Source organism: Pseudomonas sp. BIGb0176 (assembly GCF_024810175.1).
Lineage (GTDB): Bacteria > Pseudomonadota > Gammaproteobacteria > Pseudomonadales > Pseudomonadaceae > Aquipseudomonas > Aquipseudomonas protegens.
Window position 1 is genome coordinate 225,229 of sequence record NZ_JANUEC010000003.1, and the last position, 55,006, is coordinate 280,234.

General features: G+C 63.0%; 59 protein-coding genes and 1 tRNA gene (2 of these 60 running past the window's edge). 38 read left to right on the forward strand and 22 right to left on the reverse strand.

What is annotated here, in order from left to right; translation table 11 throughout:
- The 6 genes from M2395_RS19090 to M2395_RS19115 all read right to left on the reverse strand — a co-directional run.
- Positions 1-592: the 5' end (the start) of an amidohydrolase gene (locus M2395_RS19090; RefSeq protein ID WP_053159991.1), read on the reverse strand. The gene continues 1,154 nt to the left of window position 1, outside the view; the window shows 592 of its 1,746 coding nt (coding positions 1-592); its start codon is at positions 590-592; the stop codon falls past the left edge of the window.
- A gap of 108 nt (positions 593-700) precedes the next feature.
- Positions 701-1,882: a pyridoxal phosphate-dependent aminotransferase gene (locus M2395_RS19095; RefSeq protein WP_011063274.1), complete on the reverse strand. Its 1,182-nt coding sequence runs from the start codon at positions 1,880-1,882 to the stop codon at positions 701-703.
- A 43-nt stretch (positions 1,883-1,925) separates the two neighbouring features.
- The gene (locus tag M2395_RS19100; protein ID WP_011063273.1) at positions 1,926-2,615 is read right to left on the reverse strand and encodes an ABC transporter permease; all 690 of its coding nucleotides are present in this window, start codon (positions 2,613-2,615) and stop codon (positions 1,926-1,928) included.
- A gap of 9 nt (positions 2,616-2,624) precedes the next feature.
- Positions 2,625-3,338: an ABC transporter permease gene (locus M2395_RS19105; RefSeq protein WP_015636909.1), complete on the reverse strand. Its 714-nt coding sequence runs from the start codon at positions 3,336-3,338 to the stop codon at positions 2,625-2,627.
- Positions 3,339-3,389: 51 nt separating this feature from the next.
- On the reverse strand, positions 3,390-4,163 hold the full coding sequence (locus M2395_RS19110; RefSeq protein ID WP_011063271.1) for a transporter substrate-binding domain-containing protein: 774 nt from the start codon (positions 4,161-4,163) through the stop codon (positions 3,390-3,392).
- Between the two features lie 49 nt (positions 4,164-4,212).
- Positions 4,213-5,007 (reverse strand): ABC transporter ATP-binding protein, encoded by a 795-nt coding sequence (locus tag M2395_RS19115; RefSeq protein ID WP_011063270.1) that lies wholly within the window; start codon positions 5,005-5,007, stop codon positions 4,213-4,215.
- 225 nt (positions 5,008-5,232) lie between these two features.
- On the opposite strand from M2395_RS19115, the gene M2395_RS19120 reads away from it, so the two are divergent.
- From M2395_RS19120 to M2395_RS19135, 4 genes are all read left to right on the forward strand, one after another.
- Positions 5,233-6,153 carry a LysR substrate-binding domain-containing protein gene (locus M2395_RS19120; RefSeq protein WP_053159989.1) on the forward strand — a complete coding sequence of 307 codons (921 nt, stop codon included), beginning with the start codon at positions 5,233-5,235 and terminating at the stop codon, positions 6,151-6,153.
- A gap of 123 nt (positions 6,154-6,276) precedes the next feature.
- Positions 6,277-7,884 (forward strand): 5-guanidino-2-oxopentanoate decarboxylase, encoded by a 1,608-nt coding sequence (locus tag M2395_RS19125; protein WP_123431386.1) that lies wholly within the window; start codon positions 6,277-6,279, stop codon positions 7,882-7,884.
- A 96-nt stretch (positions 7,885-7,980) separates the two neighbouring features.
- A complete protein-coding gene (locus M2395_RS19130) occupies positions 7,981-8,457 on the forward strand; it encodes an HIT family protein (protein ID WP_011063267.1) in 477 nt (158 codons plus the stop codon).
- 1 nt (position 8,458) lies between these two features.
- The gene (locus M2395_RS19135) at positions 8,459-9,256 is read left to right on the forward strand and encodes a GNAT family N-acetyltransferase (RefSeq protein ID WP_053159985.1); all 798 of its coding nucleotides are present in this window, start codon (positions 8,459-8,461) and stop codon (positions 9,254-9,256) included.
- A gap of 8 nt (positions 9,257-9,264) precedes the next feature.
- On the opposite strand, the gene M2395_RS19140 is transcribed toward M2395_RS19135, so the two are convergent.
- The 3 genes from M2395_RS19140 to M2395_RS19150 all read right to left on the reverse strand — a co-directional run bounded on the left by M2395_RS19140 (position 9,265) and on the right by M2395_RS19150 (position 11,247).
- The gene (locus tag M2395_RS19140; RefSeq protein WP_011063265.1) at positions 9,265-10,113 is read right to left on the reverse strand and encodes a DUF4087 domain-containing protein; all 849 of its coding nucleotides are present in this window, start codon (positions 10,111-10,113) and stop codon (positions 9,265-9,267) included.
- A gap of 78 nt (positions 10,114-10,191) precedes the next feature.
- On the reverse strand, positions 10,192-10,815 hold the full coding sequence (locus M2395_RS19145) for an SMI1/KNR4 family protein (RefSeq protein ID WP_053159983.1): 624 nt from the start codon (positions 10,813-10,815) through the stop codon (positions 10,192-10,194).
- Between the two features lie 36 nt (positions 10,816-10,851).
- Entirely contained in the window at positions 10,852-11,247 is a 396-nt protein-coding gene (locus tag M2395_RS19150) for a GNAT family N-acetyltransferase (RefSeq protein WP_053159982.1), read from the reverse strand.
- A gap of 543 nt (positions 11,248-11,790) precedes the next feature.
- Between M2395_RS19150 and M2395_RS19155 the strand changes: the two genes are divergently transcribed.
- A complete protein-coding gene (locus M2395_RS19155) occupies positions 11,791-12,231 on the forward strand; it encodes a DUF3592 domain-containing protein (RefSeq protein WP_233447092.1) in 441 nt (146 codons plus the stop codon).
- A 4-nt stretch (positions 12,232-12,235) separates the two neighbouring features.
- Positions 12,236-12,820 carry a hypothetical protein gene (locus M2395_RS19160; RefSeq protein WP_015636901.1) on the forward strand — a complete coding sequence of 195 codons (585 nt, stop codon included), beginning with the start codon at positions 12,236-12,238 and terminating at the stop codon, positions 12,818-12,820.
- A 24-nt stretch (positions 12,821-12,844) separates the two neighbouring features.
- Here M2395_RS19160 and M2395_RS19165 read toward each other — a convergent pair whose 3' ends face one another.
- From M2395_RS19165 to M2395_RS19180, 4 genes are all read right to left on the reverse strand, one after another.
- On the reverse strand, positions 12,845-14,092 hold the full coding sequence (locus M2395_RS19165; protein WP_123431385.1) for an aspartate aminotransferase family protein: 1,248 nt from the start codon (positions 14,090-14,092) through the stop codon (positions 12,845-12,847).
- A gap of 120 nt (positions 14,093-14,212) precedes the next feature.
- Positions 14,213-14,794, reverse strand: a complete 582-nt coding sequence (locus M2395_RS19170; protein ID WP_011063258.1) for a DedA family protein — start codon at positions 14,792-14,794, stop codon at positions 14,213-14,215.
- Positions 14,795-15,059: 265 nt separating this feature from the next.
- A complete protein-coding gene (locus M2395_RS19175) occupies positions 15,060-15,578 on the reverse strand; it encodes a hypothetical protein (RefSeq protein WP_053153667.1) in 519 nt (172 codons plus the stop codon).
- Positions 15,579-15,618: 40 nt separating this feature from the next.
- Positions 15,619-16,128 carry a DUF2938 domain-containing protein gene (locus tag M2395_RS19180; protein WP_019094249.1) on the reverse strand — a complete coding sequence of 170 codons (510 nt, stop codon included), beginning with the start codon at positions 16,126-16,128 and terminating at the stop codon, positions 15,619-15,621.
- 106 nt (positions 16,129-16,234) lie between these two features.
- Here M2395_RS19180 and M2395_RS19185 point away from each other — a divergent pair, with 106 nt between their 5' ends.
- The 3 genes from M2395_RS19185 (at position 16,235) to M2395_RS19195 (ending at position 19,868) form a co-directional block, all read left to right on the forward strand.
- The gene (locus M2395_RS19185) at positions 16,235-16,900 is read left to right on the forward strand and encodes a metalloregulator ArsR/SmtB family transcription factor (protein WP_015636898.1); all 666 of its coding nucleotides are present in this window, start codon (positions 16,235-16,237) and stop codon (positions 16,898-16,900) included.
- A gap of 214 nt (positions 16,901-17,114) precedes the next feature.
- On the forward strand, positions 17,115-19,163 hold the full coding sequence (locus M2395_RS19190; RefSeq protein WP_015636897.1) for a c-type cytochrome: 2,049 nt from the start codon (positions 17,115-17,117) through the stop codon (positions 19,161-19,163).
- A gap of 135 nt (positions 19,164-19,298) precedes the next feature.
- Entirely contained in the window at positions 19,299-19,868 is a 570-nt protein-coding gene (locus M2395_RS19195) for a hypothetical protein (protein WP_123431384.1), read from the forward strand.
- A 171-nt stretch (positions 19,869-20,039) separates the two neighbouring features.
- On the opposite strand, the gene M2395_RS19200 is transcribed toward M2395_RS19195, so the two are convergent.
- The 3 genes from M2395_RS19200 to gcvA all read right to left on the reverse strand — a co-directional run bounded on the left by M2395_RS19200 (position 20,040) and on the right by gcvA (position 23,516).
- Entirely contained in the window at positions 20,040-20,507 is a 468-nt protein-coding gene (locus tag M2395_RS19200) for a hypothetical protein (RefSeq protein ID WP_015636894.1), read from the reverse strand.
- 37 nt (positions 20,508-20,544) lie between these two features.
- Positions 20,545-22,473, reverse strand: a complete 1,929-nt coding sequence (locus M2395_RS19205; RefSeq protein ID WP_123431383.1) for an alkaline phosphatase D family protein — start codon at positions 22,471-22,473, stop codon at positions 20,545-20,547.
- 107 nt (positions 22,474-22,580) lie between these two features.
- Positions 22,581-23,516 carry a transcriptional regulator GcvA gene (gene gcvA / locus M2395_RS19210; protein WP_123431382.1) on the reverse strand — a complete coding sequence of 312 codons (936 nt, stop codon included), beginning with the start codon at positions 23,514-23,516 and terminating at the stop codon, positions 22,581-22,583.
- A gap of 101 nt (positions 23,517-23,617) precedes the next feature.
- On the opposite strand from gcvA, the gene M2395_RS19215 reads away from it, so the two are divergent.
- Positions 23,618-24,778: an MFS transporter gene (locus tag M2395_RS19215; protein WP_123431381.1), complete on the forward strand. Its 1,161-nt coding sequence runs from the start codon at positions 23,618-23,620 to the stop codon at positions 24,776-24,778.
- 98 nt (positions 24,779-24,876) lie between these two features.
- Here the strand turns inward: M2395_RS19215 and M2395_RS19220 are convergent, their stop codons facing one another.
- The gene (locus M2395_RS19220) at positions 24,877-25,206 is read right to left on the reverse strand and encodes a hypothetical protein (RefSeq protein ID WP_015636890.1); all 330 of its coding nucleotides are present in this window, start codon (positions 25,204-25,206) and stop codon (positions 24,877-24,879) included.
- Positions 25,207-25,373: 167 nt separating this feature from the next.
- On the opposite strand from M2395_RS19220, the gene M2395_RS19225 reads away from it, so the two are divergent.
- The 4 genes from M2395_RS19225 (at position 25,374) to M2395_RS19240 (ending at position 30,005) form a co-directional block, all read left to right on the forward strand.
- Positions 25,374-26,084, forward strand: coding sequence for a response regulator (locus tag M2395_RS19225; protein WP_093408324.1), 711 nt, complete (start codon positions 25,374-25,376; stop codon positions 26,082-26,084).
- The gene (locus tag M2395_RS19230) at positions 26,081-27,421 is read left to right on the forward strand and encodes an ATP-binding protein (protein ID WP_019094255.1); all 1,341 of its coding nucleotides are present in this window, start codon (positions 26,081-26,083) and stop codon (positions 27,419-27,421) included. The genes M2395_RS19225 and M2395_RS19230 overlap by 4 nt, the downstream gene beginning before the upstream one ends.
- 455 nt (positions 27,422-27,876) lie before the next feature.
- Positions 27,877-28,590 carry a phosphatase PAP2 family protein gene (locus M2395_RS19235; protein ID WP_053159966.1) on the forward strand — a complete coding sequence of 238 codons (714 nt, stop codon included), beginning with the start codon at positions 27,877-27,879 and terminating at the stop codon, positions 28,588-28,590.
- Between the two features lie 59 nt (positions 28,591-28,649).
- On the forward strand, positions 28,650-30,005 hold the full coding sequence (locus tag M2395_RS19240; RefSeq protein ID WP_041119744.1) for an OprD family outer membrane porin: 1,356 nt from the start codon (positions 28,650-28,652) through the stop codon (positions 30,003-30,005).
- Between the two features lie 16 nt (positions 30,006-30,021).
- Here the strand turns inward: M2395_RS19240 and M2395_RS19245 are convergent, their stop codons facing one another.
- The gene (locus M2395_RS19245; protein WP_011063242.1) at positions 30,022-30,759 is read right to left on the reverse strand and encodes a hypothetical protein; all 738 of its coding nucleotides are present in this window, start codon (positions 30,757-30,759) and stop codon (positions 30,022-30,024) included.
- Between the two features lie 49 nt (positions 30,760-30,808).
- Positions 30,809-31,654 carry an AraC family transcriptional regulator gene (locus M2395_RS19250; protein ID WP_011063241.1) on the reverse strand — a complete coding sequence of 282 codons (846 nt, stop codon included), beginning with the start codon at positions 31,652-31,654 and terminating at the stop codon, positions 30,809-30,811.
- 84 nt (positions 31,655-31,738) lie between these two features.
- Here M2395_RS19250 and M2395_RS19255 point away from each other — a divergent pair, with 84 nt between their 5' ends.
- The 4 genes from M2395_RS19255 (at position 31,739) to M2395_RS19270 (ending at position 36,116) form a co-directional block, all read left to right on the forward strand.
- Complete coding sequence (locus tag M2395_RS19255; protein WP_011063240.1) at positions 31,739-32,362, forward strand: glutathione S-transferase family protein; 624 nt, start codon at positions 31,739-31,741, stop codon at positions 32,360-32,362.
- A gap of 127 nt (positions 32,363-32,489) precedes the next feature.
- Positions 32,490-33,833 carry a SidA/IucD/PvdA family monooxygenase gene (locus tag M2395_RS19260; RefSeq protein WP_019094258.1) on the forward strand — a complete coding sequence of 448 codons (1,344 nt, stop codon included), beginning with the start codon at positions 32,490-32,492 and terminating at the stop codon, positions 33,831-33,833.
- Between the two features lie 65 nt (positions 33,834-33,898).
- Positions 33,899-35,221, forward strand: a complete 1,323-nt coding sequence (gene ectB / locus M2395_RS19265; protein WP_019094259.1) for a diaminobutyrate--2-oxoglutarate transaminase — start codon at positions 33,899-33,901, stop codon at positions 35,219-35,221.
- On the forward strand, positions 35,211-36,116 hold the full coding sequence (locus M2395_RS19270; protein ID WP_011063237.1) for a DMT family transporter: 906 nt from the start codon (positions 35,211-35,213) through the stop codon (positions 36,114-36,116). The genes ectB and M2395_RS19270 overlap by 11 nt, the downstream gene beginning before the upstream one ends.
- A gap of 96 nt (positions 36,117-36,212) precedes the next feature.
- Here the strand turns inward: M2395_RS19270 and ppk2 are convergent, their stop codons facing one another.
- Positions 36,213-37,109 (reverse strand): polyphosphate kinase 2, encoded by an 897-nt coding sequence (gene ppk2, locus M2395_RS19275; RefSeq protein WP_161466650.1) that lies wholly within the window; start codon positions 37,107-37,109, stop codon positions 36,213-36,215.
- Between the two features lie 426 nt (positions 37,110-37,535).
- On the opposite strand from ppk2, the gene M2395_RS19280 reads away from it, so the two are divergent.
- A complete protein-coding gene (locus M2395_RS19280) occupies positions 37,536-38,204 on the forward strand; it encodes a M35 family metallo-endopeptidase (protein WP_015636885.1) in 669 nt (222 codons plus the stop codon).
- Positions 38,205-38,304: 100 nt separating this feature from the next.
- Here M2395_RS19280 and M2395_RS19285 read toward each other — a convergent pair.
- A tRNA-Leu gene (locus M2395_RS19285) sits at positions 38,305-38,389 on the reverse strand.
- 108 nt (positions 38,390-38,497) lie between these two features.
- Here M2395_RS19285 and queA point away from each other — a divergent pair.
- The 6 genes from queA (at position 38,498) to M2395_RS19315 (ending at position 44,610) form a co-directional block, all read left to right on the forward strand.
- Positions 38,498-39,562: a tRNA preQ1(34) S-adenosylmethionine ribosyltransferase-isomerase QueA gene (gene queA, locus M2395_RS19290; protein WP_053153610.1), complete on the forward strand. Its 1,065-nt coding sequence runs from the start codon at positions 38,498-38,500 to the stop codon at positions 39,560-39,562.
- A gap of 14 nt (positions 39,563-39,576) precedes the next feature.
- A complete protein-coding gene (tgt, locus tag M2395_RS19295; protein ID WP_162470478.1) occupies positions 39,577-40,692 on the forward strand; it encodes a tRNA guanosine(34) transglycosylase Tgt in 1,116 nt (371 codons plus the stop codon).
- Between the two features lie 47 nt (positions 40,693-40,739).
- The gene (gene yajC / locus M2395_RS19300; RefSeq protein ID WP_011063224.1) at positions 40,740-41,078 is read left to right on the forward strand and encodes a preprotein translocase subunit YajC; all 339 of its coding nucleotides are present in this window, start codon (positions 40,740-40,742) and stop codon (positions 41,076-41,078) included.
- A gap of 62 nt (positions 41,079-41,140) precedes the next feature.
- Complete coding sequence (gene secD / locus M2395_RS19305) at positions 41,141-43,009, forward strand: protein translocase subunit SecD (RefSeq protein WP_011063223.1); 1,869 nt, start codon at positions 41,141-41,143, stop codon at positions 43,007-43,009.
- 9 nt (positions 43,010-43,018) lie between these two features.
- Positions 43,019-43,933 (forward strand): protein translocase subunit SecF, encoded by a 915-nt coding sequence (gene secF / locus M2395_RS19310; RefSeq protein WP_011063222.1) that lies wholly within the window; start codon positions 43,019-43,021, stop codon positions 43,931-43,933.
- A gap of 122 nt (positions 43,934-44,055) precedes the next feature.
- Complete coding sequence (locus M2395_RS19315) at positions 44,056-44,610, forward strand: glycine zipper 2TM domain-containing protein (protein ID WP_041752543.1); 555 nt, start codon at positions 44,056-44,058, stop codon at positions 44,608-44,610.
- A gap of 129 nt (positions 44,611-44,739) precedes the next feature.
- Here the strand turns inward: M2395_RS19315 and suhB are convergent, their stop codons facing one another.
- Positions 44,740-45,555, reverse strand: coding sequence for an inositol-phosphate phosphatase (suhB, locus tag M2395_RS19320; RefSeq protein WP_011063220.1), 816 nt, complete (start codon positions 45,553-45,555; stop codon positions 44,740-44,742).
- A gap of 245 nt (positions 45,556-45,800) precedes the next feature.
- Between suhB and trmJ the strand changes: the two genes are divergently transcribed.
- From trmJ to pilW, 13 genes are all read left to right on the forward strand, one after another.
- On the forward strand, positions 45,801-46,574 hold the full coding sequence (gene trmJ / locus M2395_RS19325; RefSeq protein ID WP_015636882.1) for a tRNA (cytosine(32)/uridine(32)-2'-O)-methyltransferase TrmJ: 774 nt from the start codon (positions 45,801-45,803) through the stop codon (positions 46,572-46,574).
- Entirely contained in the window at positions 46,574-47,350 is a 777-nt protein-coding gene (gene cysE / locus M2395_RS19330) for a serine O-acetyltransferase (protein WP_011063218.1), read from the forward strand. The genes trmJ and cysE overlap by 1 nt, the downstream gene beginning before the upstream one ends.
- A 240-nt stretch (positions 47,351-47,590) precedes the next feature.
- Positions 47,591-48,082, forward strand: coding sequence for a Fe-S cluster assembly transcriptional regulator IscR (gene iscR / locus M2395_RS19335; RefSeq protein WP_011063217.1), 492 nt, complete (start codon positions 47,591-47,593; stop codon positions 48,080-48,082).
- 50 nt (positions 48,083-48,132) lie between these two features.
- On the forward strand, positions 48,133-49,347 hold the full coding sequence (locus tag M2395_RS19340; protein ID WP_123431380.1) for an IscS subfamily cysteine desulfurase: 1,215 nt from the start codon (positions 48,133-48,135) through the stop codon (positions 49,345-49,347).
- 94 nt (positions 49,348-49,441) lie between these two features.
- Positions 49,442-49,828 (forward strand): Fe-S cluster assembly scaffold IscU, encoded by a 387-nt coding sequence (gene iscU / locus M2395_RS19345; protein WP_007929523.1) that lies wholly within the window; start codon positions 49,442-49,444, stop codon positions 49,826-49,828.
- A gap of 42 nt (positions 49,829-49,870) precedes the next feature.
- Positions 49,871-50,194 carry an iron-sulfur cluster assembly protein IscA gene (gene iscA, locus M2395_RS19350; RefSeq protein WP_007929524.1) on the forward strand — a complete coding sequence of 108 codons (324 nt, stop codon included), beginning with the start codon at positions 49,871-49,873 and terminating at the stop codon, positions 50,192-50,194.
- A gap of 8 nt (positions 50,195-50,202) precedes the next feature.
- Complete coding sequence (gene hscB / locus M2395_RS19355) at positions 50,203-50,724, forward strand: co-chaperone HscB (RefSeq protein WP_011063215.1); 522 nt, start codon at positions 50,203-50,205, stop codon at positions 50,722-50,724.
- 51 nt (positions 50,725-50,775) lie between these two features.
- Positions 50,776-52,638, forward strand: a complete 1,863-nt coding sequence (gene hscA / locus M2395_RS19360) for a Fe-S protein assembly chaperone HscA (protein WP_123431379.1) — start codon at positions 50,776-50,778, stop codon at positions 52,636-52,638.
- Between the two features lie 3 nt (positions 52,639-52,641).
- The gene (gene fdx, locus M2395_RS19365; RefSeq protein WP_011063213.1) at positions 52,642-52,983 is read left to right on the forward strand and encodes an ISC system 2Fe-2S type ferredoxin; all 342 of its coding nucleotides are present in this window, start codon (positions 52,642-52,644) and stop codon (positions 52,981-52,983) included.
- A 15-nt stretch (positions 52,984-52,998) separates the two neighbouring features.
- Positions 52,999-53,199 (forward strand): Fe-S cluster assembly protein IscX, encoded by a 201-nt coding sequence (iscX, locus tag M2395_RS19370; protein WP_011063212.1) that lies wholly within the window; start codon positions 52,999-53,001, stop codon positions 53,197-53,199.
- 94 nt (positions 53,200-53,293) lie between these two features.
- Complete coding sequence (gene ndk / locus M2395_RS19375) at positions 53,294-53,719, forward strand: nucleoside-diphosphate kinase (protein ID WP_011063211.1); 426 nt, start codon at positions 53,294-53,296, stop codon at positions 53,717-53,719.
- A 28-nt stretch (positions 53,720-53,747) separates the two neighbouring features.
- Entirely contained in the window at positions 53,748-54,896 is a 1,149-nt protein-coding gene (gene rlmN, locus M2395_RS19380; RefSeq protein ID WP_011063210.1) for a 23S rRNA (adenine(2503)-C(2))-methyltransferase RlmN, read from the forward strand.
- A gap of 12 nt (positions 54,897-54,908) precedes the next feature.
- On the forward strand, positions 54,909-55,006 hold the start of the coding sequence (gene pilW, locus M2395_RS19385) for a type IV pilus biogenesis/stability protein PilW (protein ID WP_053153598.1). Its footprint extends 661 nt past the window's final position; the window shows 98 of its 759 coding nt (coding positions 1-98); the start codon lies at positions 54,909-54,911; its stop codon lies beyond the right edge, outside the window.

Genomic DNA, 55,006 nt, shown 5'->3' on the forward strand with positions numbered 1-55,006 from the left:
CGGTCAGCTCGTCGCGCTCCAGGTAGCCGTTGCGCGGGTCGCTGGTGTGGCGGTCGATGCCGGCCAGTTCCAGGGCCTTGGAGTTGACCATCATGGTCCCCCACATGCGGTCCAGCAGGGCCACCGGGCGGTCCGGCATGACGCTGTCGAGCCATTCGCGGCCCGGGGTCAGCCCGGCCTCGCGGAAGGTGTAGCGCACCCAGTACTGGCCGTAGATCCAGCCGTCGCCGGGATGGCTGTCGGCATAGGCGTGGATCGCTGCTGCCAGTTGCTCCGGGGTCGGGTCTTCGATGCCCACGTCCAGGTCGTCGGCGTAGCGCGGGGCCAGGGCCAGGTCCGGGTGGGTGTGCATGTCATGCAGGCCGGGCATGCAGAAGGCCCCGTCCAGATCGTGCTGGCGGGTGTTGGGGCCGATCAGCGAAGCCAGGGAGGCGAGGCTGCCCACCGCGATCAGCTTGCCCTGGCGGATGGCCACGGCGTCGGCCCAGGGCTGGGCCGGATCGAGGGTGTACATCCGGCCGTTGTGCAGCACCAGTTCAGCGTATTGATCGACGGCGCTATGGGTGGAGTTGAATTGGTCGGAAGCGGTCACGGGGTCAACCTCTCAAGCAGGGGGCCCTTCAAAGGTGGGCAAAAAAGTAAGGCGCAGCAGTGTTCTTGTCGGAGGTACCAGGGCCGCTGGGCGGCCCGGGTCATGCATTCAGCGTTGTGCGCCCAGGGTTTCGACAAAGCCGGCAATGCGCTGGCAGGCGTCCTTGAGCACCTCGTCGGCGACGGTGAAGGAGATCCGCACGAAGCCCTCGGCACTGGCGCCGAAAGCCTGGGCGTCGAGCACCGAGACCCCGGTGGCGCGGAACAGCTGCCAGGCGAAATCCATGCTCGACAGGCCGGTGCGGCGTACGTCCACCAGCATGAACATCCCGGCTTCCGGCTCGCGGCAGTCCAGCAGTTGCACCTGCTTGAGGCCCGCCACCACCAGGTCGCGGCGCCGGCGATAGACCTCGCGGGCGCTGCCGATCACTTCTTCATCGAGTTCCAGGGCCTTGAGCGCGGCTTCCTGGATAAACCCCGGCAGGCCGTAGAGCATGCACAGCAAGAGGTTGTCCAGATGCCCGACCAGGGCCGGCGGGGCGATCACCCAGCCCACGCGCCAACCGGTCATGGCATGGGTTTTCGACAGGCTGTTGAGGATTACCGTGCGCTCGGCCATGCCCGGCAGCGAAGCGATGCTCAGGTGTTCGCGGTCGTAGGTCAGTTGCCCGTAGACCTCGTCGGAGATCACCCACAGGTCATGCTTGCGCGCCACCTCGGCCACGGCTTCCAGCTCCTCACGGCTGTAGACGTTGCCGGTGGGGTTGCACGGGGTGGCCAGGGCAATGCCGCGAGTCTTGTCGGTGAGCGCCGCTTCCAGGGCCGCGGCGGTCAGGCGAAAGCCATTGGCCGCCGGCTGCTGGACGCAGGCGATCTGCGCCCCCGAGGCGTGGATGCAGGCCTCGTAGGTCAGGTACATGGGTTCTGGCACCAGCACTTCGTCGCCGCTGCTGAACAGGCACAGCGATGTGGCGAACAAGCCGTTCTGCGCACCCGCCACCAGCGCCACGTTGTCGGCGCTGACCTCGATGCCCAGCAGGCGGCGCTGCTTGGCGGCGATGGCCTCACGCAGGGCCGGGCGGCCGAGGACGTGGGTGTAGTGGGTGTCGCCTTGCTCCAGGGCGGCACTGGCGGCGGCGCTGATGCGCTCGTCGGTGGCGAAGTCTGGGTCACCGACGCTGAGCACGATCACGTCTTCGCCGCGCCCACGGGCCTCGATGGCCGCGTAGTGGATGTCCCAGGCGCTGACGGATTCGCCGCTGATGCGCTGTACGAAAGGTGAGTAACGCATGTTGTTCTCCTCACGGGCCTCGCTGCCCGCGCAATGAATGGGTTCAGGCCTGACGCTGGGGGACCTTGCCCAGGCGTGCGCACAGATGTTCGATGACAAAGGCCAGGACGATGTAGATCAGTGCCACGGCCAGCAGCGGCTCGTAGACTTTCAGGGTCTGGGCCCGTACCAGGTTGGCCGCGCCCAGCAGGTCGGTGACCGCCACGGTGGACGCCAGTGCAGTGGCCTTGAGCAGCAGCACGCATTCCCCCACCAGGGTCGGGCGCACCAGTTCCAGGGCCCGGGGCAGCCACACCCGGCGCAGGGTCAGCCAGTGGCCCATGCCATAGGCGCGAGCGGCTTCCAGCTCGCCTCGGGGCACGGCCCGCAGGCCGCCACGCAGCACTTCGCCGACGTAGGCGCCGACACTCAGGGTCAGGGCCAAGGCCACATACCAGAAACCTTCGCGCAGGTAGGGCCAGAGAAAGCTGCCGCGAATCGGCGGGTAGGCGGCGAACAGGCTGCCGACCCCGTAATAGAGGATGTAGATCTGCACCAGCAGCGGCGTGCCGCGAAACACACTGATGTAGAACTGCATCGGCGCACGAATCAGAGGGTTGCGCGACACCCGGCCCAGGCCCACCACTACTGCCAGGGCAAAGCCGCAGATTCCGCTCAGCAGCAGGAGCTTGAGGGTGATGCCCAGGCCGCGCAGCAGCTCGCTGGAAAAACCGTTGATCCAGGAAAAGTCCATCCGAGTCTCCTAGTGCTGGGGCAGCCAGCGGTTGGTGCGTCGTTCGAGCACGCGGAACACGCTGCCGGACACCAGGGTGATGACGAAGTAGAAGGCTGCGACCGCCAGGTAGAACACCAGGTAGTGCTTGGTGGAACCGGCTGCCTGCTTGCCCACCGAGAGCAGCTCGCTGTAGCCGACGATGCTGATCAGCGCGCTGTCCTTGACCAGTACCAGCCACAGGTTCGATAGCCCGGCCATGGCATAGGGCAGCATGCTCGGCAGCAGGATGCGCCGCACCAGCAGCCAGCGTTCGATGCCGTAGGCCCGGGCCGCTTCGATCTGGCCGTAGGGAATGGCCTGGATCGCGCCCCGGATGATCTCCGCCGAATAGGCGCCCTGGACGATGCCCAGCACCAGCACCGCGGCGATGAAACCGTTGACCGTGACGCTCGGCCGGTCCATGGCGGCCATGGCCATGTTCAGCAGGTCGGTGCCGGCGTAGTAGAGCAGCAGAATCAGCAGCAGCTCGGGCATGGCCCGGTACAGGGTGGTGTAGGCGTTGGCCAGCTTTACCAGCCAGCGCGGGCCCTTGAGCTTGATCATCGCCACCAGCAGGCCGATGCCCAGGCCGAGCACAAAGGCCCCGGCGGAAATCTGCAGGGACACCAGCGCGCCCTGGGCCAGGGCGCCGAGCCAGCCGTCGGCGACGAACAGTTGGGAAAGGTCGGACAGAGAAATCATGACGTATCCAGTCAACGCCGGCGGCCCGCGCAAACGGGCCTGCCGGACGGCTTAGTTGGCAGAAATGTCGACGCTGAAGTAGCGGCTGCGGATCTTGTCGTAGGTGCCATCGGCCTTGAGCGAGGCCAGGGCGGTGTTGATCCGCTGCTGCAGGGCGCTGTCACCCTTGCGCAGGCCGACCCCGATACCGGAACCGAACAGCGGGTCCTTGGGCGCCAGGCCCTTGTCCGCCAGGCCGGCGCCGGCCGCGGTCTTGAGGATCGGCTCGATGGTCAGGGCGTCGGCCAGCATCACGTCGATCCGCCCGCTCTGCAGGTCGGCGATCATGTCGTCCTGGGTGGTGTAGTAGCGCAGGGTCGAGGTCTTGCCGTAGTAGGTCTTGGCGAAGGTCGCGTTGGAGGTCGAACCCTGCACGCCGATCAGCTTGCCCTTGAGGCCTTCGGGGGTGGTGACCAGCTCCAGGCTCTGGTCGGCGACCCACATGGCCGGGGTCTGGTAGTAGGGCGCAGAGAAATCGATGACCTTTTCCCGTTCGTCGGTGATGCTCAGGGAGTTGAGGATGGCGTCGATCTGGCTCGATTGCAGGGCCGGGATCAGGCCGTCCCAGGCCACTTCCTTGAGTGGGCACTGGGCCTGCATGCGGTCGCACAGAGCCTTGATCAGCTCCGGTTCGAAGCCGCTCCAGTCGCCGTTGCCGCTTTTCATCGAGAACGGCGGGTAGGGTTCCAGGGCGATGCCGAAGACGATCTTGTCGGCGGCCACGGCGTGGCTGGCCAGTGCACTGAACAGGCAACCGGTGGCGAGCACCTTGAGCAGGTTTTTCATGGCTTTACCCTTTATCGAAGTTGTTGTTTTCAAGGATTGAAGCGAAACGTCAGACGCGGTTTTCCTGAGCCATGACGAATTGCCGGCAGCGCTCGCTGACCGGGTTGAGGAACACTTGCTGGGGTGGCCCTTCTTCTTCCACCAGCCCCTGGTGAAGGAACATCACCTTGCTCGACACGTCCCGGGCAAAGGCCATTTCGTGGGTCACCAGGATCATGGTACGGCCTTCCTCGGCGATGCCCTGGATGACCTTGAGCACCTCGCCCACCAGTTCCGGGTCCAGGGCCGAGGTCGGTTCGTCCATCAACAGCACCTGGGGGCGCATGGCCAGGGCCCGGGCGATGGCCACCCGCTGCTGCTGGCCGCCGGAGAGAAAGGAAGGGAAAGCGTCGCGCTTGTTGGCCAGGCCGACCTTTTCCAGCAGGTGCTCGGCATGGGCGATGGCGTCCTTGCGGTCTTCACCGAGGACATACACCGGCGCTTCGATGACGTTTTCCAGGACGGTGCGGTGGGGCCACAGGTTGAAGCTCTGGAACACCATGCTCAATTGGGTGCGCAGGCGCGCCACCTGGGCCGGGTCGGCGACCTGCGGGTTGCCGGCACGGTCGGTCCTGATGCGCACTTCTTCGCCATTGATGCGCAGGCTGCCGCTGCAGGGAATCTCCAGCAGGTTGATGCAGCGCAGCAGGGTGCTTTTGCCCGAGCCGCTGGAGCCGATCAACGACACCACTTCGCCTTCATTGGCGCGCAGGGCGATGCCCTTGAGCACGTGGTGATCGGCGTAGCTCTTGTGCAGATCATCGATCGCCACCACGGGATTGACGGAGTTGGGCTGCGATTGCAAGGGTCGACCCTCTTGTTATTGTGCGATGGCCGGGCAGTACCCGGCACAGGGTAGGGCTTGAGAATTAGCCATCGACGGCGGCGGGTCAATCGAGCATTTTTAGTGGGACACGGTAATTTTTTTCAGTAATTGGTTTTTTTGGGGGCGACGAGCAAGGCTATTGCCGGACGCCGATTGCAGCTATGGTGCTGCCACTCGTTTTTTTGTAGTCGAGGCATGATCGGTATGCGTTATCCCTCCATGACCGCGTTGCGCGCTCTGGACGCGGTGGCCCGCCTGGGCAGTGTCGCCGAGGCCGCCAATGAGCTGAACCTGACGCCCAGCGCCATCAGCCACCAGATCAAGAGCCTGGAGCAGACCCTGGGTTTTGCCCTGACCGAGCGCCAGGGCCGCAGCATTCGCATCACCTACCAGGGGGAGCGCTATGCCCGGGACATCCACCTGCTGCTGGCCAATATCCTCGAGGCCGGCCAGCGCTCCGATGGCCAGCAGGTCAGCGGCCGGCTGTGCATCAGCAGCCCGCCGGGGTTCGCCACCTATTGGCTGTGCACCCATATCGCCGAATTCCAGGCGCTGTATCCCCAGGTTGAACTGCAGTTGGTGTCGCCCCGCACTCCGGGGGACACCAGCGACAGCAGCGTCGATCTGTTCGTGGCCTATGGCATGGGCGACTGGCCCAACCAGCACGTGCAGAAGATCGTCTCCCTGCGCTATTTCCCGGTGTGCAGCCCGAGCCTGGTGAACGCCATGGGTGGCCTGAAAACCCTTGATGGCCTGGATCACGCCTTGCTCCTGCACATGATCGACTACTCCGACTGGCGGGTCTGGCTGGCGGCCGCCGGGGCGCCGAATGTCGACGTGCGCCGGGGCATCGTGTTTGCCGACGCGCACTTCGTGCAGTCGGCCTGCATCGCCGGCCAGGGCATTGCCATGGGCGACAACCTGATCAGCGGCGAAGCCCTGGCCCGGGGCCAGCTGGTGCAGCCCTTCGGCACCGAGATCGAATCCAATCGCGGCTATTACCTGGTGGCCGACCTGCTCAAGGCGGAGCGGCCGGTGGTGTTGGCGTTCAGCGAGTGGGTCAAGTCCCAGTTGCAGGGCATCACCCGCTTGCACCCGGAACCCCGTCGCAACGGCAAAGCGTGAATTTTATTGAGCAATCGCCGCGATTTTTTTCGATTGTTGCCCCTTGGGTGCAGCGACTAATGTCCCTCGACATCAGCCGGGCGCAGGGTGTCGCCCGCACATAAGAACAAGAGGAAGTAGTCGATGACCACCTGTGCGCAGTCCCTGGTTCGTTTGCTGGAAGGTTATGGCGTGGACACGGTATTCGGGATTCCCGGCGTGCACACCGTCGAGCTCTATCGCGGCCTGCACGGCAGCCGCTTGCGCCACGTCAGCCCACGGCATGAACAGGGGGCCGGGTTCATGGCCGACGGCTACGCCCGGGCCAGCGGCAAGCCTGGGGTGTGCTTCATCATCACTGGCCCTGGCATGACCAATATCCTCACGGCCATGGGCCAGGCCTATGCCGATTCGGTGCCGATGCTGGTGATCTCTACCGTCAACCGTCGCGAGCACCTGCGCCTGGGCCACGGCCACCTGCACGAACTGCCGGACCAGCGAGCAATGGTGGCCGGGGTCTGCGCCTTCAGCCACACCCTGCAAGCGCCTTCGGAGTTGCCGGAACTGCTGGCGCGGGCCTTTGCCGTATTCAAGTGCGCACGGCCACGGCCGGTGCACATCGAGATTCCCCTGGACGTGCTGGAGATGCCCGCCGATAACCTCAACCTGATGCCCCGCAGCCTGCCTGGCGCGCCGGCGCCGGCCGGGGCTTCGATCGAGGCGGCGCTGGCCTTGCTCAACAGTGCCCACCGCCCATTGATCCTGGCCGGTGGTGGTGCCCGGGGTTGCGCCGAGGTCTTGCGGCAATTGGCCGAGCGCCTGCAGGCGCCGGTGGCCCTGACCACCAACGCCCGCGGCCTGCTGCCTTGCGGCCACCCGCTGTTGCTCGATGGCGTGCAGTCCTCGGCCCATGGCCGGGCATTGATCGACGAAGCGGATGTGGTGCTCGCCGTGGGCACCGAGCTTGGGGAAACCGACTACGACTTCTTTGGCCTCGGGCCGCTGCGCTTCAAGGGTTCGCTGATTCGCCTGGACATCGACCCAATGCAGGTCATGGGCGTGCAGCGGGCCCATGTCGGTCTGGTGGGCGACGCTCTGGAAGGCTTGCAAGCCTTGCTCGGTAAAGTGGCGCAACCCAGCTCTCGCGGCCGTTGGGCCGTGGACAGCGTACAGCGGGTCAACCAGGCCGAACGCACCGGCTGGACGCCCAAGCAACAAGGCCTGCAGGGCTTGCTCGACCTGCTGCGGGACACCCTGGGCAGCCCGATCCTGGTGGGTGATTCGACCCAGCCGGTGTACCAGGGCGCCTGCGGCTACCAGGCACCGGCTCCGGCCAGCTGGTTCAACGCCGGCAGTGGTTACGGCACCCTGGGCTACGGCTTGCCGGCGGCCATGGGCGCCAAGCTGGCGCGCCCCGAGCGGCCAGTGGTGGCCCTGGTGGGGGACGGTGGCTTGCAGTTCGCCAGCGGCGAGCTGATCGCGGCCAAGGAAGCACAGATCGGCGTGATCCTGCTGGTGTGGAACAACCAGTGCTACGGCGAGATCCGTGACTACATGCAGGCGCGGGATATCGTGCCGCTGGGGGTGGACATCCTCACCCCGGACTTCCAGGCCATGGCCCGAAGCTTCCATGTGGCGCACCACCGCGCCGACTCCCCCGCGCAGCTGCAAGACCTGTTGCACACCCTCAAGGACACCCGCCAACCGGTGATGATCGAGGTCGATGCCGGCGCCTACCTGGCGCTGGGCTGAACCCAAGCCGGGCACAAGGAGCGCGCTTTACAGGATGCAGGTGGGTTACATTGGCGGCGCCCGACCGGGCGCGCCTTGCCACTTGAGGATTCAGGGATGAATTGCATTTTCTGCCAGATTGCCGCCGGCACCTTGCCCGCCGCACTGGTGTACCGCGATGAGCACTGCATGGCCTTCATGGACGTGCATCCGCTGGGTGAAGGGCACCTCCTGCTGATCCCCCAGCAGCACGTAGAGAAGCTCGAGCAATTGCCCGGTTTCATCCGCCAGCACCTGTACCAGGTCTTCGATGGCCTGCTGGCGGCGCAACGGCGTGCCGGCTACGGCGTCGAAGGCACCCACCTGCTGGTCAATGACGGCCGCGCCACCAACCAGCACATTCCCCATGCGCACCTGCACTTGATCCCGCGCAAACGCGGCGATGGCCTGGGGTTTGCCGGGCGCTTGCTGCTGCATTTCACTGGCTTGTTCGGCCGCCGGACCCAACTGGAGGTGTTGCAGCAGCAGGCCACGAGCATCGCCGAGCAGGTGCGGGTGCCCTGGGTCAGTGAAACCCCGGTGGGTAACCGCTGATATGCACCTGAGCCGCGCGCTGGCGCTTGAATATGCCGAAACCCAATACCTGCGGGCCCGGGTCCAGGGTCTGGCGAGCCTGCCGGGCAACCCTTATCGGGCCTGCCTGTTTGGTGAGCCGGGTTGTGGTGCCTTCGTCGTCGGCGGCAACCCCAGCCCGATGATGAACCGGGTACATGGAGACAGGGCACAGGATGCCCGGCGCCTGGTCGATCTGCTGCAGAGCTGCGTGGCTTACGCCCCGGCGATCGCCTTGATCGCCGAGTCAGCCAAGGTTGTGCCCACCCTGGAACTGCAAGGGCTGCAGTTGCAGCGCCTGAAGGGCTGGACTCATGGGCAGCTGTTCGCTCCTGTGGGCGAGATTGTGGCGCCGCCTTCAGTGCTGGATATCGAGCCGGTGACCGCCTCGACGCTGGAAGTGTTCTGCACGCTGCACCGCGAAGGCTTCAATACCCCTGCGGCCGCTCGGCCGGCCACCCAGGCGGCCTTTGGTGGCTTGCTCAACGATGGGCGCGGGCATTTGTACCTGTTGCGGGAGCAGGGCGTTGCGGTGGCCGGCGCGGCGCTGTTCGTCGCCGACAACGGCGTGGCGTACCTGGGCACCGCCTTTACCACCCGGGCCGCGCGGGGCCTGGGTTTTCACCGGGCCCTGATCGCCCATCGCTTGCAGCAGGCTGCTGCTTTGGGGGCCCGGAGCGTGGCAGCCACCGCTCTGGTGAACTCGCAAAGCCGGCGCAACCTGGAGCACTGCGGCTTGCGCTTGTCCCACCTGCAAACCCTGTATCGGGCCGTGCCCTAGCGGGGGCTCTATGGCGCCGGGTCGAAGCGGATCGACTGCAGGATGGCCCCCAGGGTGGCGAAATCCTGGAAGAACCCTACGCTGTCGGCCACCACCTGACGCTGGCCGCTATCGATCACCGCCGTCAGGCAGGTACCGCCAACGGCATGAAAGCCGGTTTCCTCATCGCTGATGCCGCAGGTCTGATAGGCCAGCAGGCCTTGCCAGCCGGGGCCGTTCACCTCAAGTACCGGGCTGGGCTCATCCCTGCCGGCGCTGCGCATCCAGACGCCATTTTCCAGGTAGAAGAACAAGCCCTCGGCGGCCTGCTCCAGGCTGCCTTGCTGCAGGCACAGTTGCAGGGTGTACTCCTCGCCCGGGCGTTTTTTCGGGTGATCCAGGGTGAGGCAGTTCTGTGTCTGGTTGAGCGTCCAGCCTTTGGGATACTGCAGGCTGAAACCCTGGCCCTGAAAGCGCGGCGAGCCCTGGGGTAATACGGGTTTTCCGGCTTCCTCGGGCAAGGGTTCGTACAGGCTGGGATCGTTGCGACAGGCTGACAGCGGGCGGGCCTTGGCCTTGTGCAGTTGGTCGAGGCGATGAGTCCGGGGATCCGCACTGGCGCTGACACAAGCGCAGCCGTAGCCGTAGTGATTGTTGGTGCGCACCCATTGCTGGTCGTTGAAAGTGGGCCACTCGCCCTCGGCCTGATAGCCGCCCTGGCTGGCGATCTCCCAGACGCCATCGCGGTCGGTCAGGGTGGCGTTGGCTGGCGTCGGGTTCTCGAACCAGCCGCACCGGCGTTCGACTTTGGCTGGCGCGGCACTGGCGGTTAAGGCAAGCAGTACCAGGAGTGTGCAGATCAGGGCACGCTGAAACATGAAGCATCCTTGTTCGAGGGTAGGAACCGCAGGTCGTGTGCTGGCATTAGCTTCGGCAGAGGCTGGAATCCTGGTTCATCAATAGCGCCACTTGCGTACCAGGTCCTCGCCGTAGCGCTGGCTGATCAATGCTTCGGCAGCATCATCGTCGTCGTATACCTCCGCCAGGCAGAGCAGCATCAGCGTATCCAGGTACTCCTCGGGGGAATCGAAAAAGCGTGTCAGCGCCGCACCTGTGTCGTGATCGAAGTAGTAGACCGCGCCGGATTCGCGGTGAAAGCAGAACAGGTTGCCATTGCCCAGGTAGTCGCCGAAGGCCACCAGCTTGCCTGCCAGTACCAGGTCGACATCGCTGATCTCGACGATACCGGGATAAGCCTCCAGCAACGGCTGGATCGGCGTGTGCCCGGGCCCGACGCTGCACAGGACCTCCGCCAGGGACAGCACCCCCAATTGCCGATGGTAGTCGCGCAGCGATCGAGGCAACGGGCAGCCCAGGCGTTGCTCCAGCGCCTGCAGGGCGTCCTCGCTGACAGGCGTCAATTCCGGTTCGTTGACGTGCCCTTCCCATAGCGCGCCGTAGGCACCAATGACCGCCAGGTACCAGCTCAGCCGTGCAGCCTGGTCAGGCAGTTCCGGCCAGGCCAGGGGCGGGCAGCCGGCGGGGGGCCAGTCGGCGTTGGAGTCGTGCTGTTCGGACATGGGTCTTCCTTGGATGAGCTGGAGGCGGGGGAGTGATTATGCGCGATGGCGCGTGCGTTCCAGAGTGATGATCGAGGGTTCGAAGCCCAGCGAGCTGAAAAATTCCGCTGCCCCGGGGCGCCCGGCCCGCAGGACCCAGGTGATCTCGGGGTTGTCGCCCATCACCCAATGCACCAGGGCGCGGCCGATACCACGCCGCTGGTGCTGCTCGGCAACGACCACCATGGACAGGTAACCGTTGGACAGACCGTCGCAGATGCCTCGGGCGAAGCCGACGATCTGCCCCTGCAGAAGGGCGACCGCCGTGCGCTGGGAGTTTGCCAGCAACTGGGCGAAGTATTCGCTGCTGCCCACCCGATGGCCCCAGCCGTTATCGCCGAGAAACTGCCGCAGTGCTTCGCTTTCAGCGGCGTGTGCGTCGCGGATCAGCATGGTGAACTCTCCAATGGGCAAGTACGGGCAGATCGCGCCCCGACTGTGCTCGGGGCCGACCCATGTAGTTGAGTGCTTCGGCCCAGTGGGCATCGTTGTCGCAGCGGCGTGCCGGCTCGACCGTGGGCGACCTGGAGGATACAAGCCTGCCTCGGAAACTGGCAGCCCTCGGTGCCTGAACGCAACCGGCCAAGGGAGCTCTTCGAAACTCGTACGGCTGTTCGCGGCGTTCAGGCATTGGCCACGGATTTGTGGCCAGGGCAACGTGCTGCTCGCCGGCCAATTCCTCCTGGTGTGTTGAAAAAAACGCCGGGAGCAGGTCCGGGGCCTGGAACTTCCGCCGGTATTTGCGGACAAATTCCTCCAGGGCAATGCCCGTCGGAAATTCGGTTTGCAAGCGCTGGCGACAGGCGCTCAGGCCGCTTTCCAGGGCGCCTGAACGCCGTTGCCGGAATGCGCTTGCGCCGCGGCAGTGGTTTTTCTGGAGGCAGGTTTCTTGTTATCGTGGCCTCCCTCTTTCACGGACGAATATCGAGACAGCCCATGGCTAACTCCACCCCGTCACGCTTTGGCAAGATCCTCCAGGGTCTGCTGTTCGCCCTGATCGGCATCGGCCTGTTGGTCATCGCCGTCAATCTCACCCTTGATCGCCGCGAGTTCCTCGCCAGCGCCCAGACCGCCGACGGTATCGTCAGCGATTTGAATGCCGGGGGTTCGCACCCCGAGATCGCCTTCACCAGCAGTACCGGTGAGAAGATTTCCTACCCCCAGGGTGGCTTTATCTTCGGCTACCAGAAGGACCAGCCGGTGCGGGTGTATTACCAGCCCGAGCGGCCGGCCAACAGTGCAATCATCGACGACCCGGCAGCGCTCTGGGCCACCCCGGGTGTGCTCGGCCTGATCGGTCTGGTATTTACCCTGGCCGGCCTGGTGGGTGTCATCAGCCATCGCGGACGAGCCACACAACGAGCAAAAGGACTTTGACCCCATGAACCTCAGCATTCCGATTCCGGTCAACGAAAGTAAATGGCTGTACCAGACCGCCAGCGGCGGCGGCCTGACCGTAGCCCTCGTGGCCGGCGGTGGTGGTTCGATCACCCTGCGTTCGCCTCAGGGCAAGGACGTCAGCTATCGCTACGGCGGCCTGGGGGTGGGCGCCGGCTTTGGTGGGCGCCTGCCGCGTTTCGGCAAGGTCAATATCCAGGTCAAGGGCAAGAGCGTCAGTGGTGCCGGTGCGGCGGAGGCTTTTCCCAGCACCGGCAAGGTCTTTGTCAGCGATGCCCTTCGCAGCCGGGACCTGACCGAGGACGACATCACCGGGCCTTGCTTCTATACCGAGGTCGGTGGTGGACTGGTGGTGGGCGGTTCGGCCACGGCCCTGCTGTTCGGCCTGGACCCCAAGCTACTGGCCCTGGCCGTCGTTTTGGGAAGCAACCCGGCGACCATGATGGCTTCGATCAAGGTCAACGAGCAGCTGCTGCGTTCGGCCAAGGGCGCAGTGGTCATGGCTGGCATGAACGTCGGACCACAGGCCGGTGGCGGCATTGCCACCTACATGGGCTACCTGTTCTAGCCTCGCCCTGAGGCGCGCCGGGAATCACAGGCGCGCCAGGCATTCCTGGAGAATATCCAGGCCCTCCTCGAAGATTTCAGGCTCGGTGGTCAAGGGCGCCAGCAGGCGAATGATGTGCCGCGACTTGCCGCTGGGCATCAGCAGCAGGCCCGCATCCCGGGCGCTGCCTAGCAGCGTGCTCAGTTGCTCTGGCGCCGGTTCGCCCCGGGCATTGACCAACTCGATGCCGCGCATGGCTCCCACCCCCGTCAGACGGCCCAGGAAGGGGCAGAGCCCACTGCTTTTCCAATGCTCATAGCGCTGCACGATCGCCCGCTCCTGGCGCCCGCCCCAGGCCTGCAGGTGCTCGTCGGTCATTTCATCCAGGGTCGCGAGCGCCGCCGCGCAGGCAATCGGGTTGCCCGAGTAGGTGCCCCCCAGGCCGCCCTTGGGCAGCACGTCCAGCAATGCTTTGCGACCCACCACGGCGCCCAGTGGAACCCCGCCGCCAATGCTCTTGCCCAGCAGGATCAGGTCCGGCTCGATGTTCAGGCGGGAGAAGGCAAAACGCTGCCCGGTGCGGCCGAAGCCGGACTGGATCTCGTCGGCGATCAGCAAAATGCCATGTTCATCGCAGAAGCTGCGCAAGGCCCGGGCGAACGTGGCGTCCAGGGCCAGGAAGCCGCCTTCGCCCTGCACCGGTTCGAGGATGAAGCAGGCCACTTCCTCGACATCGATTTCCACACTGAACAGGCGCTGCATGGCCTTCAGCGCTTCGGCGCAGGTGACGCCGTTGTCGGCGCTGGGGTAGGGCAGGTGGTACACAGGCCCGGGTAGTACACCGACCTTCTGCTTGTAGGGCGCCACCTTGCCGTTGAGGTTGAGGGTGGCCAGGGTACGCCCATGGAAGCCTCCGTCAAAGGCGATCACCGCGCTGCGCCCGGTAGCTCCGCGCACGATCTTCAGGGCGTTTTCCGCGGCCTCGGCGCCGCTGTTGGTGAGCATGCCGCTGACCGGGTAACTCACCGGGATGAAGTTCGCCAGGCGCTGCATGAACTCGATGTAGGGCCCGTGAGGCGCGGCATTGAAGGCGTAGTGGGTGAGCCGGGTGGCCTGCTGCTGGATGGCTGAGACTATGCGTGGGTGGCAGTGCCCGAGGTTGAGCACACCGATACCGCCGACAAAGTCGATGTAGCGCTTGCCATCGACGTCCCAGACCTCGGCGTTGCGTCCGTGGCTGAGGCGGATCGGGTGGACGGTGGAGATCGAACGGCTGATGTTCTCGTGGCTCATGGATGCGGGCTCTGGGTGCCGGAAACAAGCCGTTATCTAAGCCGGGGCCGGGGGGCCTGGACAAACGAAATAAAGTCGCCGGGTCAGTATGAAAATTCCCGATGTGCCAAAGCCCTTGTCTCAGTGCTGCTGGGCCTTGTGCCTATTACGCAAATGCCGCACCAGTGCCGCAAGGACCACCAGCGCTATCACCCCGAGGAAGATCGGCAGGCGATAGGGTTTCAGGTCGCCAAGAAAATGCTGCAAGGCTTCGCCGGCCCAGTAACCGGCGCTGACGAACAAGATGGCCCATACCGCAGCCCCCAGCACATTGAGCAGGGCGAAACGCCAGGGTGCCAGGCCACTGGCGCCGATCACCATCGGGCCCACCAGGCGCATGCCGTAGAGAAAGCGCACGGCGAACACCGAAGTCGAGGGGTAACGCTGGATCAGGCCCTGGACCCGTTCGATGGCCGCCTGATGGCGCTTGAGCTTGGGCAGCAGGCGCGCCCCGCCATAGCGCCCGGTCCAGAACAGCAACTGATCGCCGAGGATGCCCCCCAGGGTGGCCCAGCCGATCACTTGCGGCCATTGCAGGCTACCCTGATGCGCCGCCATGCCGCCGAGAATCAACACGGTTTCGCCTTCCAGCAGGCAGCCGATGAAGATCACCCAGTAGCCGTAGGCGGCGATCAGCGCGTTGAGGTCGAGGTGTTCGAGCATGGGCAAGGGCTTCCGCAGGGGGCATGAAAACAAGCCGGGCGATGATCAGGTTACAAATGGCTCTGATTCCTTTCACCGGCACAAGTGCCCGGGATCTTCCAGCGCAGGTACCGCCAGGGCGCCTGCCAGCCCATCAGAACCCAGCGTAGACGCCAGCCTCGGCGGCGGACACGGCTAGACCTACGGATATTGCTTGTGTGGAGCAAACTGGGTTCAGCGGGTATGTGAAAGCCCCTGCGAGTGCAGACTGGATGCGCGAGCAGGATCAGTCGTTATCTGCGTCGGCTTGCTCGGCCCAGGCGGACTTGGACGAGGGATAGCGTACTTCAACCTGGGCGCCGGCTTGAATCAGGGACTCCTGCCAGACACTGAACTGTTGCGGCCAGGCCTGGATCACCTTGAAGGGGACGCTGGTCAGCAAGTTTCTGGCCACGTTGGGGCTTACGCCCATGGCTTGCCTGATCAGCGCGAAGATCTTCGCGGGGTTGGGGCCCACCTCGGTGATCCAGAGTGCTGGATCACTGGAGGCGAGGGGCGGGTAGTCCGCAAGCGGAGCATACTGCCGGGTCAGCACTGCCCTGGCATCGCTATAGCTCAGCGAAGCCAGGGCCCGGGCACTGGCCAGATGTTCATCGCAGAACCACTCGTAGCCATGAGGGTGCCCCGCGCACCCTTGGCCCAGCGGGCGATAATCGGCGAACTGCACCATGCCGCCGCCAGTTCCGGCATGGCACATCTCCGAGGAAAAATCGTTGTGGCACAGGTCGCATACAGGTGGCTTCATCGATCGATCTCTCTGGGCATGCTCGGCCTCTGGGCTGAGGTCACGCAGTCTGCCCCAACACCCACGCCCAGAACATCCCGGCCATGTACAAGCCCAGCCCGAACACCGAATGCGCCATCAGGCTGCGCAGCCGGGCCACATTCGGCTTGGGCATCTTGCTCGCCGCGATCCCGGCGCCCATGCCCGGTTGCATCAGCAGGAACGGCGCAGCCACCGTCAATACGCCGATGATCAGGGCCGGTGCCAGGGTCGGTTGCCGCGCCCACTCCAGGCCGCAGGCCAGCAGCAACAGGGCGGCAAACAGGACGCCGATCAGGTAGTGGGCCAGCCAGCCCAGGGCCCGTTCCCCCGGAACCGTGGCGGCTTGGGCAATGCTCTGGTGCAGGAACTGGCCACGAGGAAAATGCCCGATCCAGCGTCCGACCATGGCCCAGTTGGGGCCAGGAATGTTCAACACTCGCGCCAGAAACAGCGTCCACAAATCAAGGACCAAGGTAGCGCCGACACCGATCAGCAGTGCCGGTAAAATCAACGCCATGAACTCATGCATAAAGACTCCTGGGTATGGATGGCTGCACTTCAGCCTCGGCTATGGGTGTGATAATGTTTCATTCAATTAAGTAATTGAATGATCAATAAAGCAGCAGGAGCTGTCAATGACCGATTCGATTTCCCCTCAACAGCCTCTGGCGGACATGGCCGAGCTGGCACGTATTCTCGGCCATCACCATCGCCTGATCCTGCTGGAGCACATTGCTCGTGGCGAGCAGCCGGTGGAGCGCCTGGTGGAAGCCTCGGGACTCTCGGTGGCCAACACCTCGCAACATTTGCAACAGCTGCGCCGGGGCGGTTTCGTGCAGACCCGGCGCGACGGCAAGCGGGTGCTCTACAGCCTCAGCCAGGGGCCGTTGGCCGCACTTCTGGGGGGCTTGCGCCAATACGTCGATTACAACCACGGGCAGATCCGTGAGCTGCTGGCCGACAGCGAGCAGCAGCCGGGGCGCCTGGAGGGCATCTCCCGGGAAGAGCTGCGCCAACGCCTGCAGGAGGGCGGCATGACCCTGCTGGACGTGCGCTCGCCGCAGGAGTTCGCCCTTGGGCATTTGCCGGGGGCAATCAATATCCCGGTGGAAGAGTTGGAGCAGCGTCTGGCCGAGTTGCCCGCGGGCCAGGAGTTGGTGGCTTACTGCCGCGGGCCCTACTGCGTGCTGTCACACAATGCCGCGGCCTTGCTTCGCGCCAAGGGTTTCAGAGTGCGGCGCCTGGACGACGGTTTCGTCGATTGGCAGGCCGCCGGCCTAGGGGTGGAAACCACCCGGTAAAAGTGTCGCAGAGTCGGCCATACAGGACATTGCCTATAGGGCCATGATCCATATCAACAGGGTTTTCAGAAAAATCCGCTACAAGGGCATCAGGCTCGGACCCACAAGGTATCGAGCCCCGGGCCTGTACCGTGAAGGCCGGGATAACCAATAAAAACCTTTGTGGATATCGGCCGAGGGGACCACCCCAGGCGGATTTTAAAGGAATAACCTGATGGCTTTTTCTCTGTCACGCCTGTGCCTTCTGGGCGCTGCGTTGCTCTGCGTACCCCTACTGCATGCCAGCGAGCCGACCCCGGCAGCGGCGGCCTCCACCCCAGATTCCGAACTGATCCAGCGTGGCCAGTACGTGGCCCAGCTCGGCGACTGCATTGCCTGCCACACCGCCAAGGGCGGGGCCACCATGGCCGGTGGCCTGGAGCTGAAGACGCCCATGGGCACCATCTACTCCAGCAACATCACCCCGGATAAAGACACCGGTATCGGCAGTTACAGCTTCGAAGCATTCGACCGCGCCATGCGCGAAGGCGTAACCCCTGACGGCAGTCATTTGTACCCGGCCATGCCCTATCCGTCCTACGCCAAGATGACCGAAGAGGACATGCGCGCCCTCTACGCCTACCTGATGCACGGGGTGGAACCCGTAGCCCAGGGCAACCTGGAAGCCGACATGGGGTTCCCCTTCAACCAGCGCTGGGGCCTGTGGTTCTGGAACCTGGTGTTCGTCGACAAGCAGCCCTTCAAGCCTGACCCGGCCAAGGACGAACAGCTCAATCGCGGCGCCTACCTGGTCCAGGGCCTGGGCCACTGCGGTTCCTGCCATACCCCGCGGGGCATCGCCTTCCAGGAGAAGGCCATGAGCGACAGCGAATCCGGCGGCCAGCACTACCTGGCCGGCGAGACGGTGGAAGAGTGGCGAGCCCTGAGCCTGCGCAACCTGTGGACCGTGGAGGACACGGTGCAGTTGCTCAAGACCGGGCAGAACCGCTTTGCCACGGTATCCGGCAACATGGCCGACGTGATCCACCACAGCACCCAGCACTTCACCGACGCCGACCTGACGGCGATCGCCGCGTATCTCAAGTCCCTGCCGGCCGGCAAGGACGACTTGCCCATGCCATCGGTGGCCCTGACCCCGGCGGCCCCGCCGAACGACCTGTTCACCTCCCGTGGCGGCCTGGGCTACGCGCAATTCTGTTCCGACTGCCACCGTCAGGACGGCGCTGGTGTGCCGCAGATGTTCCCGTCCCTTGCCGGCAACCCCAGCGTCGCTTCGGCCAACCCGACCTCCTTGCTGCACATCACCCTGACCGGCTGGAAGACCGCCCAGACCGCGGCCCATCCACGGGTCTACACCATGCCCGGCTTTGCCCAGCTGGCCGATGGCGAGATCGCCGAGATCCTCAGTTTTGTCCGCAGCAGCTGGGGCAACAACGGCTCCGCCATCAGCGCCGAGCAAGTGAAGAAGATGCGGGCGCAACTGAGCCCGCAAGTGGAAAGCACCCTGTTCGAAACTCCGCGCCTGGCCAACCTGCTGGCGGCGCCGAATGCCGAGCAAGTGGTGCGTGGCATGCGCCTGCATCTGGAAACCAAGGCCCTGCTGCCGGACAACGTCGGCAACTCGCTGAACTGCACCAGTTGCCACCTCAACGCCGGCACCGTGGCCGACGGTTCACCCTTTGTCGGCGTCTCGGCGTTCTTCCCCGGCTACGCGCCGCGGGCGGGCAAGACCATCACCCTGGAAGAGCGCATCAACGGCTGCTTCCGCCGCTCCATGCACGGCAAGCCGCTGCCGGTGAACGGCGCCGACATGCAAGCCATGGTGGCTTACTTCGAGTGGATGAAAATGAACACCCGCCCAGAAGACAAGGTGGCCGGCCGCGGTGTGGGCAAGATCGACCCGGCCCTCAAGCCCAATGCCGACAATGGCAAGCAGGTGTACGCCAAGCAATGCGCGGTGTGCCACGGCGCCGACGGCGAAGGCCTGAAGCGTGCCGACGGCAGCCTGATCTTCCCGCCGCTGTGGGGCGATCAATCCTTCAACATCGGCGCTGGCATGGCCCGCACCTACACCGCTGCGGCGTTCGTCAAACGCAACATGCCGATTGGCTTCCACGAGAAATTCCCCTTGGGCCAGGGCGGTCTTTCGGATCAGGAGGCGTTGGACGTGGCCGAGTATTTCTCTCACCAACCGCGCCCGGACTTCCCGGACAAGGTCAAGGACTGGCCCAACGGTGGCCGCCCAGCGGACGCCCGTTACTGAGGGCTTGACCCTGTAGTCGCCGCCTTTGGCTGCGGCTACAGGCCCCGCAGAAAAATCTGCCGACGCGCCCTGGCGCCGAGGTAAGATTGCCATCCTTTGCGTCAGCCTTCGCTGTCGGTCCTTCAAGGATGAATCATGCGGCTTCGCTCGATCCTGTTGCTGAGCCTGTCTCTGGGGCTCAGCGGTTGTGCCTTTGTTTCCGCGCTCAAAGCGACCACCGTCAGCTACCGGGTGCCGGCCGATGCCGGTGACACCGCACTGATCCGCATCGTCGCCCAAGGGCTGGTGCGGGGTGTGCCCTACAGCGATTGCATCGACTGGAGCAAGCCTGCGTCGGGGCTGATGGTTCGGCCCCATCGCGGCATCGCCCATCCCAACTTCCGCAACCTGGGCATTCCCATGACCGCCGCCACCGACCGCATGCGGCGCCAGGAGGGCTTTGGCGCCAACGAGCTGAAGATCCCGGCCAATCGCCCGTTCGCCTTCATGTTCTACAACACTGAACCGGGGATGGATAAGGACTACCGCGCCGTTTGCGAGCAAAGCGTGACCTTTGTGCCCGAGGCCGGTGCGACCTACCAGATGGTCTTTCTCCAGGACCAGATGTGCACAGCGATGCTGCGCAAGATCGACGATCAGGGCGAGATACTGCCGGAGCGGGTGCCGCTGCGCCCTACCGATTATTGCAGCGCCGATGCCCGATAGAGCGCGAATCTAGGGCGCATAGTGCTTGCAGATTTCCTCCCAGATATAGGCCCCGCGAAAGCGGATCCAGCGGATGAACACACGGTCGCGAAACGCCTGCCAGCGGCCTTAGCGCCGCCGATGCAGACTGTCCTCGATGTCCTCCGCGCCGGATGAGGCGCTGCGACGGGCTCACCAGCGACGATAGGGTTGGCCGAAGGGAACCCCGTTCAAGGTGTGAGTGCAGCAAGGGCAATTGGGGCTCATGGTGGCTGCGCTCAGCTGGGGATTGACCTTCTGCAGCAGGCCCTGGGTATCGACGTACAGACCGCTGAAATAAGCGCAGCCACTGAGCCCCACGTAATCCTGTTGTTCGTGCTCATGCAGGGCCACCAACCAGAAAATCGGCTCTTCCCGATCCAGCCGGCCTTTCGCTTCGCTGAATACCCCATCCCACGGCTGGCCGACCCGGCTGAGCAGAAAACGGAACAGAGGGGTGTAATCCAGCCCCAGGCGCTTGTCGGAGTGCATGCTGCCGCGTTGCTGTTCCCTGGCCAGGAGGGCCTTGCTGTGGCGCTGTTTGGCGTAGGACGGTGAGTTCTTGTGCCCCACGCCCCGGGTCCGGGTGTTGACCTTGCGATACAACGGTTGTTTTTCCATCGGGCGGGTCCTTCCTGGTGGCCGGCGACAGCGGATTCTATCTCGGCGCAATCATCCGTGTCGGCGCCGTGCCATTGGCATTGTGCTGATAGATCGCCACGGGCTGCCCCTGCTCATTGAAAAACACCTGGCCGATCCCCGACGAGTTCCACAGCCGCTCCCCGGCCTCGGCATGCTCGGGCACATGGGGCATCACCTTCATCCGCCGGCGCTTGGTGAACCAGTTCAACGGCGAGCGCGGCGAGTAGAGCCAACGGTTGAGGCGGTCGAACCATTCCAGCAGGGCGGCGGGGAATTCGTTCTTGATGCCGCTGCTGGTGATCTGCCAGATCCGCGGGCCGCCCTGGCGGTGGCGGATCAGCACTTCGTAGACGAAGGAGTAATGCACATCCCCCGAGAGAATCACGTAGCTGCCCGGGGTTCGCGAGTGGCGGAAGATGTTCAGGATCACCTGGGCGGAACCGCGATGGGCCATCCAGTTTTCCGCGTCCACCAGCAGCGGGTAGCCGCACCAACTGAAGACCTTCTGCACCGTTTCGATCAGCTTGACGCCGAAGATCGGCGCCGGTGAAACGATGATCGCCGAGGGGTGATCCAGCAGTTCATGTTGCAGTTCGCTCAGGGCTTCCCAGTCCAGCAGGCCGGAAGGCTGGCCCAGGTTGGACTCGCTGCGCCAGCGCCGGGTGCGGGTGTCCAGCACCACCAGGGCCGGGGTGCTGGGCAATACGTATTGCCATTGTTCAAAGCGCAGCAACTGGTCGATCAGATCGTCCTGGGGCTGACGTTGCAGCAGGTGTTCCGAGGCTTGTGCCGTGGCGCTCAAGGCCCGAGTGTGTTCCAGCAGCTGGGCGAAGGCATCCGGGTTGTTGCCCCAGCCCTGGCACAGCATGTAAGCCAGCAGCGCGTTGCCGATGATGCGCTTGGAGAAGGGGTGACCGTAGGCGGTTTCTTCCCATTGGGCGCTGAGGTTCCAGTCGTCGGTGATGTCGTGGTCGTCGAAGATCATCAGGCACGACAGGTGGGCAAAGACCCGCGCGGCACCCTTCAGGCCCTGGACAAACTCGTCGATGCGCTGCTGTTCCCGGGTGTAGCGCGTTTGCTGTTCCGGCGTCAGTTGCGGCGGCTGTGGCGTGATCAGGGTCCAGGGCAGCGGCGACCAGACCAGCAGGTACATGGCCAGCACCTCGGCGAACGTCACCAGGTGGTTGTCAGCGTTGCTGCTGGTGAAGATCGGCTTTTTCACTCCACCGAAAAACCGCTCGCGCAGGGTTTCATTGCTCTTCAACGCCGGGAGCAATTCGGCCCGCTGGTAGTAGCTGGCGCCATGGCGGTACAACGCCTGACTGTCGGCCACTACGGCGCCTTCCAGTTGTTCATCGAACAGCCCGAGGCGCTCGATCAGGGCGTGAATGGCCCGCAGCATGGGGCCGGCCACATCGTCGGCGTACACCTGATCGCCGCTCATCATCAGCAAGGCCGGGCGTTGTGCAGGCTCGGGGTGTTGCGCCAGCAGGCGGTCGACGCAGAGCAAGCCGTCAGCGGACGGGTGATGGGGCTTGCGGCAGGAGCCGTGGAGCAGGTTGTCGATGCGGCTGTGGAGCACGAACTCAGGGGACCCGGCATCGCCATACAACAGGTGCGGCGCCCAATCGGCAATAGCCCGGGCGCTGTCGTCGGCATCGTTGATCAGCAGGTCATAGGCGATCGTCACGTCCAGGGGCAGGGCGTCGTCCAGTGCCACATCGATCAGATGGATGAAGGCATGGCGACCGACGGGAATGACCTGGCATTGCTGCGGGTCGAGGGCCAGATCCAGGGTCGCGCTGCCAGCGGGCTGCAGGCGCAGGGTCAGCGCCAACGCCCTGGAGCCCACCAGCCACAGCACCAGCCGCGTCGGCTCCAGGCGGCGCAGCAACGGGCCGGCGAGAACAGGAGGCAGGGCAGTGGGGGGCGTGGTCGGGAGCATCTGCTGCGGGATCTCTGGCGGTTGCAAAGGGGGCGAAATGGTAGCGCAGCCGATGTCGAAGAAACGTCGGTTGCGCGGGCTGGAGCAAGGCTTTTGTATCCGATTATTTATGGGCGTTGGCCCGCATTGCCCGCAAGCTGTTGTACCTGATGATCCATGGCGTCCTGGCGAATCTGCGCCAGCATCCAGTCGATAAACACCTGGGCTTCGGGGGCCGCATCACTGGCCAGCGCGTAGTAATAGCGGGTCAGGGGCTGGCGCAGGTCCGGCAAGGGGCAGATCAGGCGGCCGCTGGCCAGGTCCTTGGCCAGCAACGAGGCCGGGCACAGCGCCAGGCCCAGCCCGTCGACGCAGGCCTGGAGCACGAAGTGCATATGGTCGAAATGCAAGGTCGGCGAGGTGCGCAGCGGTTTCAGGCCGCAGTGCTCCAGCCACTTCTGCCAGTCGCTGGCGCGGGTGCGGCTGACCAGCAAGGTATGTCGCGACAGATCATCGGGGCTGTTCAGTGCTGTGCTGTGCAACAGCGACGGCGCTGCCACCACCAGGATTTCGTCTTCCAGCAGGCGTTGGGGTTGCAGCGTGGTTGCCCAGCCGGAGCGGCCACGGCGAATCACCAGGTCGAAGGTTTCCTTGGCGGGGTCGGGGAGCAGGGTGCTGGTCACCACCTCCGGCTGGATCTGCGGGTACAGCGCCATGAACTGCGGCAAGCGGGGAATCAGCCAGCGCACCGCGAAGGACGGCCGCACATTGATGGTGACCTTGCGCAGGGCCGCGCCGCGGCGCAGGGAGGCGGCGGCATTGGCGATCTGGGCCAGGGCCACGCTGACCTGCTCATGGAAGGCTTGCCCGGCAGGGGTGAGCACCGACTGGCGGATGCGCCGCTCGAACAGCAGCACCCCCAGGTGCTCTTCCAGCAACTTGATATGGCGGCTCACCGCGCTGTGGCTCACATGCAGTTCTTCGGCGGCGCGGCTGAAACTCTCGTGGCGAGCAGCGGCGGCAAAGGCGCGGACGGCGTTCAGGGGCGGCAGGTCAGTGATCATGTGTCTAATTTAGTCACATGTATGGCGCAATTAAAGCGTTTGTCAGTGCCGCAACAGAAGGTCACGCTGAACGCCGTTCATGACCTGCCGGTTTGCCTGCCATGCCCGATACCCACGCCCGCACCACCGACAAGGCTTCCGCCCGCGCCGCCTCGATCCTCGGCCTGTGCCTGCCCGGCGACACCTTGCTCTACCTGTTGCTGCCCATGCAGCACGAGGCCTTCGGCGTGACTCTGGCCGAAGCCGGCCTGTTGCTGGCAGCCAACCGCCTGGTGCGGATCTTCGGCTATAGCCATGTGATGCGCTTCTACGCCCGCCGCGGTGATCGCCCGGTCTGCGTGCTGGCCGCCGCCACCGCCGCCCTCTGCGCCCTGGGTTACGCCACCTTGTCCGGTTTCTGGTGGCTGCTGCTGTTGCGCCTGGGCTGGGGCCTGACCTACGCGGCCCTCAACCTTTCAACCCAGGTCATGGCCACCGCCGAGCCCACGGGCGCCGCCCGCCGCACCGGCCGCTCCCGGGCGCTGATCGCCACCGGGCCGATGCTGGCCTTGCCCCTGGGCGCGCTGGTCAGCGTCGAATATGGCCCGCGAGTGATCTTCCTTCTTATGGCCCTGACGTCGCTGGTCGCCCTGCTCCTGGCCTTCGGCCTGCCGAGCAAACCCCATCCACTGGCCAGTTCCAGCCGCCGTTTTCAGCGCCCCGACAGCGTGGCGCTGTGGTCCTTTATCGAAGGGCTGGTGCTGGATGGTCTGTTCATCATTGGCCTGTCGCTGCAGGCCGAGCAGCTGATGGCGGGCAACGCGGTACTGGTGGCGGGCGGGCTTCTGGCCCTGCGCTACGTTTCGGAAATGCTCCTGAGCCCCCTGGGCGGCCTCGCTGCACAACGCTGGGGCGCAACACGGATGTTGATCGTCTTCTCCCTGCTGACCTCTGTGGCCCTGGTGGGCTTTGGTTGCCATTGGCTGATTGTCGGCGGCGCCCTGGTGCTGGTGTTGCGGGCCCTGCAATTGCCGCTGGTGGTCACGGTGGTTGCACAGCGGCATCCGGGGACGGGCAGGGTGCGGGCCCTGGCGGCCAATGCGGTGTGGCGGGATATCGGCGCCGGGGTCGGGCCCTTGATCGCCGGCTTGCTGCTGCCGGTGGCGTCCACGGTGTGGGTGTATTCGCTGGCGGCGGGGTGTCTGGCGGTGAGTGCGTTGGCGTGTCGAGAGGTTGGTGTTCGTGGGGAGGCGGGCAGACAGGCGTCTGCCGAAGAGACTTAGGGGCGCCTCTGTGGCCACGGCCAGTCAGATCAGTTAGCGGAGTTCTGTAGGGGCGAGCTTGCGCGCGATCGTCACGAGCAAGCTCGCCCCTACAGGCCTCAGGCCGAGGCCTTGTGTTCTTCTCCGCGTTCAATGCTCTGCGGCTGGCCCTGCTCGATCACCCAGCGCAGCAGGTCGGTCACCGACACCCGATGCTTGCGCTCCACCCACTCCATGCCCTCGGGGCTGTAGTGCTCGCTGTAGCGGGTCAGCACCAGGTGATTCTGGTCTTCAGACATGCGCAGGCTGACTTCGCGGCAATGCAGGCTGGCGTTGTCGAGCTTGGTCACGCGTTGCAGCAGCATCAGGGCGTGTTGTTCGCAGGTGGGCACGGGCAGCTCCTTTGCGGCAAGAGGGGCTGGGGCCGAGGCGGGTTTGAGCAGGCGCATGGTCAGGGTTCTCCAGCAAGGGGAAGCCGATGCTGGCAGGTGAACCTTGCGCAAAGATGTCTGCTTTATTGCGTGGCTGAAGGTTTGTTACCACGTTGAAATATATGACGGGCCGCGCCGAATGGTTTTAGATATCGGCTCTTTCCGACCTTGAGTGATGCCTGCTGGTGAGCCGTCTTTTGATCGTGGACGACGACATTGAAGTCCTCGCTCTGCTGAAGAAATTTTTTGTCCAACAGGGCTACCAGGTGGCCGTGGCCACCGATGGCGCTTCGCTGTGGGCGGCTCTGGAGCGGGAGGTGCCGGACCTGATCATCCTCGACCTGATGCTCCCCGGCGACAACGGCCTGACCCTGTGCCAGCGCTTGCGCCAGCAGCACGCCACGCCGGTGATCATGCTCACCGCCATGGGCGAGTTGAGCGACCGGGTGGTGGGCCTGGAGATGGGCGCCGACGATTACCTGAGCAAGCCCTTCGATGCCCGCGAACTGCTGGCCCGTGTGCGGGCGGTGCTGCGCCGGGCCGGGGAGAACCGGCCGGCGAGCGCGGACGTGCCGCGGCCCCTGATCAAGTTCGCCGACTGGCAGCTGGACCTGACTCGCCGTGAGCTGCGCTCGCCGGACCAGGTGATGATTCCGCTGTCGGCGGGGGAGTTCGACCTGCTGTTGGTGTTTGTCGAGCATCCGCAGCGCATCCTCACCCGCGAGCAGTTGCTGGACCTGGCCCGGGGCCAGGCCCATGACGCCTTCGATCGCAGCATCGATGTCCAGGTCAGCCGCCTGCGGCGCAAGCTGGAGTTCGACACCAAGCGCCCGGCAATGATTCGCACGGTACGCAACGGCGGCTATCTGTTCACCCCCAGCGTGACCCGCCAGTGAAGCTGATCAAGCCCTTGTGGCGTTATCGCCTGCGCGACACCGTGGCGCGCTGGATCGCCCTGACCATCATCATGGCCATGCTCACGGCCCTGGCGTTCAATGCGCTGTTCGTGCAGTTGGCCGGGGTCTGGGCTTATCCGCCACTGGCGGAAACCGGGTTGCTGGAGAAGTCCGCGGCCATCGTGCGCATGGTCGAGGCCTCGGAGCCGGGCCAGCGCTCGCGGTTGGCGGCTTCGGTCAGCACCGATCACCTGAGCATTGTCTGGCAGGCGACACGGCAGGGCCTGGATCTGCCGCTGCTGGAAGACTCCGAATACCGCGACGGCTCCGAGGCGTTTCGCGCCTTGCTCGGCCCACCGCAGCGGCATATCGAGGCCTATCAGCCCAGCGACTGGCGAAGCGACCAAGGTCGCTACGCGCTGCTGGTGCAGTTGAGCGACCAAAGCTGGCTGATGTTTTCTTCGGCGTCACGCAGTTGGGGGCTGGAGGAGGGCACGCGCAACCTGATCGTAATTGCCCTGGTGCTGATTTCCACCGGCCTGGTGGCCTTGATTGCCACTCGCCGGCTGGCCAAGCCGCTGCAGCAGTTCGCCCAGGGCGCCCGGCGCTTTGCCGTGGACTTTCGCGCGCCGCCCATCGATCCGGTGGGGCCCCACGAGATCCGTCAGGCGATTCTTGCCTTCAACGCCATGCAGGCGCAGTTGCAGCACTTCATCAAGGACCGCACCCAGATGCTCGCGGCCATCTCCCATGACCTGCGCACACCGCTGACCCGCATGCGCCTGCGCGGTGAGTTCATCGAGGATGCCGACCAGCAGCAGCGCCTGTTCCGCGATGTGGACGAGATGCAGGCGATGATCAATTCGGCCCTGGAGTTCTTCCGCGACGATGCGCGGCTGGAGCAGGCCACCCATTTCGACCTGGCCGAACTGTTGCAGACCCTGGTGGACGACTACCGCGACCAGTCCATGGAAATCCTCTTCACCGGGCCGCCGCGTCTGGTGTATTGCGGCCGGCCCCTGGGGCTCAAGCGGGTGATGACCAACCTGCTGGACAACGCGCTCAAGTACGGTGCGCAGCCAGCCATCGTGCTGGAACAGGGGGCGGATCAGGTGCGGGTACGCGTGCTCGATCGTGGCCCGGGGATTCCACCCGAGGCTCTGGAACAGGTGTTTGCACCATTCTTCCGGCTGGAGAGCTCGCGCAACAAGAGCACCGGCGGCGTGGGCCTGGGGCTGTCGGCAGCACGGGCCATTGTCCGCGAACACGGCGGCGAGTTGCGGCTGTTCAATCGTGAAGGCGGTGGGCTGGAGGCGCGGGTGGAGTTGCCGCTGTAGCCGCTGCCGCAGTTGAGGGCTTGCGTCAGAGCTCCATTGCCTCCGGCCCTGGCCCGCTGGGCTTTTTTTCAAGCTGCCCGTAGCGTGACTTGCGCCATCCTGCATTTGCAGGATGGTTTCTGCCCTGGTGCGCCGGGATACTCGATCAGGCATTACCGCGCCCCTGGGCGCACCCTCGCCGAAACCGATAACAACAAGAACGGTGGGCACTATGAACGCAACCCTGGTCGTCCGGAACGCGCCTGCCGCCTGGACATTGATCGATCCGCCTGTGCAGTACCTGGCCCCGGGCCAAGGTTCTGAACATCACGTCTTCCGCTGTTCGTCCACTGGCATGCGCCAGACATCACGGCCTCAAGCGCCGCCCTGAGTTTGTCCTTCCTGCAATCGCACTTCTCTGTCTGTGGCCTCTGTCGCGGGCCGCTATTGCTCGTCCCAAAGAAAGGATCTGCTTCATGACTGGTAAACCTTTAGCCATGCTGGGCGCTATTTTGCTGATCGTCAGTCTTGGCACTCATGCGGCGCAGCCGCCGGTGCAGCCCTACCTGGCGCCTCAGGCGCTGGATCTGGCGGCCTTCCTGCCTCCACCACCACTTGCCGGCAGCTCCGAGGACCGCCAGGACCTGGAGACCGTACTGCTGGTCCAGGGCCAACGCACGCCGCAGCAGGTGGCGCAGGCCAAACGCGACGATCATCTGAGCGACGCGGTATTTCCCTTTGCCGGGGAGATTTTCGGGCCGCAGTTCACTCTCGACCGGCACCCGCTGACTGCGCAGTTCTTCCGCCGCACCCTCAAGGACCTGGTGCAGACCCTGATGCCTGCCAAGGCCCATTTCGCCCGCCCCCGGCCTTATGAGCTGAGCGCCGAGGTAAAGCCGGTGCTGGCGCCGCCGATGGGCGAGTCCTACCCCAGCGGGCACACCATGGATGCCTACCTGAGCGCCATTCTCCTGGCGCGGATGGTCCCGGAAAAGCGTGACGAGCTGTTTGCACGGGCCGCTGCCGCGGGGCAAAGCCGAGTGGTGGCCGGGGTGCATTACCCCACGGACCTTGAAGGGGGGCGGATCTCGGCGGTGGCCCTGGCCGTCGAGCTGTTGCACAACCCTGAGGCCCTTGACGACTTCAACCGGGCCCGGCGCGAACTGCGCGCCACCCTGGCCCTGGATTGACCTCCTATCCCTGAGCGCCGGCTACGGGCGGTGCTCCTTCACTGACAAGGAACAGTGCCATGTCCGTGTATCGCACAAGCATTGTGCTGCTGGGGTTGTGGCTGGGCCCGGGCGGTATCAGCCAGGCGGGAGTTGAGGCCTGGGAGGAGCTGTTCACCGAGGGCGAGGCCCGGATGTTTTTCGATAACCAGTACTTCGCCCGGGATTACCGCAACGGGCCCAACAACAGTGGCCGTAACCGCTACAAACCGCGTAGTGAGCGCAATGGTTATCGCCAGGAGTGGGGCCAGTCGGTGCAGCTGTATTACCGTTCCGGTTTTACCCCCGGGCTTCTGGGCCTGGGGTTCGATGCCTTTGCCATGCAGGCCTTCAAGCTCGACAGTGGCGGTGGGCGCACCGGCACCGGCACCCTGGCGCTGGACGGCAAGGGGCATCCGCGGGACAGCCATGGCAAGGTTGGCGGTGCCCTCAAGCTCAAGGTGGCCGAGGCACAGCTGCGTTATGGCAATTTCACCACCCAGGCGCCGGTACTGGCGGCCAACAACAGCCGGATCATTCCCGGGATGGCCTACGGCTGGCAGTTACAGCGCGACTGGGACGGGCTGAGCCTGGAAGCGGCGCGGCTGAGTGCCTTGTCCGGCCCCACCGAAAGCAAGGCCCGAGGCGGGATTTCCACGGTATACGGACGTTTGTCCGGGGCGCGGATCAATATCGACAGCGCCCAGTACCTGGGGCTGAACTACAAGGGCGAGCAATGGCGCGGGGCTTATTACCTGGGGCAACTGGAGGACGTCTGGACCCAGCATTACCTCAACCTGGGCCACACCCTGGAACTGGCTGGCGAGCGCAGCCTGAGCAACACCTTCAACCTGTATCGCACCCGGGATAGCGGCGCCTCGTTGTTTGGCCCCATCGACAACCTGATCGCCTCCCACGCCCTGGCGTACCGTTTCGATGCCCATCGCTTGACCCTGGCCTACCAGCGCTCGTTTTCGGATACCCCGTTCGACTACATAGGTTTCGGAGACGGCCAGACCGGGCAATCCATCGTCCTGGCCAACTCCGCGCCCTATTCGGATTTCAACGGGCCACGGGAACGCTCCTGGCAATTGCGTTACGACCAGCGCCTGGCCTGGCTTGGGCTGCCGGACCTGAACCTGGGGCTGCGTTATCAGCGGGGCTGGGGAGTGGATGGCAGTCATGCCCCGGCCAACAGCATCTACCGTGGCCTGTATGGCGAAGATGGCCGTCATCACGAAACCGACCTGGATTTGAGCTACACCTTCAGCAGCGGTTCGCTGAAGGGCCTGCACCTGCGGGCCACGCAGATCTGGCATCGAGGCAACAGCGCCCAGGCCGATGGTTCCATCGACCAGTTGCGGATTCGCGTGCAGTATCCGCTGGCGCTGTTCTGAAGGGGCGGGGTGGGACTCAGGACCAGTCGAAGCAGAACAGCACCAGCCCTTCCACCGGTTCGTAGAACATCACGATGAGGTCGGCGCCGCTGATTCCGTAGTGGCTGGCCGGTACGCTGAGCGCGTGCTCGAAGCGCCGGCCAGCGGGGCTCAAGGGCCAGACGTCGATGTCGCCGCTGTCATCCGTGGCTTCGACGATATCCATGGGAAATTCCACGGTTTCCACCCAGTTGCCATAGCCCTCGGCGATGCCGGCCATCTGGTCGATGAAGGTCATGTGGTAGTCGCTGTCCTCCGGCCAGGTCAGGCGGCCGAGTTCCTGGTAGCGCTGGCGCGAAGCCTGGTAGGTGGCGTGCTCTTGGGCGTAATGGCGTTGCAGGCTGGCCCGCACGTTGCGCCGGGGCTCGGGCAGGTCGGCATTGCCCGGGTGCAGGAAGAAGTAACGCGGGTCGCCGCACAGGCGGTAGCGGCCGTTCTCGATCTTGAAGCCGATCCAGTTGGTCTTCAGCAGTTCGCTGCCAAAGCCGCAGTCTGCCGTCAATTCGCCTACCAGCCCCTCATCGGGTTCGATGGGGCTCAGCAGGTGCAGGCGCCCGGACCAGCCGGGGTTGATCAGGTTGGCGTCGATGGACAGCAGCGGCAGCAGGTGCTCGGCCAGTTCCTGCTGGTCGGCGACGAACACCTCCTGGGCATCGGGGTAGGCGACGGCGCCGGCCGGCAGTTGGGTGCACTCCGGGGTTTGGATCGTGGGCATACAGCGGGTCCTTGCTCAAACGGGAACAACAGGGAAAGAAGGCCGCGCCTCAGGCGCGGCTGTTACGGAAACTGCCGGGGGTAATGCCCACCACCTTCTTGAAGGCGCGGGTCATGTGGCTCTGATCGAAGAAGCCGCAGCTGAACGAGGCTTCCGCCAGGCTGGCGCCGGTGCGCAGCAGGTTCTGCACCTGGGCCACGCGCTTCTGGATCTGGTAGCTGTGGGGCGAGACGCCGACGGTCTTCTTGAACACGCGGATCAGGTACAGCGGGTCCATGTCCACCAGTTGCGCCAGTTCTTCCAGGGGAATGTGCCGGGCGTATTCGTCTTCGAGCTTCTTCTTGATGAACTTGACGGCGCTGCGCTCGGCGCTGGCGATGGCGGCAATGGGGGCGCCGCTGCGTTCGAAGAGCTGGGTCACCAGGTCCAGGAGGATGGATTCGCGCTCCAGGCTGGGTGGGGAATTTTCGATGATCTGGTGTTGCTGGAGGAAGGTCAGGGCAAAGCTGGGATCCAGGTTCAGGGCATTCTGGAACAGATGGATGTGCTCGGCGCCGAAGCGGCCCTGGAAAATCACCCGGTTGACCCAGCCCGGGTCGAGGTAAAGCATGCGGTACATCCAGCCCTGGTCATGCCCGGGGAGGCCGTCATGAATTTCCCCCGGGGTGATGGTGACCACGCTGCCGGCGCTGCCCAAGTAGTAGCTGCCTCTATAGAAGAGTTTTTCCACCCCGCTGCTTATAACGCCTACTGCATACCGATCATGTGAATGCCTGCCAAAAGACTGAGTGCTGTAACGCGCCGATAACAACTCACAGTCGCCTTCTGGTATTCGCCAAAACTGCACGAAATCCTTGTCTGGCCTAAAGACTTTGCCGGGTTGGTGCTCATCCATGAGTTTGTCCAGTTTTGTGCAATACGTTGGAAAAGAGGGCCGCTAAATTTAGCACCCATTTCACAACGCGAGCTAGGGGAAGTGATGCCTACAAAACTAGTTATTGGGGATTACAAAAAGTCTTCATGGTCATTTCGTGCATGGCTGGTTCTTGTAACGGCAGACGTCTCCTTCGAGACCCTTCAGGTCAAGCTGGAACAGGATGACACCCGCCAGCAGATCCTGCGCTATTCGCCCTCGGGCAAGGTGCCGGCACTGCTGCTGGACAAGGTGGTGATCAACGACAGCCTGGCCATCTGCGAGTACGTTGCCGGTGCCTATCCGGCGGCCAACCTGTGGCCCCAGGACCCGCTGGTAAAGGCCCAGGCCCGCGCTGCCGCGGCGGAAATGCACTCCGGGTTCGTCAACCTGCGTACCCAGATGTCCTTCGGCCTGAACACCGGCGATACCCCCGAGCCGCTGACCGCCGACACCCAGGAAGAGATCCAGCGGATCTTCGACATCTGGACCAACCTGCGCCACGCCAGCGGCTCCAAGCAGTTCCTGTGCGGCGACTTCGGCATCGTCGATGCCATGTTCGTACCGGTGGTGTTCCGCTTCCGTCGTTATGGCGTGGCGGTGCCGGCACAACTTCAGGCTTATGTCGAACAAGTTCTGGCCTACCCGCCAGTACAAAAGTGGCTGAAGTTGGCTGCGGAAGAAGTTTGAAAAAGCCGAACTAGTTATAACGAATAACGCTAACTAAAAATTAATGGCTATTTGACGGAAGGCAGAAAAGACACTGGTGTTTTTTCTGCTTTTTCGAGTCTGACTTTTGTTGCAGGAAGGGGAATTTATGAGTGTTCATAAAGTGACTGCCAAGGATGTTGGCCGTGAAGGGCAAGTTTACGACGTGATCGGCATCGGTTTTGGCCCGGCGAACATCGCCCTGGCCATCGCCATGGAAGAGATGGAATTTGCCGGCACCCGGCTGTTTCTCGAGCGTCACGCGAGCACTCAATGGCAGCCGGAGATGATGCTCTCCGGCAGCGATATCCAGAACCACCCGAGCCGTGATCTGGTAACGCCGCGCAACCCGCGCAGCCGCTACACCTTCACCAACTTCCTGTTCGAGAACGACCGCCTGTTCGAACACCTGAACCTGGGCCTGGAGTTCCCCCTGCGCAGTGAGTTCGCCGAGTACGTACGCTGGGTTGCCGGCTTTTTCGCCCGGGACGTGGCCTACAACCAGAGCGTGAGCCAGATCCAGGTCGACCCGGCCAGCAACCTCTACACCATCACCACCCAGGCCGGCGTGCAGTATCAGGCGCGCTCCGTGGTCCTGGCCCCGGGCCGCACCCCGGTGATTCCGCAGGTGTTCGCCAACGCCGCGGCGGACCGGGTGTTCCACCTGACCCAGTACCTGGGGCGCCTGGCCAGCCTGGCGCAGAAGGGTGAGCTCAAGCGCGTGGCGGTGGTCGGCGGCAGCCAGAGCGCCATCGAAATCATCCTGCACCTGCGCCACACCTACCCGAACCTGGAAATCGTCAGCGTGCAGCGCGGCTACGGCTTCCGCCTCAAGGACACCAGCCAGTTCAGCGAGCACGTGTACTTCCCGTCCTTCGTCGACCAGTACTACAACAGCTCCGCCGAGGCGAAGAAGAACATCAACCGCCACCTGCACTACACCAACTATTCCGCTGCCGATGCCGACGTAATCAAGGAACTCTACGTGGGCATGTATGAGGACAAGCTGCAGGGCCGCGAGCGCGTGATCATCAAGGGGCTCAGCGAGATCCAGGGCTGCACGCCGGACGGCGAGGGCTACAGCCTGTCGCTGCGCAACAGCAGCACCCACGCCACCGAGGAACTGGGCGGGCTGGACGCGATCGTCCTGGCCACGGGTTTTCGCAACCTCGGCACCGGCCCCCAGGAAGAACGCTACCCGGCGATCCTCAAGGACCTGGCCGAACACCTGGAGAGCGACGCTCAGGGCGTGATCCGCATCGGGCGCGACTACAGCCTGGCCGCAGCCAAGGGCAGCCATCTGCCCGCGTTGTACCTCAATGGTCTGTGCGAATCCTCTCACGGCTATGGCGATGCCGGCTCCTTCAGCCTGCTGTCGCTGCGCTCGCGGGACATTTTCAACTCGCTGAACCAGCAACTGGGCCTGGCCCAGGCTGCAGAAAAGATCGCTTGAGCCGCTGCATCGAATCCTGAACCTCGACCCCTTTATGTGAGCAGGCAGCAATGGATATTTCAGAAATGGATGAGTTGGGCGTATTTGCGGATGTGGAGTCTTCGGCGCGCAGTTACTGCCGCAGCTTTCCGGTGGTCTTCGACCAGGCCCAGGGCAGTCATCTGTATGACCTGAAAGGCCAGGCCTATATCGACTTCCTGAGCTGCGCCGGGTCCGTGAACTATGGCCACAACCCCAAGGCGGTGAAGGCCGCGGTGATCGACTACCTGCAACGGGACGGCATCCAGGCCGCCCTGGACATGCACAGCCGGGCCAAGCAGGAGTTCATCTACAACTTCCGCAAGATCATCCTGGCGCCCCGGGCCCTGCCCTACAAAATGCAGTTCACCTCGCCCACCGGCACCAGCGTGGTGGAGTCGGCGGTCAAACTGGCGCGCAAGGTCACCGGGCGCCGGCACATCGTGGCCTTCACCAACGGCTTCCACGGCATGTCCAACACCTCCCTGGGGCTGACCGGCAACCGTGACAACCGCCAGCCAGGGGTGGATCCCTATGTGTTCCGCATGCCGTTCGACGGTTACCTGGAAGGCCTGGATTCCATCGCCTACTTCGAGCGCCTGGTCAAGGACAACAGTTCCGGCATGGACCTGCCGGCAGCGGTGATCCTGGAAACCATCCAGGGCGAAGGCGGGATCAACGTGGCTTCGGCAGAGTTCCTGCAGCGCCTGCGCCAGCTGACCGCCGAGCACGGCATCCTGCTGATCGTCGACGACATCCAGGCCGGCTGCGGCCGCACCGGGACCTTCTTCAGCTTCGAGCCCTCGGGCATCACCCCGGACATGGTCTGCCTGTCCAAGTCCCTCAGCGGCTACGGCTTGCCTTTCGCCCTGCTGCTGCATCGCCCGGAACTGGACCAATGGTCCCCTGGCGAGGACAACGGCACTTTCCGCGGCAACACCCTGGCCTTTGTCGCCGCCACCAAGACCGTGCAGGAGTTCTGGAGCGATGACCGCCTGGTCAAGCACATCCAGGCCAACGAAGCACAGCTCAAGGAGTGGCTGGCTGAGGTGACCGAACGCTTCGCCGGGCATATCAAGGATGTGCGCGGACGCGGGCTGTTCTACGGCATCGAGTTCCACGACCCGGCCCTGGCCGCCGCGGTGATGCGTGCCTGCTTCGCCCGCCGCCTGATCATCGAGCGCTGCGGTCCGGTGGACCAGGTACTCAAGCTGATGCCGGCGCTGACCATCAGCAGCGAAACGCTGCAGGCCGGCCTGGCGAGCATTTTCGACGCCATGCAACAGGTGCTGGAGCAGGGCAAGTTAAGTGACCCGGACCAGGACGTCGATCCTCTGGTCTTCATTAATGGAGTCGCGCATGTCGACTAATACCAACCGCGCCATCATCGAGCTGACCATTGGTGGCTTGATGCTCAGCCTGTCGGCGCTGGCCGTGGCCTTTGCCCACATCGGCGCCGGTGGGGCCGGGTTCTACCGCATGCTGTTCGCCTCGATCCTGTTCTTCCTGCTGCTCAAGGTGCGGCGCATCCCGGTGCTGCTCAAGAGCGCCAAGGCGCAGCTGTACACGGCCCTGGCCGGGGTGTTCCTGGCCATCGACCTGGTGCTCTGGCACCAGAGCATCTACATCGTCGGCCCGGGCATCGGCTCGATCCTGACCAACTGCCAGGTGTTCTTCATGACCCTGCTGGGGCTGTACCTGCTCAAGGAGAAGCCGTCGATCTACTTCCTGATCTCCATCACCCTGGCGTTTATCGGCCTGTACCTGTTGCTGCTGCCGGAAATGACCAGTGCAGTGGGCATCAAGGGTGTGGTCTATGGCGTGCTCTCGGGCCTGGCCTACGCCATTTGCGTGTATTTCCTCAAGGTCAACACGCAGTTGCCTGACGGTGGGGGCGACAAGATCGCACAGATGCTCAACCTGAGCCTGTGGGCCGCGCTGGTGCTGCTGGTGTATGCCCTGGCCATGGGGGAAAGCCTGGCCATCGTCGATGGGCAGACCCTGGTGATGCTGATCATCTATGGGGTGATGGTGCAATTCGTGGGCTGGTTGCTGGTCAACCGCTCCATCGGTGCCATCAGCCTGGGCCTGGCGGGGCTGATCCTGCTGCTGGAGCCGGTGATCACCTACTTCGTCGATGTGGCGTTTCTCGGCAAGGCCAGCTCGGCGCTGCAGATCGCGGGTGCGCTGCTGACCATCTTTGCGGTGTACATCGGCTCTATCAAACCACCGGAGAAGGTGACGCCGGTGACCGAGGCTGCCTGAGGCCTCGAGCTGATCCAGTGCTCTGATTCATAGATCCGCTCGACTTTTGCTGCGCACAGACCCGCCTGTCTGCGCGCAGTTTTTTTTGCCCGGAATTCAGGCCGACAAGGCCAGGCGCGTGGCTCGCGGATCTGTCGCAGCCTGGGCCTGGGTGCCTTCATCCTCTTCCAGTACCCGCGAGGCGCGGCCCACCAGCAATGGGTCCGGGGCGTGGGCGACTTTCAGGTCCTTGCCCGGGTAGTCCAGCTCGTGCAGGAAGTGGCGGATACAGTTGATTCGCGCGCGCTTCTTGTCATCGGACTTGATCACCGTCCAAGGGGCATCGGCGGTGTCGGTGTGGAAGAACATCGCCTGTTTGGCGGCGGTGTACTCGTCCCACTTGTCCAGGGACTTGATGTCGATGGGCGAGAGCTTCCAGTGCTTGAGCGGGTCGTCCCGACGGGAGATGAAGCGGCGCAGCTGTTCTTCGCGGTTCACCGAGAACCAGAACTTGAACATCAGGATGCCGCTGTTGCACAGCATGCGCTCCAGCTCCGGGGTCTGGCGCATGAACTCCAGGTATTGCAGGGGCGAGCAGAACTCCATCACCCGTTCCACCCCGGCGCGGTTGTACCAGGAGCGGTCGAAGAAGACCATTTCCCCGGCGGTGGGCAGGTGCTGGATATAGCGCTGGAAGTACCACTGGCCCTTTTCCTGTTCCGAGGGCTTTTCCAGGGCCACGATCCGCGCGCCGCGGGGGTTGAGGTGTTCCATGAAGCGCTTGATGGTGCCGCCCTTGCCAGCAGCGTCACGGCCTTCGAACAGCACCACGATGCGCTGCCCGGTTTCCTTGACCCAGCTTTGCACCTTGAGCAGTTCGATCTGCAGTTCGTTCTTGGCCTTTTCGTACTCGGCGCGGCGCATGCGGTTGCGGTACGGATAATTGCCCGGCAGCGCAGCGGACACGCTGTCTTCGTTGGAGCCGCGCGGCGCGCTGGCCACCTGCAGGGCCATGGGCTTCTGGCTGATGGCGCTGATTTCGGCCTCGGCGGCTTTCACCGGTGCAGCCTTGCTCGCTGTGCGTGGGCGACGCGGGCGCGGCGTTGCGGGTTTGCGCGGGGTGCTCTTGGCAGGGCTGGCGGAGCTGGCTTCCGGCAAGGCTTTGGGCTGGGTGCGGAGGGTGGATTCTTCACTCATATAAGGAGGGCCTGTGCGTCTCGTTCAAATGTTCACTTACAAGTGTATGGCCCTCAAACGTCGGCTCTTTGACCTCCATCAAGGATGTGCCCGAGAGATGCTTGTATCAGGCGCGCGGGGCCCTGGCGCCGGCTACGGAAGCAATTCCTGCTGATGCACCGCGAGCCTCGGGAATCCAATGCGAGTGTCGCCCCTGGCAGGGGGAGCGACATTCCTCGGAACCTGCATGGAAGGATGCTGAATATGGATACTGATACCGTTGTTCATTCAAGCCGCCGTCGTCTGGCGCGTCGCTGGCAAAATCTGTTGCTGCTACTGGGCCTGGGTGCGCTGGCGCAATCGGCGCTCGCCATCAACGTGGCGTTTGACGGTTCCTGTGCCACCCAGGCTGACCGTACCGCGGTGAGCAATGCCGTGGCCGTCGCTACTACCTGGTCGACCAATGCCTACAACCAGGTCAACAACAATGAAGCGACCTTTCGCCGCAATCAGGACCTGGCCTACCGGACCTGGTTCGGTACCTTCAGCCAGGATCGCTACCAGCGGGTGCGTGCAGTGCTCGACGGGGTGCGTTTCAAGCTCAACAGTGGCAACACCCTGACGGCCTATTGCCGGGTCAACCCGAATGACCCTTGCGACGCGCCCGGGGATATCGCCGCCACCTACGTCAACGCCCGCGGGGACGTGCAGGCCTGGTTCTGCACGGCATTCTTTGCCCTGCCGCCGCGCGTGGGTTTCGATACCCAGGCCGGTACCGTGGTGCATGAACTGACCCATTCCATTGGCCACACCACCGATATCCCCGGCGCCTACGGCGTGGCGGGATCGCAGAACCTGGGAGCCAACCGCCCGAGCGACGCGGTGGAGAATGCCGACAACTACGAGTACTACGTGGAGGACTTGTACGACTGAGCAGGGCGGGAAAGAGGCCCGCAACGGGAGGTGTGCGCCGTGCTGGCACTTTTCTGCAGGCGAAAAAAAAGACCTTGGATTTCAAGGTCTTTTTCATGTTTGGTGCCCCGAGGGAGACTCGAACTCCCACTTCTTGCGAAAACGGATTTTGAATCCGCCGCGTCTACCAATTCCGCCATCAGGGCTCAATGGCGGCGAAGTATAGAGAGGCGCTTACCGTTGGTCAATCGGCTTTCATGGTCAATTTTTGCTTAATCCGCTAAACTTTCCGGCCCTGCTAGACGAACCCCATCATGCGCGTTGCTGACTTTACCTTCGAGCTTCCTGATTCGCTGATCGCCCGCCATCCACTGGCCGAGCGTCGCGGCAGCCGTCTGTTGACCCTGGATGGGCCAACCGGCGCCTTGGCCCACCGTCAATTCACTGATTTGCTTGAGCATTTGCGCCCGGGCGATCTGATGGTGTTCAACAATACCCGGGTGATTCCGGCCCGTCTGTTCGGTCAGAAGGCTTCCGGCGGCAAGCTGGAAATCCTCGTCGAGCGGGTGCTGGACAGCCACCGTGTGCTGGCCCATGTGCGCTCCAGCAAGTCGCCCAAGCCTGGGTCGAAGATCCTCATCGACGGCGGTGGCGAAGCCGAGATGCTGGCGCGCCATGACACGCTCTTCGAGCTGGGCTTTGTCGAAGAAGTGCTGCCGCTGCTGGACCGGGTCGGGCACATGCCGTTGCCTCCTTATATAGACCGTCCGGATGAAGGCGCCGATCGCGAGCGTTACCAGACCGTGTACGCCCAGCGCCTGGGCGCGGTGGCGGCACCGACCGCCGGGCTGCATTTCGACCAGCCGCTGCTGGAGGCCATTGCCGCCAAGGGCGTGGAGACCGCGTTCGTCACCCTGCACGTGGGGGCTGGTACCTTCCAGCCGGTGAGGGTCGAGCGCATCGAAGATCACCATATGCACCATGAGTGGCTGGAAGTCGGCCAGGACGTGGTGGATGCAGTTGCTGCGTGCCGGGCTCGCGGTGGCCGGGTGGTGGCAGTGGGCACCACCAGCGTGCGCTCCCTGGAAAGCGCCGCGCGCGATGGCGTGCTCAAGCCGTTCAGTGGCGACACCGACATCTTTATCTACCCGGGCCGGCCGTTCCATGTGGTCGATGCCCTGGTGACCAACTTCCATCTGCCGGAATCCACGCTGTTGATGCTGGTTTCGGCGTTCGCCGGCTATCCCGAAACCATGGCCGCCTATCGCGCCGCGGTGGAAAATGGATACCGCTTTTTCAGCTACGGTGATGCGATGTTCATCACCCGTAATCCCGCGCCGACCGCTCCCAAGGATCTGGCCCCCGAGGAAACTGTATGAGTCGCACTTGTCGTATGTCCTTCGAGCTCCTGGCCACTGATGGCAAGGCTCGTCGCGGTCGCCTGACCTTCCCCCGCGGCACGGTGGAAACCCCGGCCTTCATGCCGGTGGGCACCTATGGCACGGTCAAGGGCATGCTGCCGCGGGATATCGTCGCTACCGGCGCCGAAATCATCCTCGGCAACACCTTCCACCTGTGGCTGCGCCCGGGCACGGAAGTGATCAAGGCCCACGGTGACCTGCATGATTTCATGCAGTGGAAAGGCCCGATTCTGACCGACTCCGGTGGCTTCCAGGTGTTCAGCCTGGGTGCCATGCGCAAGATCAAGGAAGAGGGCGTGACCTTCGCCTCGCCGGTGGACGGCGCCAAGGTGTTCATGGGCCCGGAAGAGTCGATGCAAGTGCAGCGCGACCTGGGTTCGGACATCGTGATGATCTTCGATGAATGCACGCCGTACCCGGCTGATGAAGACGTGGCGCGAATCTCCATGGAGCTGTCCCTGCGCTGGGCCCAGCGCTCGAAGAATGCCCACGGCGACAACACCGCGGCGCTGTTCGGTATCGTCCAGGGCGGCATGCACCAGGACCTGCGCATGCGCTCCCTGGAAGGCCTGGACAAGATCGGCTTCGACGGCCTGGCCATTGGCGGCCTGTCGGTGGGCGAGCCCAAGCATGAAATGATCAAGGTCCTGGACTACCTGCCAGGCCAGATGCCAGCCGACAAACCTCGTTACCTTATGGGAGTTGGCAAGCCGGAAGATCTGGTTGAGGGTGTGCGCCGCGGTGTGGACATGTTCGATTGCGTGATGCCAACCCGCAATGCCCGCAATGGGCATCTGTTCATCGATACAGGCGTGCTGAAGATCCGTAACGCGTTCCATCGCCATGATGATTCGCCGCTGGACCCAACTTGTGATTGCTACACCTGCCAGAACTTCTCCCGTGCTTATCTGCACCACTTGGACAAGTGTGGGGAAATGCTCGGGAGTATGCTCAATACCATCCATAATTTGCGCCATTACCAGCGTCTTATGGCTGGTTTGCGCGAGGCTATTCAACAAGGTACATTGGCCGCCTTTGTCGATTCCTTCTATGCCAAACGCGGGTTACCCGTGCCGCCTTTAGAATAAGTTCTAAAGACGTTAAGACACTAATTCTGAAATTATCGGAGTGTTAAATGAGCTTTTTGATCCCTGCCGCGTATGCGGACGCCGCTGCACCTGCCGCTGCCGGTCCTGCTGGCACTGGTTTCGAGTGGATTTTCCTGGTCGGCTTCCTGGTCATCTTCTATCTGATGATCTGGCGCCCACAGGCCAAGCGCGCCAAAGAGCAGAAGAACCTGCTGGGTAGCCTGCAGAAAGGCGACGAAGTTGTGACCACCGGCGGTATTGCCGGCAAGATCAACAAAGTGACCGATGACTTCGTGGTTCTGGAAGTGTCGGACTCCGTTGAACTGAAGTTCCAGAAGGGCGCGATCGCTGCCACGCTGCCAAAAGGCACGCTGAAAGCGATCTAAGTTTCATCTTTTACCAATCGACGGGGCGCGCAAGGCGCCCCGCGTCATAAACGGGCGGCGTGATGCTGAACAAATATCCTCTGTGGAAGTACCTACTGATCCTGGCGGTGCTGGCGATCGGTTTTATTTATTCCGCTCCCAATCTATACCCTGATGATCCGGCCATTCAGGTCAGCGGCGCGAGTACCGCGTTGCAGGTTACTCAGGCGGATCTGGATCGTGCGAGCAAAGCGCTCACCGACGCCGGCATCAACGTCAAGGCTTCTTCCATTGCCGCCAACGGCAAGGGTGGCCTGCTGCGCTTGACCAACAAGGAAGACCAGCTTCCGGCCAAGGATGTAGTGCGCAAGGCGCTGGGCGATGACTATGTGGTGGCGTTGAACCTGGCGCAAACCACTCCGCAATGGCTGCGCAACCTCGGTGCGCACCCGATGAAACTGGGTCTGGACTTGTCCGGTGGTGTGCACTTCCTGCTGGAAGTGGACATGGACAAAGCCCTCGACGCCCGCCTGAAAGTCTATGAAGGCGACGTCAAGAGCCTGCTGCGCAAAGAGCGCCTGCGCTATCGCAGCCTGCCGCAGCTCAATGGCGCCATCCAGCTGGGCTTCAGCGATGAAGACAGCCGTGAGCAGGCCCGTTCGCTGATCCGCAAGAACTTCAATGATTTCGATATCGTACCGGCCGACCTCAATGGCCAACCGGTGCTGCGTCTGGCGATGACCCCAGCCAAGCTGGCGGAAATCCGCGAATACTCCATCAAGCAGAACTTGACCACCGTGCGTAACCGGGTCAACGAGCTGGGTGTGGCCGAGCCTCTGGTTCAGCGCCAGGGTGCCAACCGTATCGTGGTTGAGCTGCCGGGCGTGCAGGACACCGCTGAAGCCAAGCGGATCCTGGGCAAGACCGCCAACCTGGAGTTCCGTCTGGCCGCCGAGCCGGGTGCTTCCAAGGCGACTTCCGAGTCCTTCGAATTCCGTGAGGGCAATCGTCCTCCAGCGCAGATCGAGCGTGGCCTGATCATCACCGGTGACCAGGTGACCGATGCCCAGGCCGGTTACGACGAGCATGGCCGCCCACAGGTGAACATCAAGCTTGATGGCCACGGTGGCGAGCTGATGAACCGTTCGACCCGCAGCAACGTCGGCCGCAGCATGGCGGTGATCTTCATCGAGCAGAAGCCGATCACCACCTATACCAAGCAGGTGGTCGACGGCGTCGAGAAGGACGTGCCGGTCCAGGCGTTCAAGGAAGAGAAGAAGATCATCAGCCTGGCGACCATTCAGTCGCCGCTGGGCAGTCAGTTCCGTATCACTGGCCTCAATGGCCAGGGCGAGTCCTCCGAACTGGCGCTGCTGTTGCGTGCCGGTGGTCTGGCGGCGCCGATGTACTTCGCTGAAGAGCGCACAATCGGTCCGAGCCTGGGTGCTGACAACATCACCAAGGGTATCGATGCGTCGCTGTGGGGCATGCTGTTCGTGTCGCTGTTCATCATCGCCATCTACCGCTTCTTCGGGGTGATCGCCACTGTGGCGCTGGCCTTGAACATGGTGTTGCTGCTGGCCCTGATGTCCCTGCTGGGGGCTACGCTGACCCTGCCGGGTATCGCCGGTATCGTGCTGACCATGGGCATGGCGGTGGACGCCAACGTGCTGATCTTCTCGCGGATACGTGAAGAGATCGCCGCCGGCATGACCGTGCAGCGAGCAATCAACGAAGGCTTCGGCCGGGCATTCACCGCGATTCTGGACTCCAACCTGACCACATTGCTGGTGGGTGGCATCCTCTTTGCCATGGGCACCGGCCCGGTCAAGGGCTTTGCGGTGACCATGTCCCTCGGGATCTTTACCTCGATGTTCACGGCCATCTGGCTGACCCGCGCGATGGTCAACCTGATCTTCGGCGGTCGTGACTTCAAGAAGTTGTGGATTTAAGGGGCTGCCATGTTACGTACTATTAACTTCATGGGCGTGCGCAACGTTGCGTTCGGCGTCACTGTGCTGCTCACCATCCTGGCGTTGTTCAGCTGGTTCCACAAAGGCTTGAACTACGGTCTGGACTTCACCGGCGGCACGCTCATCGAGCTGACCTACGAGCGTCCGGCGGATGTGATGAAGGTGCGTTCGCAGCTGAACGACGCCGGTTATCACGAAGCCATCGTGCAGAGCTTCGGTGCGACCACCGACCTGCTGGTGCGGATGCCGGGCGAAGACCCGCAACTGGGCCACCAGGTGGCTGAAGCGCTACAGAAGGTTGGCGGTGACAACCCGGCGCAGGTCAAGCGCGTCGAGTTCGTCGGCCCGCAGGTGGGTGAAGAGCTGCGCGACCAGGGTGGCCTCGGCATGCTCATGGCGCTGGGCGGCATCCTCATCTATCTGGCGTTCCGCTTCCAGTGGAAGTTCGCGGTCGGTGCCATCGTCTCGCTGATCCACGACGTGATCGTGACCGTGGGCATCCTGTCGTTTTTCCAGATCACCTTCGACCTGACGGTGCTGGCGGCGGTGCTGGCGATCATCGGTTACTCGCTCAACGACACCATCGTGGTGTTCGACCGGGTGCGTGAGAACTTCCGTGTGCTGCGCAAGGCCAGCCTGATCGAGAACATCAACATCTCGACCACCCAGACCCTGCTGCGCACCATGGCCACTTCGATCTCCACCCTGCTGGCGATCGTGGCCCTGCTGTTCTTCGGTGGCGACAACCTGTGGGGCTTCTCCATCGCCCTGTTCGTCGGTGTATTGGCGGGTACCTACTCGTCGATCTACATCGCCAACGTGGTGCTGATCTGGCTGAACCTGAACAGTGAAGACCTGATTCCTCCGGCCAATACCGAGAAGGAAGTGGACGACCGTCCTTGATGGCCTGACCTGTTCCGGCTGTCAGTTAAAAAGGCGCGAGTGTTGAACTCGCGCCTTTTTTTTTGCTCCAAGGCTGGGAGAAGCGCGGGCTTTTGACCCGCATGTATGGTCAGGAGGTTCACGTGAACAAGTCGTTGCTGGTTGGTGCGGTATTGGGTGCTGTCGGTGTCACCGCCGGGGGTGCTGTTGCCACCTACAGCCTGGTTAAAAGCGGCCCTGAGTATGCGCAAGTGCTGGCCGTTCAGCCGGTCAAGCAACAGATCAAGACCCCGCGGGAGGTCTGCAAGGACGTCGCCGTGACCCGGCAGCGTCCGGTCAAGGATGAGCATCAGATCCTGGGCACCGTGGCTGGCGCAGTGGGCGGTGGCCTGTTGGGTAGCATGATCGGTAATGGCAATGGCAAGAAACTCGCCACGGTTGCCGGTGCTGTTGGTGGGGGCTATGCGGGGAACAAGGTGCAGGAAGGCATGCAGGAGCGTGATACCTACACCACTACGCAGACTCGCTGTAACACGGTCAATGACATCAGTGACAAGATCGTTGGTTATGACGTGAAGTACGACCTGGGTGGCAAGCAGGGCCAGGTGCGTATGGATCGGGATCCGGGCAACCAGATTCCGGTGGATAAAGAAGGGCACCTGATTCTCGGTCAGAACCAGAATCAGCCCGGCCAGTAACCCTCAATTGCAGGAGCCTGTTTGCCGGCGAAGGCGATTTCAAGGTCCCATTCGCCGGCAAGCTGGCTTCTACGGCAATTGCGGGCATAAAAAAAGCACCCCTCGGGGTGCTTTTTTTGTCGCTGGTGCTTAGCGCTTCAGCGAAGCCGGCAGGTGCGGCTGGATGGCGGTCAGAACTGCCTTGAAGCATTTGGTGTTGCCGGCCACGACGTGGCCTTTTTCCAGGAAGTCGTGACCGCCGGTGAAGTCGCTCACCAGGCCGCCGGCCTCCTGGATCAACAGGGCGCCTGCTGCCATGTCCCATTCGGACAGGCCCGATTCCCAGAAGGCGTCAAAGCGACCGGCGGCGACGTAGGCCAGGTCCAGGCTTGCTGCGCCAGCGCGACGGATGCCTGCAGTCTGGCCAACCAGGGCGCGGAACATGCCCAGGTAGTTGTCCAGGTTGTCCATCTGGTCGTCACGGAAGGGGAAGCCGGTGCCCAGCAGGGCGCCGTCCAGGCTGGTGCGGCCGCTGACCCGCAGGCGACGACCGTTCAGCTGGGCACCGCGGCCACGGCTGGCGGTGAATTCTTCCTGGCGAACCGGGTCCAGAACCACGGCGTGTTCCAGGCGGCCACGGTATTTGCAGGCGATGCTCACGGCAAAGTGCGGGATGCCGCGCAGGAAGTTGGTGGTGCCGTCCAGTGGGTCGATGATCCACAGGTAGTCTTCGCCTTCGCCGCTGCCGGCGTGCAGGCCGGTTTCTTCGCCGAGGATGGCGTGGGTCGGGTAGGCTTTGCGCAGCGCGTCGATGATCTTCTGCTCGGCAGCGCGATCAACTTCGGATACGTAGTCTTTGGCGTCTTTTTCGTCGACCTTGATGGTATCCAGGCGCTCGATGGAGCGGAAAATCAATTCACTGGCGCTGCGGGCGGCGCGCAGCGCGATATTCAGCATTGGCTGCATGGATAGGTCACCTAAGGTTGTTAAAGAAAGCCGAGCATTCTAGCAGAAAACTTTTGCAGATGAAGGTCGGCGTTCGCTTTGATTGCATTGATCCGCTGTGTGGCGCATTTCGTCAGCGGGTATTGGCCGCTCCTGTCGCGGGCTCTCAATAAGGCAGCGGAATTGGCAGATGGTTATTTTTGAGGCGGTGGTGCAGCCTGTTCTGTAATATTTGCTCCCCCTTCCCGTGTCCGAGAGCGCCTCCCTTGCTGCAGAACATTCGTGTCGTCCTGGTCAATACCAGTCATCCGGGCAATATCGGCGGGGCTGCGCGTGCCATGAAGAACATGGGCTTGTCGCGGCTGGTGCTGGTGGAGCCGCGGGTATTTCCGTCTCATGAGGCGGATGCGCGGGCTTCTGGTGCCACCGATATTCTCGAAAATGCCCAGGTGGTGGCGACGCTGGAGGATGCTCTGGCGGGTTGCACCCTGGTGTTCGGCACCAGTGCTCGTGATCGGCGCATTCCCTGGCCGCTGCTGGATCCCCGCGAGTCGGGCCTCAAGGTCGTGGAGGAGGCCGGGCAGGGGGCGCAGATCGCTCTGGTGTTCGGTCGTGAAGATTCCGGCCTGACCAATGACGAACTGCAGCGATGTCATTTCCATGTGCATATCCCGTCGGATCCGGAGTTTAGCTCGTTGAACCTGGCCACGGCGGTGCAAGTGCTGACCTATGAAGTGCGCATGTCCTGGTTGGCAGCCCAGGGGCGGCCGAGCAAGGTGGAGAAGGATGAGGTGGCGTCGCCGCGCAGTGATGAGCTGGCAACCATGGATGAGCTGGAGCGGTTCTACGAGCACCTGCAGCAAACCCTGGTGGCCATCGACTTCCTCGATCCGGAGAAACCTCGACACTTGATGGCGCGCTTGCGTCGGTTGTACGGTCGCAGCTCGGTCAGTCGGGCGGAAGTGAATATATTGCGAGGTATCCTCACGGAAACCCAGAAAGCGGCTCGTGGGGAGCTACAGAAGCGGAAGGATCAGTGATGTTCGAACGTCTGCGTGAAGATATCCAAAGTGTTTTCCATCGTGACCCGGCTGCGCGCAACGCCTTTGAGGTGCTGACCTGCTACCCGGGGATGCATGCGATCTGGATCCATCGCCTGTCCGGCGCCTTGTGGGGGATGGGCTGGAAGTGGCTGGCGCGGCTGGTCTCGAACTTCGGGCGCTGGCTGACCGGGATCGAGATTCATCCGGGGGCCAAGGTCGGTCGTCGCTTCTTTATTGACCATGGAATGGGCATCGTCATTGGCGAAACCGCCGAGATCGGTGATGACGTCACGCTTTACCAGGGGGTGACCCTGGGTGGCACCAGTTGGAATAAAGGCAAGCGCCACCCGACCCTGGAAGATGGTGTGGTGGTGGGGGCTGGCGCCAAGGTGCTGGGGCCGTTCACGGTCGGGGCCGGGGCCAAGGTCGGTTCCAATGCCGTGGTGACCAAGGCGGTGCCGGCCGGTGCGACCGTAGTGGGGATTCCGGGGCGGATCATCATGAAATCCAATGATGAGCAGGAAGCCAAGCGCAAGGCCATGGCGGAAAAGCTCGGCTTCGATGCCTATGGCGTCAGCGAAGACATGCCTGACCCCGTGGCGCGGGCCATTGGTCAGTTGCTTGATCACCTGCAAGCGGTCGATGGTCGTCTGGAGGGGATGTGTGGCGCGCTGAAGGATCTGGGCAGTGACTACTGCGCCAAGGACTTGCCTGCCCTGCGTGAAGAAGACTTTGCTGAAGTCAAGGGCAAGGGCGACAGCCAGGTCGGCTGATGCCCCGCAAACCGGCTTCTCCTGCAGGAGCCGGTTTGCCGGCGAAAAAGCCCCTGAGATGCCATAAGCGACCCGCGGGTCAGTTGTTGCCATCGCGCTGTGCCATTACGTCGCAGACTTTGCTATGATTCGCGCGCTCTTTTGCGGGTAAATCCGACTAAAGTAGTTGGTCTTATAGTTGACCTGATTACTCGGGTATTGCATACTCGCCTCCATTCCGAAACTCCGTGGTACTTGTCCATGCGACTGACTACTAAAGGCCGATACGCCGTGACCGCCATGCTCGATCTGGCGTTGCACGCGCAACATGGCCCGGTCTCCCTGGCCGATATCTCCGAGCGCCAAGGCATTTCCCTGTCCTATCTCGAACAGCTTTTCGCCAAATTGCGCCGTAGCAATCTGGTGTCCAGCGTCCGGGGTCCTGGTGGCGGCTATCAGCTGTCCCGCGACATGCAGGGGATCCAGGTGGCCCAGGTGATCGATGCGGTGAACGAATCGGTCGATGCAACCAAATGCCAGGGGCTGGGTGATTGCCATGCCGGCGACACCTGCCTGACGCACCACCTGTGGTGCGATCTGAGCCTGCAGATCCACGAATTTCTAAGCGGTATCAGCTTGGCTGACCTTGTCACTCGCCGTGAGGTGCAAGAAGTAGCCCAGCGTCAGGACCAGCGCCGTTGTAATGGCAAGGCGCCGCGCCTGGACAAGATTGAAGCGTCCGCCGTCGAATGACAGCCAAAGAGCTAGCGGCACGCCAGCCAGCCTGATTTAGGAGAGAGTCCATGAAATTGCCGATTTACCTTGATTACTCAGCGACCACCCCGGTTGATCCGCGCGTCGCGCAGAAAATGAGTGAATGCCTGCTGGTCGACGGGAACTTCGGTAACCCGGCGTCCCGCTCCCACGTGTTTGGCTGGAAAGCCGAAGAATCGGTGGAAAACGCCCGTCGCCAAGTGGCCGACCTGGTTAACGCCGACCCGCGTGAAATCGTCTGGACTTCCGGTGCTACCGAATCCGACAACCTGGCAATCAAGGGTGTCGCGCATTTCTACCACACCAAGGGCAAGCACCTGATCACCTCGAAGATCGAGCACAAGGCTGTCCTGGACACCATGCGCCAACTCGAGCGTGAAGGCTTCGAAGTGACCTACATCGAGCCGGGCGAAGACGGCCTCATCACTCCGGCCATGGTCGAAGCAGCCCTGCGTGACGACACCATCCTGGTTTCGATCATGCATGTGAACAACGAGATCGGCACCATCAACGACATCGCTGCCATCGGCGAGCTGACCCGCTCCAAGGGCGTGTTGTTCCACGTCGACGGCGCTCAGTCCACCGGCAAGGTCGACATCGACCTGCAGGCCCTGAAGGTCGACCTGATGTCCTTCTCCGCCCACAAGGCCTACGGCCCGAAAGGGATCGGCGCGCTGTACGTCAGCCGCAAGCCGCGGGTGCGCCTGGAAGCAACCATGCACGGCGGTGGTCACGAACGCGGCATGCGTTCCGGCACCCTGGCTACTCACCAGATCGTCGGCATGGGCGAAGCCTTCCGCGTGGCCAAGGAAGACATGGCCGCCGAGAACCTGCGCATCAAGGCCCTGAGCGACCGCTTCTACAAGCAGGTCGAGCACCTGGAAGAGCTGTACATCAACGGCAGCATGACTGCCCGCGTACCGCACAACCTGAACCTGAGCTTCAACTACGTTGAAGGCGAGTCGCTGATCATGGCCCTCAAGGACCTGGCAGTGTCTTCCGGTTCGGCCTGTACTTCGGCCTCCCTGGAGCCTTCCTACGTGCTGCGTGCCCTGGGTCGCAACGACGAGCTGGCTCACAGCTCGATCCGCTTCACCTTCGGCCGCTTCACCACTGAAGAAGAAATCGATTACGCGGCGCAGAAAGTCTGCGAAGCCGTTACCAAGCTGCGCGCTCTGTCGCCGCTGTGGGACATGTACAAAGATGGCGTCGATATCTCGAAGATCGAGTGGGCGGCGCACTGAATATAAGTCGCCGCACAGGGTTCTGTAGAGCGTACCGATAACGGCGATTTGCAGAACCCAAGAGCGACTCTCTGATGAGTGAGGATTAAGAATCATGGCTTACAGCGAAAAGGTCATCGACCACTACGAGAACCCGCGCAACGTCGGCAAGATGAACGCGGAAGATCCGGATGTCGGCACCGGCATGGTCGGCGCTCCTGCCTGCGGCGACGTGATGCGCCTGCAGATCAAGGTCAATGAGCAGGGCATCATCGAAGACGCCAAGTTCAAGACCTATGGCTGCGGTTCCGCCATTGCTTCCAGCTCCCTGGCCACTGAGTGGATGAAGGGCAAGACCCTGGATGAAGCCGAAACCATCAAGAACACCCAGCTGGCTGAAGAGCTGGCCCTGCCTCCCGTGAAGATTCACTGCTCGGTACTCGCCGAAGACGCCATCAAGGCCGCCGTACGCGACTACAAGCAGAAGAAAGGCCTGATCTGACCGATCGGCTTTCACAGATTTGGCGACAAGTAAGGAGTCACGATGGCTATCAGCATGACAGAAGCGGCTGCTCAACACGTGCGACGCTCCCTCAACGGGCGCGGCAAGGGTGATGGGATTCGTCTGGGTGTTCGCACCACGGGCTGTTCCGGCCTTGCCTACGTGCTGGAGTTCGTCGACGAGATTGGCGAGGACGATCAGGTATTCGAGAGTCACGGCGAGAAAGTGATCATCGATCCGAAAAGCCTGACCTATCTGGACGGCACCGAACTTGATTTCGTCAAGGAAGGGTTGAACGAAGGCTTCAAGTTCAACAACCCCAACGTGCGCGGTGAGTGTGGCTGCGGCGAAAGCTTCAACATCTGAGGCTTGTCGTGGGTACTCCTTGTCATTTCGCTTTATTTGAGCTGCAACCGAGCTTCCGCCTGGATCTCGAGCAGTTGGCCGCGCGCTACCGCGAGTTGGCGCGTGGGGTTCATCCAGACCGTTTTGCCGATGCTTCCGAGCGCGAGCAGCGCCTGGCCCTGGAGCAGTCGGCAAGCCTCAACGAGGCTTACCAGACCCTCAAGAGCCCGCCCAAGCGCGCCCGTTACCTGCTGGCTTTGAATGGCGGCGAGTTGCCGTTGGAAGTCACGGTGCATGATCCGGAGTTTCTTCTGCAGCAGATGCAATGGCGCGAAGAGCTCGAGGATTTGCAGGACAGCGCCGACCTGGCCGGAGTGGCGGCATTCAAGCGTCGGCTCAAGACAGCCCAGGATGAACTGAATGAAAGCTTCGCAGCCTGTTGGGATGATGCGGCGCAACGCGAGCAGGCCGAGCGCCTGATGCGGCGCATGCAGTTCCTCGACAAGCTCACCTACGAAGTGCGCCAGTTAGAAGAGCGCCTCGACGATTAACCCAGTGCCGCTCCGGTCGCACGCCTGATATACAGATAAGTCCAGATAAGCATGGCCCTACTGCAGATCGCCGAACCCGGCCAAAGTCCTCAACCGCACCAGCGTCGCCTGGCTGTGGGGATCGACTTGGGCACTACCAATTCGCTGGTCGCTGCCTTGCGCAGTGGTCTTTCCGAGCCGCTGGCCGACGCGCAGGGGCAGGTGATTCTGCCGTCCGCGGTGCGTTATCACGCCGACCGCGTCGAGGTGGGCGAGTCGGCCCGCCTGGCTGCACCTACCGACCCTTTGAACACCGTGCTTTCGGTCAAGCGCCTGATGGGGCGTGGCCTGTCCGACGTCAAGCAGCTGGGTGAGCAACTGCCCTATCGCTTCGTCGAGGGCGAGTCGCACATGCCGTTCATCGAGACCATCCAGGGGCCGAAAAGCCCGGTGGAAGTATCGGCTGAAGTGCTCAAGGTGTTGCGTCAGCGTGCTGAGGCGGCCCTGGGTGGCGAGCTGGTAGGTGCGGTCATCACCGTTCCTGCCTATTTCGACGACGCCCAGCGTCAAGCCACCAAGGATGCGGCCAAGCTGGCCGGCCTGAATGTGCTGCGCCTGCTCAACGAGCCGACCGCGGCGGCTGTGGCTTATGGTCTGGATCAGCACGCCGAAGGCGTGGTGGCGATCTATGACTTGGGTGGCGGCACCTTCGATATTTCCATTCTGCGCCTGACCGGCGGCGTCTTCGAAGTCTTGGCTACCGGTGGCGATACTGCTCTGGGCGGCGATGACTTCGATCACGCCATTGCCGGCTGGATCATCGAGGGCGCGGGCCTGTCCGCCGACCTCGACCCGGGTACCCAGCGCAGTCTGTTGCAAGCCGCTTGTGCAGCCAAGGAAGCCTTGACCGGCGCCGCGTCCGTGGAAGTGGTGTATGGCGATTGGCGTGCCACCCTGACTCGCGACGCCTTCGACGCCCTGATCGAGCCGATGGTTGCCCGCAGCCTCAAGGCCTGTCGTCGTGCTGTACGCGATTCCAATGTCGAATTGGATAAAGTGCAGGCGGTGGTCATGGTGGGCGGTTCGACCCGTGTGCCGCGTGTGCGTGAGGCGGTGGCTGAAATGTTCGGTCGCCAGCCGTTGACCGAGATCGATCCGGATCAAGTGGTGGCCATTGGGGCCGCGATCCAGGCCGATACCTTGGCCGGCAACAAGCGCGAAGGCGGCGAATTGCTGCTGCTGGACGTGATTCCGCTGTCCCTGGGGTTGGAAACCATGGGCGGGCTGATGGAGAAGGTGATTCCGCGCAACACCACCATTCCGGTTGCCCGTGCCCAGGACTTCACCACCTACAAGGATGGCCAGACGGCCATGATGGTTCATGTGCTGCAAGGCGAGCGCGAGCTGATCAGCGACTGCCGCTCCCTGGCGCGTTTCGAATTGCGCGGCATCCCACCGATGGTGGCCGGTGCGGCGAAGATCCGCGTGACCTTCCAGGTCGACGCCGATGGCCTGCTCAGCGTTTCTGCGCGAGAGCTGGGTTCGGGCGTCGAAGCCAGCATCCAGGTCAAGCCATCCTACGGTCTGACCGACGGCGAGATCGCCAAGATGCTCAAGGATTCCTTCCAGTACGCCGGCGACGACAAGGTGGCCCGTGTACTGCGCGAGCAGCAGGTTGATGCTCAGCGCCTGATCGAGGCGGTGCAAGGTGCCTTGGACGCCGATGGCGAGCGTCTGCTGGACGCCGAAGAGCGCATGGTTATCGAGCTGCAGATGCAGGAATTGAGTGAATTGATGCGTGGCACCGATGGTTATGCCATCGAGCAGCAGACCAAGCGTCTGTCGCAAGTGACCGATGCCTTTGCTGCCCGACGCCTGGATTCGACGGTGAAAGCCGCGCTGGCGGGGCGCAACCTGAATGAAATCGAGGAATAACTGATGCCGCAGATCATTTTTCTGCCACACGCCGTGTTCTGTCCGGACGGCCTGGTTGTAGAGGTCGAGCCTGGCGTCTCGGTGCTCGAGGTGGCGCATGACAACCACATCGAGATCGAAAGTGCCTGTGGCGGCGTCTGTGCCTGCACCACCTGCCATTGCATCATTCGTGAAGGCTTCGACTCGCTGAACGAGGCTGACGAGCTGGAAGAAGACCTGCTGGACAAGGCCTGGGGCCTGGAAGCGCAGTCGCGCCTGTCCTGCCAGGCCATCGTCGGCGATGAAGACCTGACCGTCGAAATTCCAAAATACTCGCTCAACCATGCAGCCGAAGCGCCGCACTGATTTCAAGGAACTGGCATGAGCCTCAAGTGGGTTGATGTACTGGAAATCGCGATCCAACTGGCTGAGTCCAAGCCGGATGTGGATCCGCGTTATGTGAACTTTGTCGATCTGCACCAATGGGTTCTGGCACTGCCGGAGTTCAGCGACGATCCGGCTCGCGGAGGCGAGAAGGTTCTTGAAGCAATTCAGGCCGCCTGGATCGACGAAGCTGACTGAATCCGCGGGCTACGCAGTTAGGCAATCCCTATAAACCCGCGTATAATTCGCGGGTTTAATTTTTCGCTTTAATCACCGTTTCTGGAGTTACACCATGGCTGTTCAACGTACTTTCTCCATCATCAAGCCTGACGCTGTTGCAAAAAACGTTATCGGCAAGATCGTTTCCCGTTTTGAAGAAGCCGGCCTGCGCGTTGTAGCTTCGAAAATGAAGCAACTGTCCAAGGCTGAAGCTGAAGGCTTCTACGCTGAGCACAGCGAGCGTGGCTTCTTCGGCGAACTGGTTGCCTTCATGACTTCCGGCCCGGTTGTTGTTCAGGTTCTGGAAGGCGAAAACGCCATCGTTCGCAACCGTGAGCTGATGGGCGCCACCAACCCTAAAGAAGCTGCTGCCGGCACCATCCGTGCTGACTTCGCCGAGTCCATCGACGCCAACGCCGTTCACGGTTCGGACTCCGAAGCTGCCGCTGCTCGCGAAATCGCTTACTTCTTCGCAGCTACTGAAGTAACCGCTCGCTGAGTAAGGCTTGCGCGTGAGAGGTGAAACCATGACTGCATCGATCGGCAAAACTAACCTGTTGGGGCTTACTCAACCGGAAATGGAGAAATTCTTCGACTCAATCGGGGAGAAGCGTTTCCGTGCCGGTCAGGTAATGAAATGGATTCACCACTTTGGCGTCGATGATTTCGACGCCATGACGAATGTCGGCAAGGCCTTGCGCGAAAAGCTCAAGGCTGTTGCCGAGATTCGCGGTCCGGAAGTGGTCAGCGAGGACATCTCCAGCGACGGCACCCGTAAATGGGTGGTGCGCGTGGCGTCCGGCAGCTGCGTCGAGACCGTCTACATTCCCCAGGGCAAGCGCGGCACTCTGTGCGTTTCGTCCCAGGCGGGCTGTGCCCTGGATTGCAGTTTCTGCTCCACCGGCAAGCAAGGCTTCAATAGCAACCTCACCGCCGCCGAAGTCATCGGCCAGGTGTGGATTGCCAACAAATCCTTTGGCAGCGTCCCGGCGACCGTCGACCGTGCCATCACCAACGTGGTGATGATGGGCATGGGTGAGCCGCTGCTGAACTTCGACAACGTCATTGCTGCCATGCACCTGATGATGGACGACCTGGGCTACGGCATCTCCAAGCGCCGGGTGACCCTGTCGACCTCCGGCGTGGTGCCGATGATCGATGAGCTGGCCAAGCACATCGACGTCTCGCTGGCGTTGTCTCTGCACGCACCCAATGATGCGCTGCGCAACCAGCTGGTACCGATCAACAAGAAGTACCCGCTGAAGATGCTGCTCGAGTCCTGCCAGCGCTACATGTCGGCCCTGGGTGAGAAGCGTGTGCTGACCATCGAGTACACCCTCCTCAAAGACGTCAACGACAAGCTTGAGCACGCGGTGGAGATGATCGAGCTGCTCAAGGATGTACCGTGCAAGATCAACCTGATCCCGTTCAACCCGTTCCCGCATTCCGGGTACGAGCGTCCGAGCAACAATGCCATTCGTCGCTTCCAGGACCAGCTGCATCACGCCGGTTTCAACGTCACCGTGCGCACCACGCGTGGTGAAGACATCGATGCCGCCTGCGGTCAGTTGGTCGGGCAGGTGCTGGACCGCACCCGTCGTAGCGAACGCTATATCGCCGTGCGTGAGTTGAGCGCCGACGCCGATATGCCGCAAAGCGCCGCAACCCGTACCTGAGAGAGGATCTCCATGGCCCTGCGCTTTGCGCTGCTCCTGCTTGTTGCCAGCCTGTGTGCTGGCTGTGTTCTGTCGGGTGATTCCAACCCGATGAACACCAGCAAGGGGCG

Bases quoted from the DNA above. Each gene is read 5' to 3' on its own strand.
- M2395_RS19095 (WP_011063274.1), bottom strand. From the start codon at position 1,882: ATGCGTTACTCACCTTTCGTACAGCGCATCAGCGGCGAATCCGTCAGC.
- M2395_RS19100 (WP_011063273.1), bottom strand. From the start codon at position 2,615: ATGGACTTTTCCTGGATCAACGGTTTTTCCAGCGAGCTGCTGCGCGGC.
- M2395_RS19105 (WP_015636909.1), bottom strand. From the start codon at position 3,338: ATGATTTCTCTGTCCGACCTTTCCCAACTGTTCGTCGCCGACGGCTGG.
- M2395_RS19110 (WP_011063271.1), bottom strand. From the start codon at position 4,163: ATGAAAAACCTGCTCAAGGTGCTCGCCACCGGTTGCCTGTTCAGTGCA.
- M2395_RS19120 (WP_053159989.1), top strand. From the start codon at position 5,233: ATGCGTTATCCCTCCATGACCGCGTTGCGCGCTCTGGACGCGGTGGCC.
- M2395_RS19125 (WP_123431386.1), top strand. From the start codon at position 6,277: ATGACCACCTGTGCGCAGTCCCTGGTTCGTTTGCTGGAAGGTTATGGC.
- M2395_RS19130 (WP_011063267.1), top strand. From the start codon at position 7,981: ATGAATTGCATTTTCTGCCAGATTGCCGCCGGCACCTTGCCCGCCGCA.
- M2395_RS19135 (WP_053159985.1), top strand. From the start codon at position 8,459: ATGCACCTGAGCCGCGCGCTGGCGCTTGAATATGCCGAAACCCAATAC.
- M2395_RS19140 (WP_011063265.1), bottom strand. From the start codon at position 10,113: ATGTTTCAGCGTGCCCTGATCTGCACACTCCTGGTACTGCTTGCCTTA.
- M2395_RS19145 (WP_053159983.1), bottom strand. From the start codon at position 10,815: ATGTCCGAACAGCACGACTCCAACGCCGACTGGCCCCCCGCCGGCTGC.
- M2395_RS19150 (WP_053159982.1), bottom strand. From the start codon at position 11,247: ATGCTGATCCGCGACGCACACGCCGCTGAAAGCGAAGCACTGCGGCAG.
- M2395_RS19155 (WP_233447092.1), top strand. From the start codon at position 11,791: ATGGCTAACTCCACCCCGTCACGCTTTGGCAAGATCCTCCAGGGTCTG.
- M2395_RS19160 (WP_015636901.1), top strand. From the start codon at position 12,236: ATGAACCTCAGCATTCCGATTCCGGTCAACGAAAGTAAATGGCTGTAC.
- M2395_RS19165 (WP_123431385.1), bottom strand. From the start codon at position 14,092: ATGAGCCACGAGAACATCAGCCGTTCGATCTCCACCGTCCACCCGATC.
- M2395_RS19170 (WP_011063258.1), bottom strand. From the start codon at position 14,794: ATGCTCGAACACCTCGACCTCAACGCGCTGATCGCCGCCTACGGCTAC.
- M2395_RS19175 (WP_053153667.1), bottom strand. From the start codon at position 15,578: ATGAAGCCACCTGTATGCGACCTGTGCCACAACGATTTTTCCTCGGAG.
- M2395_RS19180 (WP_019094249.1), bottom strand. From the start codon at position 16,128: ATGCATGAGTTCATGGCGTTGATTTTACCGGCACTGCTGATCGGTGTC.
- M2395_RS19185 (WP_015636898.1), top strand. From the start codon at position 16,235: ATGACCGATTCGATTTCCCCTCAACAGCCTCTGGCGGACATGGCCGAG.
- M2395_RS19190 (WP_015636897.1), top strand. From the start codon at position 17,115: ATGGCTTTTTCTCTGTCACGCCTGTGCCTTCTGGGCGCTGCGTTGCTC.
- M2395_RS19195 (WP_123431384.1), top strand. From the start codon at position 19,299: ATGCGGCTTCGCTCGATCCTGTTGCTGAGCCTGTCTCTGGGGCTCAGC.
- M2395_RS19200 (WP_015636894.1), bottom strand. From the start codon at position 20,507: ATGGAAAAACAACCGTTGTATCGCAAGGTCAACACCCGGACCCGGGGC.
- M2395_RS19205 (WP_123431383.1), bottom strand. From the start codon at position 22,473: ATGCTCCCGACCACGCCCCCCACTGCCCTGCCTCCTGTTCTCGCCGGC.
- gcvA (WP_123431382.1), bottom strand. From the start codon at position 23,516: ATGATCACTGACCTGCCGCCCCTGAACGCCGTCCGCGCCTTTGCCGCC.
- M2395_RS19215 (WP_123431381.1), top strand. From the start codon at position 23,618: ATGCCCGATACCCACGCCCGCACCACCGACAAGGCTTCCGCCCGCGCC.
- M2395_RS19220 (WP_015636890.1), bottom strand. From the start codon at position 25,206: ATGCGCCTGCTCAAACCCGCCTCGGCCCCAGCCCCTCTTGCCGCAAAG.
- M2395_RS19235 (WP_053159966.1), top strand. From the start codon at position 27,877: ATGACTGGTAAACCTTTAGCCATGCTGGGCGCTATTTTGCTGATCGTC.
- M2395_RS19240 (WP_041119744.1), top strand. From the start codon at position 28,650: ATGTCCGTGTATCGCACAAGCATTGTGCTGCTGGGGTTGTGGCTGGGC.
- M2395_RS19245 (WP_011063242.1), bottom strand. From the start codon at position 30,759: ATGCCCACGATCCAAACCCCGGAGTGCACCCAACTGCCGGCCGGCGCC.
- M2395_RS19250 (WP_011063241.1), bottom strand. From the start codon at position 31,654: ATGGATGAGCACCAACCCGGCAAAGTCTTTAGGCCAGACAAGGATTTC.
- M2395_RS19255 (WP_011063240.1), top strand. From the start codon at position 31,739: ATGCCTACAAAACTAGTTATTGGGGATTACAAAAAGTCTTCATGGTCA.
- M2395_RS19260 (WP_019094258.1), top strand. From the start codon at position 32,490: ATGAGTGTTCATAAAGTGACTGCCAAGGATGTTGGCCGTGAAGGGCAA.
- ectB (WP_019094259.1), top strand. From the start codon at position 33,899: ATGGATGAGTTGGGCGTATTTGCGGATGTGGAGTCTTCGGCGCGCAGT.
- M2395_RS19270 (WP_011063237.1), top strand. From the start codon at position 35,211: ATGTCGACTAATACCAACCGCGCCATCATCGAGCTGACCATTGGTGGC.
- ppk2 (WP_161466650.1), bottom strand. From the start codon at position 37,109: ATGGCCCTGCAGGTGGCCAGCGCGCCGCGCGGCTCCAACGAAGACAGC.
- M2395_RS19280 (WP_015636885.1), top strand. From the start codon at position 37,536: ATGGATACTGATACCGTTGTTCATTCAAGCCGCCGTCGTCTGGCGCGT.
- queA (WP_053153610.1), top strand. From the start codon at position 38,498: ATGCGCGTTGCTGACTTTACCTTCGAGCTTCCTGATTCGCTGATCGCC.
- tgt (WP_162470478.1), top strand. From the start codon at position 39,577: ATGTCCTTCGAGCTCCTGGCCACTGATGGCAAGGCTCGTCGCGGTCGC.
- yajC (WP_011063224.1), top strand. From the start codon at position 40,740: ATGAGCTTTTTGATCCCTGCCGCGTATGCGGACGCCGCTGCACCTGCC.
- secD (WP_011063223.1), top strand. From the start codon at position 41,141: ATGCTGAACAAATATCCTCTGTGGAAGTACCTACTGATCCTGGCGGTG.
- secF (WP_011063222.1), top strand. From the start codon at position 43,019: ATGTTACGTACTATTAACTTCATGGGCGTGCGCAACGTTGCGTTCGGC.
- suhB (WP_011063220.1), bottom strand. From the start codon at position 45,555: ATGCAGCCAATGCTGAATATCGCGCTGCGCGCCGCCCGCAGCGCCAGT.
- cysE (WP_011063218.1), top strand. From the start codon at position 46,574: ATGTTCGAACGTCTGCGTGAAGATATCCAAAGTGTTTTCCATCGTGAC.
- iscR (WP_011063217.1), top strand. From the start codon at position 47,591: ATGCGACTGACTACTAAAGGCCGATACGCCGTGACCGCCATGCTCGAT.
- M2395_RS19340 (WP_123431380.1), top strand. From the start codon at position 48,133: ATGAAATTGCCGATTTACCTTGATTACTCAGCGACCACCCCGGTTGAT.
- iscU (WP_007929523.1), top strand. From the start codon at position 49,442: ATGGCTTACAGCGAAAAGGTCATCGACCACTACGAGAACCCGCGCAAC.
- iscA (WP_007929524.1), top strand. From the start codon at position 49,871: ATGGCTATCAGCATGACAGAAGCGGCTGCTCAACACGTGCGACGCTCC.
- hscA (WP_123431379.1), top strand. From the start codon at position 50,776: ATGGCCCTACTGCAGATCGCCGAACCCGGCCAAAGTCCTCAACCGCAC.
- fdx (WP_011063213.1), top strand. From the start codon at position 52,642: ATGCCGCAGATCATTTTTCTGCCACACGCCGTGTTCTGTCCGGACGGC.
- iscX (WP_011063212.1), top strand. From the start codon at position 52,999: ATGAGCCTCAAGTGGGTTGATGTACTGGAAATCGCGATCCAACTGGCT.
- ndk (WP_011063211.1), top strand. From the start codon at position 53,294: ATGGCTGTTCAACGTACTTTCTCCATCATCAAGCCTGACGCTGTTGCA.
- rlmN (WP_011063210.1), top strand. From the start codon at position 53,748: ATGACTGCATCGATCGGCAAAACTAACCTGTTGGGGCTTACTCAACCG.